The organism is Neptuniibacter caesariensis, assembly GCF_000153345.1.
GTDB lineage: Bacteria > Pseudomonadota > Gammaproteobacteria > Pseudomonadales > Balneatricaceae > Neptuniibacter > Neptuniibacter caesariensis.
The window spans coordinates 526871-583635 of the sequence record NZ_CH724127.1 but is presented as its reverse complement, the minus strand read 5'-3'; the positions used below and the strand labels follow the sequence as shown (position 1 = coordinate 583635).

At 47.5% G+C, this 56765-nt stretch carries 60 protein-coding genes and 1 riboswitch (2 of these 61 running past the window's edge); of the genes, 22 read left to right on the top strand and 38 right to left on the bottom strand.

Annotated features, from left to right (window positions below):
• Both MED92_RS16480 and MED92_RS16475 read right to left on the bottom strand, forming a co-directional pair.
• On the bottom strand, positions 1–403 hold the 5' portion of the coding sequence (locus tag MED92_RS16480; protein WP_007022720.1) for an outer membrane lipoprotein-sorting protein. The gene continues 401 nt to the left of window position 1, outside the view; 403 of the gene's 804 nt are visible here — the first part of the coding sequence; it begins with the start codon at positions 401–403; the stop codon falls past the left edge of the window.
• Positions 396–2984 carry an efflux RND transporter permease subunit gene (locus MED92_RS16475; protein ID WP_007022719.1) on the bottom strand — a complete coding sequence of 863 codons (2589 nt, stop codon included), beginning with the start codon at positions 2982–2984 and terminating at the stop codon, positions 396–398. The genes MED92_RS16480 and MED92_RS16475 overlap by 8 nt, the downstream gene beginning before the upstream one ends.
• Before the next feature lie 337 nt (positions 2985–3321).
• Here MED92_RS16475 and MED92_RS16470 point away from each other — a divergent pair, with 337 nt between their 5' ends.
• The 3 genes from MED92_RS16470 to MED92_RS16460 all read left to right on the top strand — a co-directional run bounded on the left by MED92_RS16470 (position 3322) and on the right by MED92_RS16460 (position 6180).
• Complete coding sequence (locus MED92_RS16470; protein WP_040663402.1) at positions 3322–3606, top strand: ArsR/SmtB family transcription factor; 285 nt, start codon at positions 3322–3324, stop codon at positions 3604–3606.
• A 178-nt stretch (positions 3607–3784) separates the two neighbouring features.
• Positions 3785–5632 carry a methyl-accepting chemotaxis protein gene (locus MED92_RS16465; RefSeq protein WP_007022717.1) on the top strand — a complete coding sequence of 616 codons (1848 nt, stop codon included), beginning with the start codon at positions 3785–3787 and terminating at the stop codon, positions 5630–5632.
• 143 nt (positions 5633–5775) lie between these two features.
• Positions 5776–6180, top strand: coding sequence for a hypothetical protein (locus MED92_RS16460; protein WP_040663165.1), 405 nt, complete (start codon positions 5776–5778; stop codon positions 6178–6180).
• Positions 6181–6218: 38 nt separating this feature from the next.
• Here MED92_RS16460 and MED92_RS16455 read toward each other — a convergent pair whose 3' ends face one another.
• Complete coding sequence (locus MED92_RS16455) at positions 6219–8963, bottom strand: bifunctional acetate--CoA ligase family protein/GNAT family N-acetyltransferase (protein WP_007022715.1); 2745 nt, start codon at positions 8961–8963, stop codon at positions 6219–6221.
• 405 nt (positions 8964–9368) lie between these two features.
• On the opposite strand from MED92_RS16455, the gene MED92_RS16450 reads away from it, so the two are divergent.
• The 3 genes from MED92_RS16450 to arfB all read left to right on the top strand — a co-directional run bounded on the left by MED92_RS16450 (position 9369) and on the right by arfB (position 11194).
• Positions 9369–9950 carry a HupE/UreJ family protein gene (locus MED92_RS16450; protein WP_007022714.1) on the top strand — a complete coding sequence of 194 codons (582 nt, stop codon included), beginning with the start codon at positions 9369–9371 and terminating at the stop codon, positions 9948–9950.
• 231 nt (positions 9951–10181) lie between these two features.
• Positions 10182–10400 carry a PA3496 family putative envelope integrity protein gene (locus MED92_RS16445; RefSeq protein ID WP_007022712.1) on the top strand — a complete coding sequence of 73 codons (219 nt, stop codon included), beginning with the start codon at positions 10182–10184 and terminating at the stop codon, positions 10398–10400.
• 380 nt (positions 10401–10780) lie between these two features.
• Positions 10781–11194: an alternative ribosome rescue aminoacyl-tRNA hydrolase ArfB gene (arfB, locus tag MED92_RS16440; protein WP_007022710.1), complete on the top strand. Its 414-nt coding sequence runs from the start codon at positions 10781–10783 to the stop codon at positions 11192–11194.
• On the opposite strand, the gene MED92_RS16435 is transcribed toward arfB, so the two are convergent.
• Positions 11184–11720, bottom strand: a complete 537-nt coding sequence (locus MED92_RS16435; protein WP_040663399.1) for a YaeQ family protein — start codon at positions 11718–11720, stop codon at positions 11184–11186. The genes arfB and MED92_RS16435 overlap by 11 nt on opposite strands.
• A gap of 105 nt (positions 11721–11825) precedes the next feature.
• Between MED92_RS16435 and MED92_RS16430 the strand changes: the two genes are divergently transcribed.
• On the top strand, positions 11826–12893 hold the full coding sequence (locus tag MED92_RS16430) for a nucleoid-associated protein (protein WP_007022708.1): 1068 nt from the start codon (positions 11826–11828) through the stop codon (positions 12891–12893).
• 1 nt (position 12894) lies between these two features.
• Here the strand turns inward: MED92_RS16430 and MED92_RS16425 are convergent, their stop codons facing one another.
• The gene (locus tag MED92_RS16425) at positions 12895–13260 is read right to left on the bottom strand and encodes a VOC family protein (protein WP_007022707.1); all 366 of its coding nucleotides are present in this window, start codon (positions 13258–13260) and stop codon (positions 12895–12897) included.
• A 119-nt stretch (positions 13261–13379) separates the two neighbouring features.
• On the opposite strand from MED92_RS16425, the gene MED92_RS16420 reads away from it, so the two are divergent.
• From MED92_RS16420 to hpaD, 3 genes are all read left to right on the top strand, one after another.
• A complete protein-coding gene (locus tag MED92_RS16420; protein ID WP_007022706.1) occupies positions 13380–13616 on the top strand; it encodes a hypothetical protein in 237 nt (78 codons plus the stop codon).
• A 49-nt stretch (positions 13617–13665) separates the two neighbouring features.
• Positions 13666–14712, top strand: coding sequence for an AraC family transcriptional regulator (locus MED92_RS16415; RefSeq protein WP_007022705.1), 1047 nt, complete (start codon positions 13666–13668; stop codon positions 14710–14712).
• A 125-nt stretch (positions 14713–14837) separates the two neighbouring features.
• Positions 14838–15689 (top strand): 3,4-dihydroxyphenylacetate 2,3-dioxygenase, encoded by an 852-nt coding sequence (hpaD, locus tag MED92_RS16410; protein WP_007022704.1) that lies wholly within the window; start codon positions 14838–14840, stop codon positions 15687–15689.
• 51 nt (positions 15690–15740) lie between these two features.
• Here the strand turns inward: hpaD and MED92_RS16405 are convergent, their stop codons facing one another.
• A complete protein-coding gene (locus tag MED92_RS16405) occupies positions 15741–16670 on the bottom strand; it encodes an AEC family transporter (protein WP_007022702.1) in 930 nt (309 codons plus the stop codon).
• Between the two features lie 217 nt (positions 16671–16887).
• Between MED92_RS16405 and MED92_RS16400 the strand changes: the two genes are divergently transcribed.
• The 3 genes from MED92_RS16400 (at position 16888) to MED92_RS16390 (ending at position 19022) form a co-directional block, all read left to right on the top strand.
• A complete protein-coding gene (locus MED92_RS16400; protein ID WP_007022701.1) occupies positions 16888–17193 on the top strand; it encodes a hypothetical protein in 306 nt (101 codons plus the stop codon).
• Positions 17194–17318: 125 nt separating this feature from the next.
• Positions 17319–18524, top strand: a complete 1206-nt coding sequence (locus tag MED92_RS16395; protein ID WP_007022700.1) for an EAL and HDOD domain-containing protein — start codon at positions 17319–17321, stop codon at positions 18522–18524.
• Positions 18525–18638: 114 nt separating this feature from the next.
• Positions 18639–19022, top strand: coding sequence for a hypothetical protein (locus MED92_RS16390; protein WP_007022699.1), 384 nt, complete (start codon positions 18639–18641; stop codon positions 19020–19022).
• An 8-nt stretch (positions 19023–19030) separates the two neighbouring features.
• Here the strand turns inward: MED92_RS16390 and MED92_RS16385 are convergent, their stop codons facing one another.
• The 16 genes from MED92_RS16385 to MED92_RS16310 form a co-directional block, all read right to left on the bottom strand.
• Positions 19031–19333 (bottom strand): hypothetical protein, encoded by a 303-nt coding sequence (locus tag MED92_RS16385; protein WP_007022698.1) that lies wholly within the window; start codon positions 19331–19333, stop codon positions 19031–19033.
• A 40-nt stretch (positions 19334–19373) separates the two neighbouring features.
• A riboswitch (SAM-I-IV-variant riboswitch) is annotated at positions 19374–19477 on the bottom strand.
• 47 nt (positions 19478–19524) lie between these two features.
• Complete coding sequence (locus tag MED92_RS16380) at positions 19525–21249, bottom strand: hydrogenase maturation protein (protein WP_007022697.1); 1725 nt, start codon at positions 21247–21249, stop codon at positions 19525–19527.
• Positions 21249–22295, bottom strand: a complete 1047-nt coding sequence (hypE, locus tag MED92_RS16375; RefSeq protein WP_007022696.1) for a hydrogenase expression/formation protein HypE — start codon at positions 22293–22295, stop codon at positions 21249–21251. Before hypE ends, MED92_RS16380 begins: the two co-directional genes overlap by 1 nt.
• 14 nt (positions 22296–22309) lie before the next feature.
• Entirely contained in the window at positions 22310–23467 is a 1158-nt protein-coding gene (gene hypD, locus MED92_RS16370; protein WP_007022695.1) for a hydrogenase formation protein HypD, read from the bottom strand.
• On the bottom strand, positions 23464–23712 hold the full coding sequence (locus MED92_RS16365; protein ID WP_007022694.1) for a HypC/HybG/HupF family hydrogenase formation chaperone: 249 nt from the start codon (positions 23710–23712) through the stop codon (positions 23464–23466). The genes hypD and MED92_RS16365 overlap by 4 nt, the downstream gene beginning before the upstream one ends.
• On the bottom strand, positions 23703–26051 hold the full coding sequence (gene hypF / locus MED92_RS16360) for a carbamoyltransferase HypF (RefSeq protein WP_007022693.1): 2349 nt from the start codon (positions 26049–26051) through the stop codon (positions 23703–23705). Before hypF ends, MED92_RS16365 begins: the two co-directional genes overlap by 10 nt.
• A 17-nt stretch (positions 26052–26068) precedes the next feature.
• Complete coding sequence (locus tag MED92_RS16355) at positions 26069–27523, bottom strand: sigma-54-dependent transcriptional regulator (RefSeq protein WP_007022692.1); 1455 nt, start codon at positions 27521–27523, stop codon at positions 26069–26071.
• Positions 27523–28419 carry a hydrogenase nickel incorporation protein HypB gene (gene hypB, locus MED92_RS16350; RefSeq protein WP_007022691.1) on the bottom strand — a complete coding sequence of 299 codons (897 nt, stop codon included), beginning with the start codon at positions 28417–28419 and terminating at the stop codon, positions 27523–27525. The genes MED92_RS16355 and hypB overlap by 1 nt, the downstream gene beginning before the upstream one ends.
• Positions 28419–28760, bottom strand: a complete 342-nt coding sequence (hypA, locus tag MED92_RS16345; RefSeq protein ID WP_007022690.1) for a hydrogenase maturation nickel metallochaperone HypA — start codon at positions 28758–28760, stop codon at positions 28419–28421. The genes hypB and hypA overlap by 1 nt, the downstream gene beginning before the upstream one ends.
• Positions 28753–29895 (bottom strand): nickel-dependent hydrogenase large subunit, encoded by a 1143-nt coding sequence (locus tag MED92_RS16340; RefSeq protein WP_007022689.1) that lies wholly within the window; start codon positions 29893–29895, stop codon positions 28753–28755. The genes hypA and MED92_RS16340 overlap by 8 nt, the downstream gene beginning before the upstream one ends.
• A 12-nt stretch (positions 29896–29907) precedes the next feature.
• A complete protein-coding gene (gene hybE / locus MED92_RS16335) occupies positions 29908–30462 on the bottom strand; it encodes a [NiFe]-hydrogenase assembly chaperone HybE (protein WP_007022688.1) in 555 nt (184 codons plus the stop codon).
• 4 nt (positions 30463–30466) lie between these two features.
• A complete protein-coding gene (locus MED92_RS16330) occupies positions 30467–30697 on the bottom strand; it encodes a rubredoxin (protein ID WP_007022687.1) in 231 nt (76 codons plus the stop codon).
• Positions 30694–31560 (bottom strand): hydrogenase expression/formation protein, encoded by an 867-nt coding sequence (locus tag MED92_RS16325; RefSeq protein WP_007022686.1) that lies wholly within the window; start codon positions 31558–31560, stop codon positions 30694–30696. Before MED92_RS16325 ends, MED92_RS16330 begins: the two co-directional genes overlap by 4 nt.
• 10 nt (positions 31561–31570) lie before the next feature.
• Positions 31571–32002, bottom strand: coding sequence for a thioredoxin domain-containing protein (locus MED92_RS16320; RefSeq protein WP_007022685.1), 432 nt, complete (start codon positions 32000–32002; stop codon positions 31571–31573).
• Between the two features lie 11 nt (positions 32003–32013).
• Complete coding sequence (locus MED92_RS16315) at positions 32014–32322, bottom strand: HypC/HybG/HupF family hydrogenase formation chaperone (protein ID WP_007022684.1); 309 nt, start codon at positions 32320–32322, stop codon at positions 32014–32016.
• Positions 32322–32960: a HyaD/HybD family hydrogenase maturation endopeptidase gene (locus tag MED92_RS16310; RefSeq protein ID WP_007022683.1), complete on the bottom strand. Its 639-nt coding sequence runs from the start codon at positions 32958–32960 to the stop codon at positions 32322–32324. Before MED92_RS16310 ends, MED92_RS16315 begins: the two co-directional genes overlap by 1 nt.
• Before the next feature lie 266 nt (positions 32961–33226).
• Here MED92_RS16310 and MED92_RS16305 point away from each other — a divergent pair, with 266 nt between their 5' ends.
• Together MED92_RS16305 and MED92_RS16300 are read left to right on the top strand one after the other, a co-directional pair.
• Entirely contained in the window at positions 33227–33445 is a 219-nt protein-coding gene (locus tag MED92_RS16305; RefSeq protein ID WP_007022682.1) for a hypothetical protein, read from the top strand.
• An 81-nt stretch (positions 33446–33526) separates the two neighbouring features.
• On the top strand, positions 33527–34630 hold the full coding sequence (locus tag MED92_RS16300; RefSeq protein WP_007022681.1) for a phosphoribosylaminoimidazolesuccinocarboxamide synthase: 1104 nt from the start codon (positions 33527–33529) through the stop codon (positions 34628–34630).
• Positions 34631–34693: 63 nt separating this feature from the next.
• Here the strand turns inward: MED92_RS16300 and MED92_RS16295 are convergent, their stop codons facing one another.
• Positions 34694–36937: an ABC transporter substrate-binding protein gene (locus MED92_RS16295; RefSeq protein WP_007022680.1), complete on the bottom strand. Its 2244-nt coding sequence runs from the start codon at positions 36935–36937 to the stop codon at positions 34694–34696.
• 395 nt (positions 36938–37332) lie between these two features.
• On the opposite strand from MED92_RS16295, the gene MED92_RS16290 reads away from it, so the two are divergent.
• Together MED92_RS16290 and MED92_RS16285 are read left to right on the top strand one after the other, a co-directional pair.
• Positions 37333–38967 carry a methyl-accepting chemotaxis protein gene (locus MED92_RS16290; protein WP_007022679.1) on the top strand — a complete coding sequence of 545 codons (1635 nt, stop codon included), beginning with the start codon at positions 37333–37335 and terminating at the stop codon, positions 38965–38967.
• Positions 38968–39038: 71 nt separating this feature from the next.
• Positions 39039–39377, top strand: a complete 339-nt coding sequence (locus MED92_RS16285) for a DOPA 4,5-dioxygenase family protein (RefSeq protein ID WP_007022678.1) — start codon at positions 39039–39041, stop codon at positions 39375–39377.
• A gap of 40 nt (positions 39378–39417) precedes the next feature.
• Here the strand turns inward: MED92_RS16285 and MED92_RS16280 are convergent, their stop codons facing one another.
• From MED92_RS16280 to MED92_RS16255, 7 genes are all read right to left on the bottom strand, one after another.
• Positions 39418–40287 (bottom strand): patatin-like phospholipase family protein, encoded by an 870-nt coding sequence (locus MED92_RS16280; RefSeq protein WP_007022677.1) that lies wholly within the window; start codon positions 40285–40287, stop codon positions 39418–39420.
• Between the two features lie 26 nt (positions 40288–40313).
• Positions 40314–40640, bottom strand: coding sequence for a nickel-dependent hydrogenase large subunit (locus MED92_RS19160; RefSeq protein ID WP_007022676.1), 327 nt, complete (start codon positions 40638–40640; stop codon positions 40314–40316).
• Positions 40606–41766: a nickel-dependent hydrogenase large subunit gene (locus MED92_RS16275; RefSeq protein ID WP_007022675.1), complete on the bottom strand. Its 1161-nt coding sequence runs from the start codon at positions 41764–41766 to the stop codon at positions 40606–40608. The genes MED92_RS19160 and MED92_RS16275 overlap by 35 nt, the downstream gene beginning before the upstream one ends.
• A gap of 1 nt (position 41767) precedes the next feature.
• Positions 41768–42760, bottom strand: a complete 993-nt coding sequence (locus MED92_RS16270) for an NADH-quinone oxidoreductase subunit B family protein (protein WP_007022674.1) — start codon at positions 42758–42760, stop codon at positions 41768–41770.
• A complete protein-coding gene (locus MED92_RS16265; protein ID WP_007022673.1) occupies positions 42760–44076 on the bottom strand; it encodes an ATP-binding protein in 1317 nt (438 codons plus the stop codon). Before MED92_RS16265 ends, MED92_RS16270 begins: the two co-directional genes overlap by 1 nt.
• Before the next feature lie 21 nt (positions 44077–44097).
• Positions 44098–44466 carry a TraR/DksA family transcriptional regulator gene (locus MED92_RS16260; RefSeq protein WP_007022672.1) on the bottom strand — a complete coding sequence of 123 codons (369 nt, stop codon included), beginning with the start codon at positions 44464–44466 and terminating at the stop codon, positions 44098–44100.
• Between the two features lie 93 nt (positions 44467–44559).
• The gene (locus MED92_RS16255; RefSeq protein WP_040663393.1) at positions 44560–44856 is read right to left on the bottom strand and encodes a c-type cytochrome; all 297 of its coding nucleotides are present in this window, start codon (positions 44854–44856) and stop codon (positions 44560–44562) included.
• 213 nt (positions 44857–45069) lie between these two features.
• Between MED92_RS16255 and MED92_RS16250 the strand changes: the two genes are divergently transcribed.
• A complete protein-coding gene (locus MED92_RS16250; RefSeq protein ID WP_007022670.1) occupies positions 45070–46731 on the top strand; it encodes an EAL domain-containing protein in 1662 nt (553 codons plus the stop codon).
• 53 nt (positions 46732–46784) lie between these two features.
• Here the strand turns inward: MED92_RS16250 and htpG are convergent, their stop codons facing one another.
• Together htpG and MED92_RS16240 are read right to left on the bottom strand one after the other, a co-directional pair.
• Positions 46785–48707, bottom strand: a complete 1923-nt coding sequence (htpG, locus tag MED92_RS16245; RefSeq protein ID WP_007022669.1) for a molecular chaperone HtpG — start codon at positions 48705–48707, stop codon at positions 46785–46787.
• Between the two features lie 125 nt (positions 48708–48832).
• Positions 48833–49552: a DUF599 domain-containing protein gene (locus tag MED92_RS16240; protein ID WP_007022668.1), complete on the bottom strand. Its 720-nt coding sequence runs from the start codon at positions 49550–49552 to the stop codon at positions 48833–48835.
• 90 nt (positions 49553–49642) lie between these two features.
• On the opposite strand from MED92_RS16240, the gene MED92_RS16235 reads away from it, so the two are divergent.
• Positions 49643–49963, top strand: a complete 321-nt coding sequence (locus tag MED92_RS16235) for a DUF3301 domain-containing protein (protein WP_007022667.1) — start codon at positions 49643–49645, stop codon at positions 49961–49963.
• 76 nt (positions 49964–50039) lie between these two features.
• Here MED92_RS16235 and MED92_RS16230 read toward each other — a convergent pair whose 3' ends face one another.
• Positions 50040–50246: a cold-shock protein gene (locus MED92_RS16230; protein WP_040663387.1), complete on the bottom strand. Its 207-nt coding sequence runs from the start codon at positions 50244–50246 to the stop codon at positions 50040–50042.
• A gap of 208 nt (positions 50247–50454) precedes the next feature.
• The gene (locus MED92_RS16225) at positions 50455–51921 is read right to left on the bottom strand and encodes a protein adenylyltransferase SelO (protein ID WP_007022665.1); all 1467 of its coding nucleotides are present in this window, start codon (positions 51919–51921) and stop codon (positions 50455–50457) included.
• Positions 51922–52024: 103 nt separating this feature from the next.
• On the opposite strand from MED92_RS16225, the gene MED92_RS16220 reads away from it, so the two are divergent.
• The gene (locus tag MED92_RS16220) at positions 52025–52576 is read left to right on the top strand and encodes an RICIN domain-containing protein (protein ID WP_007022664.1); all 552 of its coding nucleotides are present in this window, start codon (positions 52025–52027) and stop codon (positions 52574–52576) included.
• A gap of 89 nt (positions 52577–52665) precedes the next feature.
• Here MED92_RS16220 and MED92_RS16215 read toward each other — a convergent pair whose 3' ends face one another.
• Entirely contained in the window at positions 52666–52875 is a 210-nt protein-coding gene (locus MED92_RS16215) for a cold-shock protein (protein WP_007022663.1), read from the bottom strand.
• Between the two features lie 249 nt (positions 52876–53124).
• On the opposite strand from MED92_RS16215, the gene MED92_RS16210 reads away from it, so the two are divergent.
• Positions 53125–53436 (top strand): MGMT family protein, encoded by a 312-nt coding sequence (locus MED92_RS16210; protein ID WP_007022662.1) that lies wholly within the window; start codon positions 53125–53127, stop codon positions 53434–53436.
• Here MED92_RS16210 and MED92_RS16205 read toward each other — a convergent pair.
• The 3 genes from MED92_RS16205 to MED92_RS16195 form a co-directional block, all read right to left on the bottom strand.
• Positions 53433–54437 carry a class I SAM-dependent rRNA methyltransferase gene (locus tag MED92_RS16205; RefSeq protein ID WP_007022661.1) on the bottom strand — a complete coding sequence of 335 codons (1005 nt, stop codon included), beginning with the start codon at positions 54435–54437 and terminating at the stop codon, positions 53433–53435. The genes MED92_RS16210 and MED92_RS16205 overlap by 4 nt on opposite strands.
• A gap of 81 nt (positions 54438–54518) precedes the next feature.
• Positions 54519–55103: a DNA-3-methyladenine glycosylase I gene (locus tag MED92_RS16200; RefSeq protein ID WP_007022660.1), complete on the bottom strand. Its 585-nt coding sequence runs from the start codon at positions 55101–55103 to the stop codon at positions 54519–54521.
• Between the two features lie 113 nt (positions 55104–55216).
• Positions 55217–55792: a phosphoribosyltransferase gene (locus MED92_RS16195; RefSeq protein WP_007022659.1), complete on the bottom strand. Its 576-nt coding sequence runs from the start codon at positions 55790–55792 to the stop codon at positions 55217–55219.
• Between the two features lie 523 nt (positions 55793–56315).
• Between MED92_RS16195 and MED92_RS16185 the strand changes: the two genes are divergently transcribed.
• On the top strand, positions 56316–56765 hold the 5' portion of the coding sequence (locus MED92_RS16185; protein WP_007022658.1) for a TSUP family transporter. 312 nt of this gene lie beyond the right edge of the window; the window shows 450 of its 762 coding nt (coding positions 1–450); the start codon lies at positions 56316–56318; its stop codon lies beyond the right edge, outside the window.

Here is a 56765-nt window from a genome sequence, read left to right as displayed (position 1 = left end):
AGCCTACAAAGCTGGTCCGTTTATCCCCTGCGGAGATACGCTTCACCAGATCCAGTCCGGGAAGATATAGCCAGCGATCATCGTCATTACCTGGCTTCTTCGAGACAAGAAATACCGTGTTGCGTACATCGGCTGGACGGCTAAACACCACAAGAAAATCCTGCTCGCCGCCTTCGCTACGATCTCGTCGCAGAATAGTAAACTGACGTTTCTGCTCCCTGCCCTGGGCATCTTTAATCAGCATTCTGGCTTCTGAACGTCCGTCATCACCTGCGTAGTAAGAGACTAAATTGGCACGTTCGACAATCGCATCCGCATCTTGCAGATCCGCCGCTTGCAGAGTCCCTGCAGTAGAAAGAGAAACTACAGCCAGCAGCGCCTTGATCAGGTTAAATTTACGCATTCTCTTTCTCCTTTTGATCGTTGTTAACTGAAAACAGTGCCTGCTTATTAGAGATTCCATTGATGACTGCAGGCAATAGCACCACTGTGACAACCGCCGATACCGCCATAATCATGGCCAGGAAGAAACCCACCGTGATATAGGGAACCAGAGGCGCAAACAGTAAAGGGGTAAAACCGACTGCCACAACAACAGCATTGCGGCTGATCGCTCTCGCAGGCCCTTGGTAGACCTCTTCCACGGTTGCAGGCCAACTTCCTGTTTTGCGATAGATCGCTCGGCAGCGTTCCAGAAAATGAATCGCAAAATCTACGGAAAGGCCAAGCGTTAAGGCGGATAGAACCGCGATAGGCATGTCATAATCTTTACCGACGAACCCTATCAGGCCATAAATGAACAGGATGGTTACCGACAGAGGCAACATTGCCAGCAAGCCGATTTTGATCGAGCGGAACAAAATCAGCATCATCAGTAACACCATGAAAAACGCACTGATTAAGCTGTTCAACATGCCACTGACCATCTGCTCCTGCCAAACCACATTGATATAGGTAAGGCCTGCCCAATTAAGCTCTACACCCTCAGGTAGCGGGTTGTCCTGAACATACTGATCCACCAGCGCAATCACTCTGCTCATATCCTGGTTATCACCACTCTTCAGCTGCAACCAAAGTGCGGTAGAACGATAATCGGGTGTCACCATATGCCAAAGATCATCAGGGCGATGAGATGATTGGAAGCTAAGGATAGTCTGGGCAGCTGCATCAGAGGTTACCGGCAAACGGTATTGCGCAGCATCACCACCCTGTAACTCTCTGTATACAGTCTTAAGCAGCGTCACTAAGGAGTTACTCTTACCCACCAAGTCAGAACCATTAAGGTATTGCTCTAACCCATTCAGGTAGCTTAACCCTTCAGGTGACAAAAAGTACTTGCTGTCACTCTGAGCTCGCTCCACTTCATCCAGCATACCCAGCCACAACTGTTCCTGATCAGCATCATCGTAAGCCAGATCATCAAGAGCAAAAGCCAGTTTCTGCAGCATCTCGTTCAGAGGCAGATCTTGGTGGGTAGTCCACAGTTCAACGAGCTGCTGATTACCCGGCGCCAGTTTTTCCAGGGTTAATTTCAGATCAGACTTAAGCGCCTCCTGCTGGGTCTGTTCTAACACCAGAAAGGCATCATAGGTACCCGAGAAGTGGGTGTTCATCACCTTATCAGCCACTCTCAGGCGATGGTCCTCTTTAAACCAGCGAACCGGGTTATCGTTGATCTGAATAGTTGTCACGCCATATACAGAGATCGCGCTCACCACGATAAACAACACGACGAGTCCCTTAGACTTCGCCACAGAGAAGCGACCTATTCCCGCAAGCAGTCGGCCTAACTTTCCATCATCATTAGTTTCAAGAGAATGATCTTTTAAAGCACTCAGGCGCTTTTCAGACAAGCTCACGATGTAAGCCGGCACCAAGACGATCGTCAGGGCGAAGGCTAGCAAAATACCAAAGGCGACATGTAAGCCAAAAATCTGTACGGGCGGTATCGGGGTAAACGCCAGAGAGGCGAAGCCAACAGCTGAGGTTATTGAGGTGTATAGCATCGGAGTAAACAGATGACCGACCACCTCTTTCAGTGCCTGTTTTGGATCTTCACCTGGCTTATACCGATCTGAAAACTCCGACAGAATATGCACTGAATCCACAACAGCAATAGGCATCAGGAAGATCGGAATCATCGAGCTCATAATATGCACGGTGTAACCCTGACCTATCAGCAGCCCCATTGTAATTATCACCGCTCCCATCGCGACCAACATAGGTGCAGTTATCAGCAACATCGAGCGGAAGAATACCCACATCAGTACGAAGATCATCAAACCCGCCAAGGGTGCTGAGATCGCCATCTGGATAAACATCTCGACACCAAATGTGTCCTCGGCAACTGGCAGACCGGCCATATAAAACTCATTTCCGGAATCAGGAGAGTTCTGCTTTAATTGATCAATTACCTGCTGTATCTCATTAGATAACCGGTAGCTTTCAGCTTTGGCAACAATAGGGACATAGATACCTGCAGCCTGACCATCGCCTGATACCAGCGTGTTATGCAGTAGTGGTAAACGCTCAACTGCCGCTTTAATCTGCGCAGCCTGAACCTGAGTTTCTGGCGCAGATTTCATCATCCATTCAAAACGGATCGTACCGGGCTGTTCCGTGGATTGAGAGATATTATCGACAGTATTAAGAGCCATCAGATCCTGACGAATCACCCCGTCCATTACCTGAATCGCTTCGGATAGCTGATGCAGATCAGCCAGCGTTTTCGGGTTATACACCCCTTCCGGGTGCTCTGTATTCACGACACCAATCACGATCATGTCATAGAGAGAAAACTGCTTTTTCATCTCATCATGGAAGACACGATCTGCCTGATCATGGGGCAACATATTCTCAGGGTCGGTATCTACTTTAATACTCGGGATCTGGATTGCCGCTAGTACAACCAGCAATAGAATGCCTATAAAGACCTGCTTTGGTTTTTGCATTGATAGCTCAACCAGCCACGCTTTAAACCCCATGTTTCAACCCCGGTTCTGACCTTATTAAAGTAATGACTTGCCATTATATTAGAATATACTAATATTTCAATGATTCTATATTAGAAAATTGCGAACCAGGACCGATCTGAGTTATTATTGAATACGTTATAAAAAAATGATTATTAATAACTATAAGTCGATCAAAACTTGATCTGAGTTTCGACATGTTTAACGCTGATGAGAGGGCAGCGGGATCAGTTCAAAGCTGTTTCATTGGGAATCAGCCTATGAGGATCCCTACAATAATTACACAGCGCTTCGGAGTGAAAGGTTGAACGATACAGCAGCACCATTAGATGCCGAAACCCTAGAAATGATGCGAACTAATGCGGGTCAGGCAGCAAAATTAATGAAGGCCCTAGGCAATGAAAGCCGTCTTCTGATTCTTTGTTATCTTGATGGCAAAGAGCTTTCAGTGACTGAGCTAAACAATTGCCTGGATCTGAGTCAGTCCGCTTTATCACAGCACTTAGCTGTATTAAGAAAGGACGGACTGGTTAAAACGCGCCGGGAATCACAGACAATTTTCTACTCTCTTGAGGGCGATACCGCTAAGCGGATTATCCATACCCTACATGAGATGTTCTGCCCGAGCATGTAAGTAACCTAGTAATCAACAACACTAAAAGGCCGCTTTGCGGCCTTTTTCATTTCCCCTGCCCTAATGCCTGCCAGGCAAGCGCCTGAATAATTTTTTGGCAAGCTACTATTTCTCTGTCTATATTTGTTTTCATGACAATTTGATTACACGGATGTAAACCCAACACAGGGAGGTAGTTATGACTATCCGTCGTGCATTTCTATTTGTATCACTTCTGATTATTGTTGCGATGTCAGTGATGACCTGGATGCTCTGGCATACCAGCGGCAACATCGCAGGGCTAGGCCAACAATATTCAACCGCACAAGAACTGACCAATGACATGCTGATGCTTCGTCGGCATGAGAAAGACTTTCTTCTGCGTAAGCAACTTAAATATATCGATAAGTTTGATAAGCGCATCACGCTTATGCGCGAGAATATTAACTCTCTTCACCAGGAGCTAGACTATGCGCCCGCATTACAAACCGACCTGAATGAAGCATTAGCTCTTTTGGACCAGTATCAGAATAAACTCAATGCCCTTGTCGCCTTAGATAAAACGATCGGGCTGGAAAACCATCTGGGCTTACGCGGTGAATTTAACCAGGCTGAAAGCCAACTTCATAAGGTTGTGGCGGATACAGGAGATAGCCGGGCAGTATCGCAGATCATGCATCTGGTTCTGCTGGAAAATGACTTTCAGAACAGCCATGACCTGAGTATTAAATCCCTTCTCGAAAAAAACCTGGCCAGCACCCATAACTATATTCAGCAGGTCAACATGCCCGCGGCAGACAGCGTGAAGACCTTTGAAAAAACCGCACAAGCGCTAGCTGAAGCGTTGCAACAAAGGGGGCTTGACCAGAATTCTGGCTTACGGGGTGAGTTACGCTCCAGTATCCATCAGGTCGAAAGCCTGTTTGGTGGCTTATATGGTGATCTGGAAACAACTATTTCAGGCGCGCTCAGGTCCTCTCGCCTGCAAGGTGTCATCACCGCGGCCATGCTCACAGCACTTATAGCAGCACTCCTGTTATGGCAGACCTACCGAGTTATTACCCGCCTGGGAACGGCAAATACCCGTATGTCAGATATCAGCCACGGCGGCGGTGATCTCACTCAACATTTAGAATTGAACGGTGACGACGAAGTAGCCGAATTGGCCCACTCAGTGAATGATTTTATCGATACCACTGCAGGTTTAGTTCGCGAGATCAAAGAGAAAGGCGAAACCGTCGAAACAGGCGCCCATCACTCAGTTGAACTCAGTAAACGCTCCCAATCTGCAATTGAAGAGCAGCGCAACAACACGATGGCGGTTAATCAGGCCGTTCAGGAACTAGTGACGGCGGTAGAGCTCATTGCTCAAAGTAGTGCCAATGTGCAAAGCAGCGTATCTGATGCAGACCAGAAAATGGCAGAAAGTGCGGAAATTATGGATAACACACGCCGACAGATGAATACGCTTTCTGACAACATCGTCCGTGGTAACCAGTTGATGAATTCGCTAAGCCAGTCCAGCACAACCATCAGCAATGTTGTCGGTGTCATCCGTGATATCACAGAGCAAACCAACTTACTGGCTTTAAATGCAGCCATTGAAGCTGCACGTGCGGGTGAAACCGGCAGAGGTTTTGCCGTTGTCGCCGATGAGGTGCGAACCCTTGCCCAACGTACCCAGAACAGCACAGTTGAGATTGAGCGCATGGTTGAAACGCTGCAAGCAAATGTCGGCGAATCTGAACGCGCCATGCAAAGTAACCTTAAACTTACCACCAGCATGAATGACTCAATAAATACGGCCAGCAATACCCTCCAGGATAATAAACAAGCGATGGATGAGATACGTGGGATGGTGATTCAGATCGCAGGCGCGACTGAAGAACAGATGTATACCGTAAAGGGCGTTGAAGATGCCACCCATAGTATTACTGCGGCGGCAGAACAGCTATTGGCTGATTCCAACGAAAGCTGCCGTAACTGTGAAAGCCTTGAATCAAATGCCCATCAAATGCGTGAGGATGTCTCTAAATTCATTGTTTGATTCGTTGCCAGCAAGTAACTTTCTGCCGGCCCCGTGCCGGCTTTTTTCATCTCTGAAACTCATTTATAGTTATGTCCTGCCTCGCGATTATGTGGGGACCAACCTTATTGATCGCTCTTCTTGAAAAAGGATATCAGGAACCGATGGCCCCCATTCCAGGTACAAGCTTTTCCGAACTGCTAACTCACGCCGTTCGTTGGCTCTCAAATCTACAAAGAGCGAAGGCAATGCGGAAACAGGATTCCATATCCGCCCTGCGAAAAGTCATTTCCGCCTCCAGGGAAACTTCCGTTTATATCAGACAGCTTAACGATGAAGGTAAACGCGAGCACAAGACCGAGCGCCATCTCACCCTGCTCTGGACAGAACTGGGGTTTGCTTTGGAGGATTTAGGGTTACATAAGCTGGCGAAGCGCTGTCAGATTAGTGGCAAACACTGGGCTGACCCAGAGCACTACAGTAAAGATTTTCTGAGTAAAGCGAATGTCAGCTTAGATAAAATGGAACGAACAGCCCGTTCATTGCTAACCGAGTTGAATCAACACTAATTCCCGCCACATAGAGCCTATGTCGCGGGAATCATCGATTAGTGCGGCAAGTTAAGGCGGATTTTCTGCCAGTCTTCGGTAGGTGAATTCAACATCATCTTCATATCCACAACATCTTCTTCAACATTAAAGCTGTTCTCAAAACCGAGCTTCTTAGCCAGGTTTTGCATGCCTTTATTGCTGGGCAGTGTTGAACCAATAATCTGCAAGGTACCCCGACCTTTACAGTACTCGATGATCTTGCTCATTAGCGCTACACCCAGCCCCTCACCCTGAAGATCATCGCGGATAACTACACTAAATTCAGAACGGACATTATCAGCATCGGTGACTGCGCGTACGACACCTAATGTTTCCATGCCATGATCCTCTTCGCGAGGAACAGAGATAATGAAAGCCATCTCACGGTCGTAGTCGATCTGCGTCCAGTTAGCTAATTCCTGGTGCGTGGGGACACCGCGGCTATAGAAGTATCTCAGGCGAATCGACTGCGGGCTAAGCTTGTTATAGAACTCAAGGTGATTCGGTTCATCCTCACCCCGAATCGCGCGCATGATCGCCTTACGTCCAGAGCGTTTCAAGGTCACCTCTTCGGTGAGATGTTCAGGATATGGAGAGATCGACAAGCTACCCTCTTCATCGGAGAGGGATACCGCCACATCGGTTGCTAACAGGCCAGCCTTATTGACCAACAAAGGATTGATCTCAAGGCATTTCAGGTGCGGTAGATCGACAATCATCTCAGACAGGTTCAACAACAACTGGCAGATATGTTCGATATCCTGCTCAGGGCGATAGCTGTTCTCCTGAATAATCTGGCAGATTCGGGATTGACGGATTAACTCCTTCGCCAGCGCCATATTTAAAGGTGGCAGCATGACATGCCGATCGGCTAATACATCCACCGTATGCCCACCGGCGCCGAAAACAATCACCGGGCCAAATGTCGGATCACGCGTAATACCGACGTTGATTTGTAGTGATTGGAAACCACGTTTCATCTGCTGAATACAGAAGCCCATCTGCTCTTCCGCACTATGGCTTTCGGCCAGTCGGTATGAAAGCTGGGTTGTTGCATGTTCAACTTCTGTTGCAGAGTAAAGGTCGTAGGCAATATCTCGCCAGCGCTGACTACCCTGATGATCATAACTGAACGGATAGACATTTTGCTTATGCAACGCTTTTATCCGCACAGAGCTATCGATGGTTGCCGAGTGCTGAACAATTTCGTCGATACTATGGCTGTAATAAGTATTACTGACCGGAATATCGTACAGATCCAGTAACGAACAAGCCTCAGCATGGCTAAGGTAGTCCCGTTTCTCGCTTAAAGCAGTCTGAATCAGCTCTCTTGCTTTAACATGGTTTGGCGTATTTTGCTCAATGTACGGAGGTGGTGTCTGGCGCATCACATCCTGATTACGGTGAAAATCCACCATATGCATAAACGCGTCGACAGACTCTTCAGGGGTCAGGAAGGTCGAGATACCTGCTGAGTTACAGTGATTACGTGCCTCAATCGCTGTTGCGCGTCCCATAAAGCAGGTCAGCACATTACGCGGCGTTTTACGGGCAATCTGAATCACCTGGTCAGCGGTCTCTACCGAAGGCGCTAGCCGGGTGGGTGCATGTAACATCAGTACTGCATCTACGTTTTTATCTTTGGTCAGAATTCTAACCGCTTCGGCAAAGCGGGCTGGATCTGCATCAGCATTCAGATCGACAGGGTTTGAACGGTTCCAGTGCGATGGCAGTATTTCAGATAACTGGGCTATTGAATCTTCAGTCAGCTTCGCTAACTGGCCGCCCTGCTCAAGGAGTTTTTCAGTCGCCAGCGCATTGGGGCCTGTGCCATTAGACAGAATAGCCAATCGCTCACCACGCATTGGCTTCATACGTGTCAGGGTTTCCAGCGCATTAAACAACTCATCCGAGGTTTCAACACGCACAACGCCGGCACGGCGCAGTGCCGCATCATAAACCTGGTCGTCATCATGGATACCCGGTGCCAGCTCAGTACCGGACTTTTCACCGACAAAGGTGTCATTTTTTAATACCAGTACCAGCTTGTTACGCGAGGCAGAACGAACAGCTGAAAGAAAATCGCGCGCCGAACCATCAACACGGTTAAGCTGCAACAATATTGCGTGGGTATAAGGGTCCTGTGCCAGATAGTCGATCACAGATGGCATATCAACATCAGCACCATCACCCAAGGTCAGGAAATGCGAGAATCCGATCTCCTGCCCGGTCGCCCAATCGATCATTGCCGTGCCTAAAATGCCCGACTGACCCACATAAGCAACCTTGCCCTTAAGAATGTTCACATGAGAATAGCTGGCATTCATGTTGTGACCGGGCACCAACAAGCCCATACAATCAGGGCCTAGTATCCGAATACCGTAAGGTTTAGCCGCTTCTTTCACTTCATCACGCAGTGTCTGACTACTATCACCATCGGCAATCGAGAGGCCGCCAGTGAGTATCATCGCCGCCTTAACCATACTTGCACCCAAACCACGGATAATGTCCGCAACCGATTCGGGAGGGGAGCATATAATGGCCAGGTCAGGCATTTCAGGAAGGTCACTTAATCTTTTGAAACACGAAACCCCATGTACCTGTTCATAGCCCTGAGAGTTAACGGCATATAGAGAGCCTTTAAACCCACTCTCCTGGAGGTTTTGTATTACAACGCCCCCCATGCTGTTTTCCTTTTCAGAAGCGCCGAATACAGCGATGCAGGAAGGTTTGAAAAAGCGTTTCAGATACTTAGTAGACACGCGGCATTTTCCTCATTCTCAGATACCCGCATTTTACATTTTTTTGCAGCGCAGCAAAACAAAAACACTAGACAAAGGTATTATAAGAGCAACCTGCTTTACTACCTTTTGAGGAGGATCAATATTCTGCTCACTCAAGCAAATGGCAACTAATCATCCAGATACTGGTTAGCTACTTATCAGTATTTCAAAGGATCCGCAGCGCCTCCTCTTAACTAAACACCCCGCGATCATCAGAAATACCAGTCATTAAGCGTAGCAGAGCCTTGTTGCGTTTTTTTGGCATCCTGCTTGCTATCACTATTAAAAATCGAATAACCCTGGTGTCTAGCAGTATCAGTCTTTGACTCATACCTGGTACAGGCAAAGGGATACAACCAATAATAACTAATCGGAGATCTCCTTATGTCCAAGACACTATTCCAAAAAAGCTTCATCTCTCTGGGTAGCTTGTTTATCGCGACACCTGCGCTGGCCCATACTGGCGGGACAACAGAAGCAAGCTTAATCGCAGGCCTGACCCATCCGTTAACGGGTATCGATCATCTGCTTGCGATGTTTGCGATCGGGATCTGGGCCGCTATGCAACATAGGACCGATCATTTCAAAGTGCCTGGTGTATTTCTCATCATGTTGGTGGCCGGTTTCTTACTGGGCATGAACGGCTTGGCAATCCCATTTGTAGAAGCAGGTATTGCCTCCTCTGTACTCATCATGGGTCTTGCGATTGTATTTGCAACAAAACTACCTAATGCAGCCTCTCTTCCTCTGATTAGCCTGTTTGCGCTTTATCACGGCATGGCACATGGATTTGAGATAGGCATCGCAAATGCAACCTACTTCGCTGTGGGATTCATCACATCTTCAGCCCTGCTTAATTTTGCTGGTGTTAGCTTTACTAAGCTCACCAACCAGTTGATGCCGCAGCTACATCGTGTCGTGGGTTCCATTATTGCTTTGGCTGGCTTTTCATTTTTAATCGCTTAACTTCGCCGGGTTCATCTCTTCCGCTCTATCTGATTTGAACCCTTTTTCTGGCTGCTTAGCAGCCAGCTTCTTTTTCGTTCGTACCATCACCCAAAAGTGGTTTCGTCGGGTAGTTTCTACCCGACTTTTTTTCACTTTCAAAAAAGCCTTTCAACAAACTTTCCAAATCAAAAATCTGTACCATAATCAGGCTATAGGTATGTTTGTTTACTCAATCAGTGAGGCATTGCTATGAGCCAACAACGCCCCGTTAGTAATGAGTCAGATGTGACTGTCGAAAATGAAGACTGGTTGCCAGAGGACGAATTTGAAGACGCTTCTGATGCAACCATATATCCCAAGGAAAGTATCAATCCGGCGAAAAGGCGTCGTCTCGAAGCGATGCGCGAGGAACGAGAACTTCTAAACGATATCAGAGATGTTTTCGATGATTATGATTTCGAAGATTAAAGATCAGGAATCAGACTTATAACCAGATTATACCCACCGATCCTGCCTGCCAAAACTAAGCGCAGGCAGAATGATTTGAATGGCCTTCTTGCTTCTTCTCTACAGTGACATCCAACAGAAAAATATCATGTTCAGTAAACTCAAACATGGTATCGCACACCTTACATCGGTAAATACTTGAACCTGGTGAGTGTCTGACAATATTCAAATAATGATGCGGTTCAACACTGAAAGACGACCTTATCAACTCAGCGCAGTGGCTACAGCACTTATCCATAGCAAGCTCCCTATCTTGAGCAATATATCAAGAATGGTTCACAACCTAAGGTAATTCAAACTTTCTACAGATTTTTTGTGACGTGGCTTGTTAAAATAGCGTTATGCTGAAAATAAGTAATCGAGTATTTATCTACCCCCACGAGCTTGAGTTCAATGCAATCCGTGCACAAGGTAGTGGTGGGCAAAACGTCAATAAGGTATCCAGTGCAATCCATCTGCGCTTTGATATCCAGCGCTCCTCTTTGCCTGATTTCTATAAAGAACGGCTATTGGCTTATAGTGATCAACGCATCTCCTCTGATGGCATCATCGTCATCAAAGCACAAAACCATCGTGATCAGGAGCGCAATAAAGAAGATGCGATGCAGCGATTATGCTTGTTAATTCAAGAAGCAACCAAGGTAGAGAAGCAACGCCGAGCAACCAAGCCTACCCGCAGCTCGCAGCGTAAACGTATGGATAAGAAGACCCAACGAGGTCAGGTTAAAAAGAACCGCGGCAAAGTTAACTACTAAGCGTTGTCAGTTTCAGTTCTACCTGGCCTTTATCTGAAGTCACAAAAATATGGTCTTCGCTTATCGTCACAGTAAGCTCCATATTTCGTTCGCATAATTGCGGAAGTTGCTCTGCCTCATTAGCATCAAAAGCAAAAATTTCGGTTTTTGGTAATGCATTCAGATCGGATGCATGTTTCGGCCACCAAACATCGACCTCACTACCGTATGCGTAGAGTTTCACCTTATCCGCTCGGCTTACCCCTTTACGTAAACGGTCAGCGGAAGCCTGCCCTACCTCTATCCAGCAAGGGATAGAACCATCGGGACGAACGACCCATAAATCAGGTTCATCCGCAGTAGACAGCCCCTTGGTGAAACTCAGATCGGTATCATAGTTAAGTGCAAATGCGACAATGCGCACCATCATCCGCGTTTCCGTTTCTGATGGGTGCAGTGCTATCGTCAGTTTCTCACTGCAATAGAGATCCTGATTCATATCCACCAGGTTCAGGTTTGCTTTGTAGATAGTAGGTTTAAGTGCCATTATTTCGTTCCGATCTGATATCTGCGCATCTTTATACTGCATCGCCCCACAGTTTTAAATACAATTCATCACCTGTAATGAAGTGGTTTGCTAAAGAGGGTCAATATGCAACTGAAACATCTGGCAATAAGAGAACTGGTGAAAGAGTCTGAAGATGCTCCTGCGCGCATTACTGAGCGTGGCGGAATCATTCCTACATCAGAGCCAATTGCAAACCAGCTATTTGAAACGCTCAATGCTGCCTTCAGTCGCCGTTCGAGCCTGACCCACGGTTCTTTCAATCATGATAACGAGGAAGGCTACCCATTCATTTCAGCTTTTGAAACTTTCGTAGGCTCAGAAGCCAGTGAGACTGATTTCACTGCCCTGACCGATAAAAGCATGGCTCAACTGGCTGTCGCAATTAACAACCCATCTGCGCACACTGCCCATGGTGGTTACGTGCTGTTTGCCCTTTATGCCAGTGACCGTTATGAATACCTGCTCATTGCATTGGTCAGAGATAAGGCCGGCATCGGGTTTGATAATGACCTTCATCCGACTGAAATTATGGAGGTCAATCTTGATCAGCTGCACCAGGGTGCCCGAATCAACATCAGTACCTTTAAGAAAAAGCAGGACAGCTACCTAAGCTTTATTGGTAGTAAGGAGAAAGGCGAGATTACTCATTACTTCTCAACTGCATTCGGATGTACAGATGTGACTCCATCCCGTCAGTCTACTGGCGAACTGATTCGCGCGGCGCGTGATTTCTGTAACCAGAACAATATGAGCGACCGTAAAGAGGAAGTGGTTGAGGATGTTGTCAGCTATCTGGAGCGACAACGTTCGGATAAAGAATCCGCTAACCTGAATGAAGTGCAGAATCTGTTTGATGCCTATATCCCACCTGAGCAGGCTGAAACCATTGCCGGCACCTTTGGTACATTTGCCAATAAAGGGCCCTACAATGTGAGCCAAGAGTTCCAGCCGCATACCAGTACGATCAATCGCTTTGCTAAGTTAAAGGTAAAAGCCGACAACTGGTGTCTGGACTTCACTAAACGTAACCTCGGCGATATCAATACCGGCAAGGATATTGAGTTTGACGAAGATAACGGTCGAATTATTATCAATAAGTTACCGAGCAAAGTGATCAATCAGATCCGCGAAGCCCTCGAACAGGAAGACTGATTCACATACTGAACAGTGAGATCACATTACCCTCAGGATCAGAGAAATGGGCCAGGGTTCCACCCCATACCTGTTTCTCTGGCTCCCCGGTAAACTTAACACCCTGCTCTACAAGCTCACGATACGACTGGCTTACGTCCTCAACTTGCAGGCTAATCCCGACGAAACGTCCAACCAGTTCTTTAACTTCATCCGAATCAGCATCCAGCCTTTCCAGCGCCAGCTTCGCCCCACCTAAATTAAATTCAGCCCAACCTAAGGACTGATCAGAAAATTCAGGCTCCCGAGAAAAAACTTTGCTGTAAAACTCTACGGCCTCAGTAAAACCAGTCACAAACACACGCTGTGCATAGAATTCAAAATCCATTTTATCCTCCTTAAATCGACCCAAACCAGTCTAGTTGGCCACCTCTGTATGCACAATCCAGTACAGACGTCTTCGCTCTTTCCTAAGAAAATGTTCATGGATCTTTGGGGAGGTAAATTATGCAAATTACAGGCTTTCTGTTTGGATTAACCGAGCAAAACCGCTTAACTATTAATCACGCGATAAAGAAACTATTTGCCGAACAGGGCTATCAGGTTCAGCAACTCTTACAACGTGGCCATCTGGTCAAAGCGACGGTTAAAGATCTTAACCCTAATAGGCGACATCGGATTAGCGAATTTAGTAATCTGGAGCAGGATCCGTCGTCATTTATAACGCTTCTACAGGATGCTTAATTTAAGGTCTAACTGGAGATCAGCACAGTCGCAAGTTAATATATTAACTATGAGCAAACCCCATAACAGTGCTGAACATATGACCCTGACCTCTACCGTCATCGGTGGCTGGTCTGTTGCTGTAGGCAGAGCACTGGATGCAATTGGCTGTGATGGGGACGCCCTGCTTCATGAGGCAGGGGTCGATCTTGAAGAAAGGTTCAACTGCGAAGCCCGATTTAATGCTGACCACACTCGTCGTTTATGGCAATTAGCCCTGGCAGAAACTAAACAGGAAGATATAGGCCTACAGGTAGCTCGTTTCGTCTGCCCTACCACTTTCCACGCTTTGGGTTTCTCATTATGGGCAAGCAATAGTCTCAGCGAGGCTCTGAAACGTATGGTCAGATTTGAAGTTTTACTTAACGATGGCTGCCATCTGCATCTTGATTCTGAACAAGGGTTGCTGCACTTTTCCATGGACGTAAAACAATCCGAAGGCAAAGATCTGGTTGCCGCTGAGGGTGTAGACTACTTCCTTGGCGCTGTGGTCAAGATGTTTAGAGACATGTCCGCCCCGAGCTTTGCGCCGATAAAAGCGACCTTAACCCGCGCTCGACCCGATAATCCCACATGTTGGGATGATTTTTTTAACTGTCCTGTTGAATTCTCTGCACAACGCAATCAACTTGTTTTTGATAGAACGACCTTGCATGAAACACTGCCAACGGGGAATACTTCTCTGGCCGAGCAGAACGATAAATTGGTCGAAGCCTATCTACACAAAATGCAGTTAAACGATATCTGTGGTCAGGTTCGTAGTTGCTTGATCGAATTAATGCCACTAGGTATCACTACAATGGACGGCGTCTCTCAGGCGCTATCGATTCCTCCGAGAACCCTGCAATACAAACTCAGCCAACAGGGAACGACGCTACAGGAGCTCCGCGATAATATTCGTGAAGAACTGGCCCGACAATATCTGCAGCATTCCAGACAGCCTTTTACCCAAATAGCCTATTCGCTTGGGTTTTCAGACCCTGCCCACTTCAATAGGGCCTTCAAACGCTGGACCGGTGAAACACCCACTGCATACCGGCGACGCACCTCAGAGTAACTTGCTTTAAATGGCAAAGGCTCTGTCTTAAATGGCAAAGAGCTTGGTTAAGCTACTCGTATACTGCCTCTCAATCGCTGACAACAGTCACGACCGAATAATAAAAAGTGAGAGGATTTATCAGGATGGGTGAAATCGTATTAGCCGCAAAAGTTACGCATGTACCTTCAATGTTTATCTCAGAACAACCCGGACCTAACCATGGTTGTCGAGCGGCAGCCATTGAGGGCCTAAAGAAAATTGGTGATCTGTGTCGCGAACGCGGTGTCGATACAATCATCATCTCAGATACCCACTGGCTCGTTAATGCGGGGTACCATATCAACGCCAAGCCAGACATGTCAGGTGTATTTACGAGTACCGAGTTTCCTCACTTTCTCAACAATATGCCGTTCAAGCACGCCGGTGACCCTGAACTTGGGCAACTGATCGCTGAAACAGCAACAAAAAATGGTGTGAACACTCTTTGCCACCATGAAGTAGAAACGCTGGATCTACAATATGGAACTTTGGTCCCACTTCGCTACATGGGTGTCGAAGATGATATTAAAGTCGTTTCAATCGCCGGCTGGATGTACGACGCGGAACTGGAAGAATCCAAAACGGTTGGCGAATCTATTGTTGAAGCAGTCAAGAAATCAGACCGTAAAGTGGCTTTCCTTGCCAGCGGTTCGCTTTCACACCGCATCCCCCCTAATACCGTGGTCAGTGATTACCTGTTTAAGATCAGCCGCCCATTAAATCAGGCGACAGATCTTATGGTGCTGGATATGTGGAAGAAGGGCCAAACCAAGGCGTTTCTGGATATCCTGCCCAAATACGCTCAGGACTGTGATGGCGAAGGTGGCATGCACGACACTGCGATGCTATTTGGTCTGCTGGGCTGGGATAATTATGAAGGTTGCGCAGAGATGATGACGGAGTATTTCCCTAGCTCTGGAACAGGCCAGTGCAACGTGCTGTTTCCTGTAAACTAAGGATGATATCAGAGCGGCCCTGAATCTGGGCCGCTGTTTCTTTATTCGGCTTTAAAGTAATAACCCCACCCATAAAGACACGCTGACGACAGAAATCAGTGTAGAAAGCACAACCGTCAATGAAGACTCTTTTTCCTTGATGTCATATTTCAACGCGATCACATGCGCCAAAGCACCGGTCGGTAAAGCAGCCAAGAAGATCGCTGCCAACAACCAGTTCTGATCGTCTAAACCCGCCGCGGTAAATGTTGCCAGAACAATAAGCGGATGAATCAATAGCTTTACAACAACAAGCCAGAATAACTCGGCTTTACTCTCCTTAAGCGTTTTGAACTCAAGGCTTGCCCCCAGGCAGAACAAAGCTACTGGCACTGTTGCAGGTGCCAACATATCCAGTGTCGTTGAAAATAACGAGGGCAGGCTTATCTCCAGAGCTGACACCAGAACGCCAAAAAAAGTTGCGACAAATATTGGGTTTCTTAACAGGGAACGGTCCAGTATCTGCAATACCTGTTTAACACCTTTGCCTTCCTGACGATGGATCTCAACCAGCAATTGCGCACCGCCAATCTGAAAAACATTGCCCAACAAGATAATACTGATCAGCGCTCCGTATCCAGGCTCCCCCAGCAATCCATAAACTAGCGGGATGCCCATATAGGCATAATTTGAGAAGGTTCCATTCAGCGCTCTTATGGTCAGCACTTCATTGTTCTTTTCCGCAAAAAAGAATCGACAGCCTAATGCCGCCGTCAATGCGGTAAGGACTGTGCCAAACAGAAATGCCGCCAGATAAACCGGCTTGAAAAAGCTATCCAGTGGCAACTGATATACAGAATTAAACAGCAACGCAGGTACAGCAAAATAAAACACAAAGATATTGATCGGCACTAAAGACTGGCCGGACAAGACTGTTCGCTTGCCAAGGTAGCCCAACGCAATGAGAAGAAACAGCGAAAAGATAGTTTCAATACCTGCCATAAGATCCACTAAGCCAGCAGTTAAAGTGAGCAGCCAATTAGACCAAGAGCAGGCCTATAGGTCCAGACATCATTCCTTAATAAATACCCACTAAGCTTAGCTGCAAATAATTATTTTTGTGCACCGCACAAAAAAATATTGACTTGGTCAAAAAACAGCCTAGAATAGCAACCATATTGTGCAGTGCAACAAAACAAATTTATTAGGAGTGCTAAACATGACTAACCCTGTTGATTTCCAGAAATCTTTCGAAACTGTTCAGTCTCTGATGAACCTGCAGGCTGCAGCGATCACTAAATCTATCGAGCAGCAGAAAAAATCTGGTGAAGAGCTGACTGCTTTCTTCCAGACTGAAGCTGAAAAAGCTAAAGAGCTGAAAACTCCTGAAGAACTGATCAAGTTCAACATGGAAGCGAACAAAGCTCTATTCGAACTGCTGAAAGGCCAGGGCGAAGCTTTCACTGCAATTGCGAACGAAACTCGCGATGCAGCTATGTCTGAGCTACAGGCAATCACTAAGTAATATTAGTGTTGCGACTAAAGAAACCGGGCCTGGCCCGGTTTTTTTATGTCAGGGGCTAGTCAACAAGATAATTTTCGCTAAGATGTCTAAAAGGCTTTTTGAAAGCTGTACTTAGAGGACTCATAGTGGCCCAACAGATTCTTTTAGCTCGCCAGCCTATTCTTAATTCCAACTGTGACACTGTTGGTTACGAATTGCTTTACAGGGACCCAAATGGTTGTCCTCCTGGTGAACTCTTTGACGGCACCGCCGCTACTTGCGAAGTTCTTCTGAGCGCCTATACCGGCATACTGCATAAAGGCTCCATGCGCACCCTTCCCGCCTTCATGAATGTAAATGAAGAGCTACTTTTTCAGGATTTACCCAATTTTGCTGCAGATAATATGGTTCTGGAAATCATTGAAGATGTTCCCATTACCGACAAGACAGCAGAACGTATCAAAGAGCTTTCCGCACAAGGCTTTAAAATCGCTTTAGATGACTTCGTGTGGAAAGATGAGTACCTGAAAATTATCGATTACGTCGAAATTATTAAAATCGATGTGCTCGAACTGAAAGGTAACGCACTGTTTAATACACTAGAAAAACTTGAGCCTTATAAGTTAACCCTGCTTGCGGAAAAGGTCGAAAACATCTTTGAATTTCACCGCTTCCGTAAATTAGGTTTTGAGCTGTTCCAGGGCTATTTCTTTGCTTATCCTGAGATGATCAAAGGAAAAAGAGCCAGCGGCAGCGAACTTACAATGATGGAGTTACTTAGCGAACTCAGCAACCCTGACGCCACACCTGAGGGTTTAGAAAAGATCATCGCTAAAGATCCACGACTTGCCGTACGCTTACTAAAAATCGTTAACTCTGCTTCATTTGCCCTGCAGCGTTCGATCTCCAATATCGGCGAAGCCGTTATTATGCTCGGCCTTAATGAACTCAAGAAGTGGGCGCTGATTGTCTCGATGTCAGGCACTCTGGATGTTCCCGACGAACTGTGTAGAGAACTGCTAATTCGCGCTAAAATGTGTGAAGAGGTATCCGGCCACTACCAGATAGAACCTGGTCAAGCCTTCCTATTGGGAATTTTGTCAGGTGCTGATGCCCTGTTCTCAATGCCGCTGGAAGAGATCACAACCTACATATCTTTGTCTGATGATGTGATCGCGGCTCTACTCGAGCATGAAGGCCCTATGGGAACTTTACTTGGCGATGTCATTCATTTTGCCCACTACGACTGGGGCAAGCTCTCCGGATCTGTCGATAGTATGATCCTTAATGAAGCATTACATACAGCCATCAACTGGGCCATAGAAAGCCAAAAAACAGCGACATCCGCATAATAATTGCGATAGGTCAGATTTTCAGAGCTGAACTAGTAATATTCTTAGTATCGCATCCCCTCTATGTAGCCTACAGTTAAAAGGTAGTTACATTTAAGACAGGATGTCAGCACTATGAGCATCTTTATCACCAGCGTTGGTGCCACCGATAATGAGATCTGTGCGCCGATCTCTCAAGCCATACTTAATCATCTGGACCGTAAAGGTTTTAAATTCAGCGGGATTCCTTCCGTCCAACCTCAGGTCCTCACCGCTACAGGGGAGGTGAGCTTTCGCCTGGCCAGCTGCAACTTGCTTACCCAAAGTGCAAATTACAGCTATGACAAGATACGTGAGTTTGTACAAGAATACCGCAAGGCAACCTCGGTAGCCCCAGAACTGAATGAGAAGGTTCTAAGTATGCTGCATGAGCTCGAGCAGCTTATTACGCGCTGTAACTGCGGCAATAAAAAAAGCTGCTCACACTGTACGCTGGTCAACAGAGAGACCCTGCTTTAAACAGCCTTTTAAAGCGCCAATGGCTGATTGATCGCCTTTTCAATGAAGCGATCAATATCGACTTGTTGCAGGCAATCAGGATAGGGGTGGTACTGGCAATTAAAGCAGTTGTTACCCCTGTCATCACGATACTCGCTATAAACAAAAATACCTTGCTCTACCGTTTTCCCCCGCTCCTTTCGTTTACCCTCGACAAACCATATCGATAGAGGACGAAGTGTTTCGGCGTGGGTACGGGTTATGCGTTTCACAGGCAGTGCTACCGTCTCGGCAAAAAGATCCTGAGAAGTAAAAGAATGTGCTTCAAACATGAGTTGCTCCCATAATTTATGAGAGCTGACGTTAAGAGGGGTCTACCTGATTCGTTGTCGGAATCGACCACATCGCTTTATAGCAACCACCTTGCCCAGGTTGGCAGGTTGGTGAGGACGTCAGCCCTACTCTTGATGTTAAATGTAAGAGCAGTAAATCTAACGCACCTGACCAACGAATGCAAACCTTGTTAAAGTGCCCTGTGCTTTGCCAGATATACCGGGGTTCTTGCCTTGGGCAGTTTCTCAACAAAGTGATAACGGGCAACATGATAGCTAGGATCAAAGCCAAAAAAGTTAAGCTTCATCTGCGCGAGTTCTTCATCTCTGTATATCTGTAAAGACTTGGCCTGCTCATCCGAGGTTCTCTGCTTATGCTTATCACGTAATGCACTACTGATATCCGAATCCGCGATCTCCTCAGCCAGTTGCCTAACCTGCTGAATAAATGCTTCATGGGGCCCCTCAAAAACCTGATCGATCAAACCTTGCGCATTGGCCGATTTCGCGGACACCGGTAGTCGGTTCTGCATTAGCGTTTTGGCCTGCTCCTCTCCTACCCGTTTGGGTAATAGATAGGTCCAGTATTCTGAGCCATATAGATTCCCCATCGACTTATAATGGGGATTTAATACGACCTTATCATGGGCAATGACCCGATCAGCAGCTAACGCCAGGAACACGCCACCCGCTCCGGCATTCCCCTGCATCGCAACCATGGTTATCTGATCAGGCGAATCAATAATCTCCCGGCAAAGATCATTCATTGCGTTGATGTTCTGCCACGATTCTTCTGCCGGACTATTGGCCGCTTCAATCTGATTTAGGTGGATACCGTTTGACCAGAACTCCCTTCCGCCCATTAAGACCAGTACAGAAATCTCTTGCTGTTTTGCCAAAGCGACGGCACGCTGAAGCCTTTTGCATTGATAGGTGTCCATCGCCCCGTTATAGAAATCAAAATGCAGATAGCCAACCCGACCTTCCTGTCGATAGCGGATCTCCTGCCACACCTGCTCGTCTTGATCTTCGGTAGCAGGAATTTCTGGTACTCGATAAGCCTCTGGAGCCCCCTGTAGCTGTGCAGCTAAAACCTGTGTAGCAGGCAGTTTAAAACCAAACTCCTGCTCATCGGGCTTAACTACTTTCAGGTGGGTAACCCATACGGCTCCATCCCGTGTTTTTAAGCAGATAGCACGGTCGCGGGTCGCAACAATTGATCCAGGCTCACCCGTTAAGTCGCCCATCTCTTCTGCCGCAAAAGCGTTATATAGATAATACTCACGACCAGCTATCTCATCCTTTACCCCCGGAACAGAATCAGCCGCTCGGATTTTTCGCAAAACAACCTCTGTGCTATCAACCTGCCAATCGATCACTCTGTCGCTCTGTTTCATCAGGCAATGCCACTGGCCTTGCACATCCGGATTCGCATAGTCCAGGGCCTGAGGTTGATAACCCTCAGTTTGCATACGCTCAATAGTAAGCCGCACCGCTTTAACCGCCGCATCCGTCACTTCATTACGATAAAGACTGCTCTTACTAGCAGCGCGCATAGGAAATTCCACAGACGCCCAGATATCACCCGCATCCATCTCAGCATTAGCCTCCAGGCAGGTCACACCCCAACGTTGTTCATTGCGCATAATTGCCCAATCAACCGAAGAGGGACCTCGATCTCCTACAATCCCCGGATGGACGATAATGCAACGATACTGGCTCCAAACAGATTCAGGAATCGCACGTTTCAGGAACGGTGCAAGGATCATATCGGGTTTATACAGTTCAACCGCTTGTTCAGTGACTGAGTCATTAATATCAAACTCAATCGAGATATCATGGCCATCCCTTCCCAACTCAACAAAGAGCCGCTGGCTTAGGCTGTTGAAACTATGGGTCAGAAACAGAATACGCATTAGCAGATCCTCGGCAGCTGTTCGCCATTGATCCAGTCCACCATACGATTCCCGCCAAAGGCGGTCTGCATCTGAACAAAATTCAACGAATCTTCAGTGACTTCACCAATGATTGCGGCCTCTGCACCCTTCGGGTGGCTGCGCATCACCTCGACTAGATGTTCCGCCTTATCCGCAGGGCAGAACGCCACCAGCTTGCCCTCATTTGCGACAAACAGTGGATCTAAGCCAAGAAATTCACACGCGGCTTTTACTTGAGGCTTAACCAGAATAGCCTCTTCATAAATCTGCATGCCCGCTCCAGCCTGCTGGGCAATCTCATTGAGCGTTGCAGAAATCCCGCCACGGGTAGGATCGCGCAAACAATGTAGTTCCGGAACAGCTTCCACCATTGTCGCCACAAGGTCGTGCAGGGACTGTGAATCCGACTCTATAGTTGTTTCAAAGGTCAGATTCTCACGCAGGGACATGATAGCCACTCCATGATCTCCCAGACTTCCTGAGACGATAATTTTGTCACCCGGCTTAACTCTGTCACCCCCAAGTTCAATGCCATCTGGAACAACACCGATACCTGTGGTGTTGATGAAGCAGCCATCCCCTTTACCGCGTTCAACCACCTTGGTGTCACCCGTAACAATAGAAACGCCTGCTTCTTCGGCAGCTGCAGCCATCGAATCGACGATACGTTTCAGATCCGCCAAAGGGAAACCCTCTTCAAGGATAAATCCAGCCGATAGGTGCTTAGGCACCGCGCCAGACATCGCCACATCATTGACCGTGCCATGTACTGACAATGCCCCAATATCTCCACCTGGGAAAAAGAGGGGTGAAATCACATGACTGTCAGTTGCCATCACGACTTTACCCGGTGGAAGATTGAAACTCGCCTGATCATTCAGTTGATCAAGATAGGGGTTGGAGAATGCCTGTAAGAACAGTTGATCGATCAACTGCGCCATCGCTTTACCGCCACTTCCATGGACCATTTCAACCTTACCCTTAAGCAGGTCTAAATCAGATGTATAAGATCGCTGAGTACTCATCTTTATTCTCTATCTCAGGCTGCAGGGTGGGTTTGATCAGTCGCAAAAGTGCGCTCCTGATATCGCCCATAGCTGTAATAAGCGGCACAAGCACCTTCGCTTGAAACCATGCAGGAACCTAGTGGGTTCTCTGGGGTACAGGGATCACCAAACAGTGAACAATCCCTTGGGGATTTAACGCCGCGGAGAATCGCGCCACATTCGCAGGCTTTATTCTCCCGGGTACTTTTGTAATCAACGGTGAAACGCTTTTCGGCATCAAATTCGGCAAACTCTGCTTTGATACGCAACGCACTGTAAGGTACCGTTCCTAAGCCACGCCATTCAAAAGCGCGGCGTAATTCAAAGGTATCCGCAACAACCGACTTCGCCTGTGGGTTACCCTCGTAAGTCACCGCCCGAGCGAACTCATTTTCAACCTCTGCCCGTCCTTCGTTGATCTGCCTGACCAGCATTAAAATAGCCTGCAATACATCCAGGGGCTCAAAGCCTGCGATGACCACGGGCTTTTGATACTCCTCGGCAAAGAAATGGTAGGGTTGCGAGCCGATCACTGTGCTGACATGGGCCGGGCCAATAAAACCATCCAGCGGTAAAACCCCTAATTCACGCACTTCCGGGGATTCCAGAATATTGCTGATCGCTGCGGGGGTCAGAACATGATTACAGTAGACAGAGAAGTTCTTAAGGCCCAGCTTTTGCGCCTGCCTTATCACTAATGCGGTAGGTGGCGTGGTTGTTTCAAAACCAATGGCAAAGAACACCACCTCACGACCCGGGTTATCCTGCGCGATCCTTAAGGCATCCATACAGGAGTAGACCATTCGTACGTCAGCACCTTCGGATTTAGCTTTTAGTAAACTCCGTTTACGCGATCCGGGGACTCTGAGCATATCGCCATATGAGCACAAGATAACCTCATGGGTCACCGCTAGCTCTATCGCCGCATCAAGGCGAGGGATAGGCAATACACATACCGGGCAACCCGGCCCGTGAATCATCTTCACATTGTCCGGAAGCAGATCCGGAATGCCGTAGCGGAATATCGCATGAGTGTGACCGCCGCAGAATTCCATAAAGTTGTACTCGCGATCACTGCGTGCTTCAGTGCGGATACGTGCGGCAATATCCCGGGCGATAGCCCCATCCCGATATTCATCTACATACTTCATTGGGAAGCCTCAATCGCTTGCTGCTGAGATAACTCATCAAGTTCAGCAAACAGCGCCAGGGTTTTTTCCGCTTCTTCGGGATCAATTTTGTTTAGCGCATACCCTACATGCATGATCACATAATCTCCTACTGACAGATCCGTGATCAGCGCTACATTAATCTCTTTGCGAACCCCACCGATATCAGCAATCGCTGTTTCAGCATCGATGATCTCTTCAATTTTTACCGGAATTGCTAAACACATAAACCATCTCTGTTCTTATCATTATTTTCTACCGCCAACGCTTGCAAAGCGATATGCGCCTGCCCCAGGGAGATCGCCCCATCATTACAAGGTAGCTTCTGAGCAACCAGAACCTGCATTTGCTCAGCCAGCACCGCTTGAAGCTCACTGAGTAACAGCTGATTGAGAAAACAACCACCTGCCAAAGCAACCGTTGTCAGGTTATACCGCTCACCCGCCTGAGTTACCCAACTGACCAGTCCATCAACTAACTGACGATGAAATAGTGCCGCAGCATAGCCCTTATCCTCACATTCGGTTAAGCGCTGCAGTAGTGGCCAGATCACTAATTCATTGCCCTCTGTTTTCAGCAAAGGCGATTCTTGTGGCCAGGGGTTGCTCTTTAGATATTGCCAGGCCGCTGACTCAAGTAGCATCGCCGCATGCGCCTCATAATCCGAACGCTGCTTAATATCCAAAAGTGCCGCAACAGCATCAAACAACCGGCCTGCACTGCTGGTCTCAGGGCAGTTGAGGTTTTTCTCTAACAACTGCTGAACAACCGCATATCCTTCATTCTCTTTCAGGTGTATGACTTGCTCAGACTCAATATTAAGCTCATGCAGTGCGGCACTGGCGATACGCCATGGCTCTCTGGCCGCTCGATCACCGCCTGGCATTTTGAGCTTTGAAAAGTGTGCGATTCTTTCTGAACGATGGCCCGAAACTTTGAGCAGTTCACCACCCCAAAGCTGTCCATCATCTCCGAGCCCTAAACCATCCAGAGCCACACCGAGCAGATCGCCGTCTATCTCATGTTCACAAACAACCGCTGCTACATGAGCATGGTGGTGTTGTACCTGCATAAGTGGAATCTGATTCGCTTGCGCGTATTCCCTGGCAAAGCGACTACTGTAAAAATCCGGATGCAGATCAGCAACAACCAGATCCGGCCTGATATCCAGTAATGAACACAGATGAGCAACGGTTTCACTTAGGTTTCGACAGCACTCTGGATTATCCAAATCGCCGATATATTGCGATACATAAGCGCTGTCACCCTTGGTTAGGCAGATCGTGTTCTTAAAAAATGCCCCCACGGCCAAAACCGACTTACCCAGCCCCTTCAGCGAATCTGGCAGCTTAACTCTGGTAGGCGCTAAACCTCTGCCACTTCGTACTATTGAAGCCTGCGAAGATACCATTGAGATCACTGAGTCATCACAGCGGGTTTCGATCGCTCGGTTATGTAGTAAAAAGCCGTCCGCAATATGCGCTAGCTGTTTAAGCGCTTCCTCATCCTGGGTAATTAATGGATTGCCACTGAGGTTTGCGCTGGTCATCACCAGTGTTAACGTCTGCTGCTCCTTTAACCACGCAGTCCCCGTTGGCTGTTGAGCTGCTCGATGAAACAACAGATAGTGGATAGGCGTATGTGGCAGCATGATCCCAAGCCAGTTAAGCCCTGGAGCTACCACGTCGGGAAGTGCGTCCTCAACTTTTGGGCATAAACAGATAGGCGCATCATGCCCCTTTAAGCGCTCCTCTCGAGCACGGCTTAACTCGGCAATAGATCTAAGCGATTCAAGGTTGGCTCCCATCACGGCAAAGGGCTTTTCAGGGCGCTGTTTACGATCACGCAAGCGCTGTACCGCTTCTGGGTTTTGCGCATCGCAAACCAAGTGAAATCCACCAATACCTTTGATCGCGACGATCTTACCCTGCTGCATCAGGGCGAGTGCCGCACCGATCGGATCAGGATCTGTTTTTCCATCAACGCCGCGAAATTTCAGGCTTGGGCCGCAGCTTGCACAAGCAGTTGGCTGCGCATGGAAGCGTCGGTTCTCAGGGTGTTTATACTCCTGATCGCAAGGGCTACAGAGCGTAAAAGGGGCCATGGTTGTATTAGCCCGGTCATATGGCAGTGACTTTATGAGGCTATAGCGTGGGCCGCAATTAGTGCAATTGATAAAGGGGTAAAGGTAGCGGCGGTCATTAGGATCAAACAGCTCTTCAAGGCAATCTTGGCAAACCGCAGCATCGGGTGTCACCGCCAGATCGACTTCACCTTCAGCACTTTTCACAATCTCAAAGGTATCCAGCCCCCTAACCGCCTCGGCATGGGTTGCTACCAATGAATGGACCTTAGCCATGGTCGGCTGCTCATGGGCTGTTTGCAGAGATTCGAGCAGGTCGGTTAGCTGTGAAGATGAGCCTTGTGCGAAGATAGAAACGCCTTCAGGGCCATTAGCAACATGGCCTACGATCCCCAAACGGTTAGCAAGGTTAAAAACAAAGGGACGAAAGCCGACCCCTTGAACCTGACCATGAATCTCTATCTGCTTCGCATAAATGCTCATAGCACGATACCCACTGATTAGTGGAAATCCTTGTTGAGCCCATAGCGCTCAAGCTTTGATCGAAGCCCCACCCGGGAAAGCCCAAGCTCCTTTGAGGCCTGGCTCTTATTCCAGCGATGACGGATCAGCGTTTCGCGAAGAATTCGCTTCTCCAGGGTTTCAATACGCTCTTTCAATGAACCATCCAGTTCCGCCAGCATTTCCGTTTCAGCCACTTCTTCAACTGGTGCGGCACGAAGGACTCTAGGACTGAGCAAGTCAGCACTGAGCCATTCATCTTCAGCAAGCACTAACATACGGCGTACTTCATTTTGCAGCTCGCGGACATTGCCAGGCCAGCAGTAACGGCGCATACAATCGAGCGCCTCATCGGTAAACCCTTGCACCGGTTTATCAAATGCCTGCACAGCTTTCTTCAGGAAACCTTTGGCAAGCACCGGAATATCCATGGAACGTTTCTCCAAAGCCGGTAGCTCCAAAGTCACTTCAGCTAAACGGAAATAAAGATCCTGACGGAAACGTCCAGCCCTAACCTCCTCTTCGAGGTCTCGGTTGGTTGAAGCCACAACGCGAACATTCACTTTACGGCGCTGATGCTCACCAAGACGGCGCACTTCACGTTCCTGAAGGACACGCAGTAGCTTCACCTGAAACGCAGGACTGATTTCGCCGATCTCATCGAGAAAGATCGTACCGCCGTCCGCCTGTTCAAATAGCCCGACATGATCGGTGATCGCTCCCGTAAAGGAGCCTTTCTTATGACCAAATAGCTCAGAGGCCAGCAGCTCATCCGGCATAGCGCCACAGTTTTCAACCACAAAGGGCCGGTCCACTCTCAGGCTGTTGTAGTGTAAAGCCCTGGCAAACAGCTCTTTACCCGCACCTGAAGGACCCGTTACCAATACAGATACATCGTAAGGCGCAATCTTCGCAGCCTGATCACAGAGATTGTTCAAAGGACTGTTTTCATGCCGCTGAATCTCATCAAGCTGGAACGCTTTCTGCAAACGCTGCTTTTTCTGCTGAACATTCTGTTCGGCCTGATCTTCAGTCAGGCGCATCTCCATCGCCAGCAGCTCATTTTCATTCTGCAATTCATAAAGACGACAAGCACCACGCATAATCAGTAACAGATTATCCGGATGCCAGGGCTTGGTTATATATTGCAGGATACCCGCTTCATTGAGACCTTTAATGATATCTTCAGAATCGGTATAACCCGAGAGAATCAAACGTGCGGTTTGTGGCCAGCGCTTCCTTACATCAGTCAGAAACTCCACACCCGTTCTGCCGGGCATACGCTGATCGCAGAGAATCGCCTGCACATTATGCTGTTCCAGCAACGCCATCGCCTGATCAGCATCGGTTGCCGTAATCACGTTGAACTCTTCGTCGAGTGTACGTTCAAGCGTTTCCAGTGAACGAATCTCATCATCCACACAGAGGACCGTTGGGCGTGTACGTGTCAGCATCAGATCAGCGCCTTAAACTTATTCATTTCTGCCGCCAGTTGATCGATCCTATTCTGGATCATCCCTTTACGGTTCTGATCCAGCCACTCGATCCACTCTGACATCCCTTCACCACTGGTTGCGGATAGCTGTATTACTTTGATTTCAGGGTTCACCTGGCGGGCAAACTCAATGCACTTTTCAACATCAAAACTAAGGTGAGGCAATAGATCCACTTTGTTAAGAATCATCAGCTCAGCAGCATGGAACATATCAGGGTATTTCAGGGGCTTATCTTCACCCTCGGTTACAGAAAGGATCGCCACTTTATGAGCCTCTCCCAGATCGAATGCCGCCGGGCATACTAAGTTACCGACGTTTTCAATAAACAAAATGCCGCCTTCAAGGTCAGTAAACTTATCCATAGCATGCCCCACCATATGGGCATCCAGATGGCAGCCCTTTCCGGTATTGACCTGAATAGCCGGAACGCCGGTTTCTCGGATACGGTCGGCATCATTAGCGGTTTGCTGATCACCTTCAATCACCGCTACTTTGCGTTCAGACTTAATGCGGTTGATCGTTTCCGTTAACAAAGTGGTTTTGCCCGATCCAGGACTGGAAACCAGATTAAGTACAAACAGGCTCTGCGCTTCAAACCGGGCTCGGTTGATCGCCGCATAACGATCGTTTTTAACCAGAATATCCTGCTCTATCTGTACCATACGACTCTGGCTCATCCCTGCAACATGGGCATGCGCCGGGCCTTTACCAAAATGGAGGTTATCGCCCTGCTCATCGATAACGTCATGATCATGACTATGGGTATGGTGATCATGGCTGTGATGCTCATGACTGTGCGAAAGTTCACCTTCAATCCGAACATTACCTTCACTGCATCCGCATACCGTACACATCACTCAACCTCCAACTCTTTAATCCGCATTTCGTCCCCTGCTACCACCTGCAGTTGATGGCTGCCGCATTCAGGGCAGCTATCATAGCGCTGGCTAATCGGGACATTTTTCAGGCATTGCATACAAAATGCTTCACCCGTTGTATTTATAATATGTAGTGTTGCCCTCTCAGCGAGGGTATCCCGCGTGACAGCTTCAAAGCAAAAGCTTAACGCTTCCGTTTCAATCATCGCCAAGGGGCCGATCTCAAGCCAAACGGTTTTGACCTTTTGATAACTCTGTTCAGTTGCCTGCTCTTCAAGAACCTGAATGATTCCCTCTGCTATCGACATCTCATGCATGCTCAACTACCTCAACCTTATATGCCACACATGGATCAATGGCTAACACCAAGCGTTCGGTTAACTCTCTGGCTTGCACCAGGCTAACCTTCACCCCTTTTAACATCTGCTTCAATGCACCTTCAGGGTGAAAATTCCACTCAGTCGGGGCAATAACCTGATATTCAGAGATCCGCGCTTCGCCATGCTGCTCTGTAATCTTAACTCTATGGGTCAATCGCCCTCTGGCCGCATCAACATGGCTCATTCCCGGCAGATCTGAAAACACCAGCGCTTCCTTACCAAGCTGTTCCTTACCAAATCTGGCTATCCGCTGGGGTATCTCTTGTAACTCTAACACCAGCGCCAAAAACCTTTGCGCAACTGGGTGCATCGCTAATAATTCGGCTTCCTGAATGACCTGACGCGATCGATTTCGGGTCCACACACTGCTTTCTAAACAGCCATTTTCAGACACCGGCTGAGCACAAAAACAATCCCCTTCAGAATCCAGTTTATGTAACAAATACTGACTAGTCACCTCTGTGTTAGCTTCGAAGTTTCCTAGCTTAATACCTTTAAATAACTCATTCAGTGAAACAACAACCCTGGCTAACGGGCTTGTCGTGCACCCAGAAAACAAAGCCTCTTTAAACCTCATCTCATTCTCAGGAAACAGTGGCGCCAAAATCGTTTCCAGGCGCTGTGCAACGTGCTGTAAGTCTATCGACCTAGCTTGCCCATCAGGAGCGATGACTAATGCCCATTGCAGTTCTGTTTTGAGCTCGGCAAACCAATGCATCAATTGCGCTAACTCAACTCCGCCAGACCCTTTCAGCCAATCTCGCTGGACACGTATCGCTAATTCGCGGCCGGTTTCTGCTAGTAATAGCACCTTTCGCGCTATGATCGCTTCTTCAGAGGCTTTGCAGCCAAGCTCCGACTCAATGGCAGATAGACCCGCAATGGTTTGAGCCACACTACATAAGCTATAGATCAACGGAATTCGATCTACCGCATCCTGGGGCTTTTGCCCCACAAACAGTTGCGCTATCCCTTTCGGACGGCTCGACTCAATGGTCAGGTCAGTGATCATCTCACTATCATAGGAAAGTGAAATATTGATCCTGCCGCTTAGTTCAGCCCCTGCCGCCATGATCTGCACCCGTTATTCGCTAAACCCCGCGGTCAGAAAACCGCGACGGCTCATTTTTTCAGGAAGTTTCCTTTTGCCATCCTCGCCTGGCTGACTTTCATCTGAGTCGTTCTGGACTTGCCGGTTCTCATCTCTCTGCGCATTAAGTGCCAATTGACGGTCAGTCAAGGCTACATTCTCCACCTTAAACAGCTGCAGCATAACTTGTTCCGCAGTCTCCACGGCACCCGCCTGGTCAACAAACTGACTCATCGGCGAAAATAATGAGCAACTCAAAAAACCACTGACACCATCGAGCTCATTCTGGATGAATTCATACTGCCCGGAAGGAAAACCAATCAGTTTTTTACTTCCTGCCGCTAATCTTTCAGTTTTGTCAGCTTGCTCAGGCATCAAGATCAGATTCATGCACCAGGGCGTAATTAACACGGCAACGAAACCTGTCTCTAACGCTTTAGCTCCGACCAGTTCGATGTTCAGCGCTTTGTTGTAAACAGGCAGATCTTGCATACGGCTATCTGCGCAAGCGTAGCTTTCAAGTAGTTGCCCTAACCGCTCAGATAGCATCAACCTAGCTTCCCTCTAACGCCATAAACTGATCTTTTTCACCATCACATTCAGGGCAGCGCCAATGCTCTGGAAGTTCAGTAAAAGGCGTATCTGGGGCAATTTGCCAAACGCTATCTCCCTCTTTTGGATCGTAAATATACCAACAGATTTTGCACTCTAAGCGCTGATCGGAAGAGATTCTGCTGGCATCGCCCAGATAACTACCTTCGAACCCCTGATATTCAGTACTCATAGTAAAACCTCACGAATCTCATGCAGCCTTTCTGCTGAGTCATCCAGATCCTCTTGAGCCGCACAGGCCACCAGCGGGATATCTGTTATTTCCAGGGTATCCAGAATCAACTGGTCAGTACTATTGAAGTACTGCACGCGCCACAAACCTCTGATGTCAGTGGATGTGATTCGGCAGTTTCCATACCCTCGGGAGAGGATGGTAACCGGTCCAATTCCAACAATCTCACTGAGGAATTGGTGATCCTCGGGGGAAAAAGGCAGCAGAGACAGGTTGATCACATGCGGCGTCGCTGCTTCTGCTTCCAGGCGGAATTTTTCCGAGGCTTCATGAATCTCTACCAATACGGATGGCGCGTTTAACACCCCCTGGGGGAGCTGATCCTGAGAAAAACTTATAACCTTCTCGCTAGACCAAGCTTTTTCTAAAACACAGCCGGGTACATCTGCAACCTGGATAGACTCGCTGAGCACATCGCCAGAAGCGGAGATCTCGCGTAAACGCCACACACCAGCCAGAACGGTCTCTTGAGCTCTGACGATAGGCTCACCTTCAATCGAAACAGCCACTTCCCCCTCACCAAGGATCTGGTTCAGGAACAGCAGATCACTTTCAGGCAGCGCTGTTAGATCGATAGAGATTTTATCCTCACCGACGCGGTATTTAGCTAATGCACCTTGTAGCTTTTCCATCACTGCCAGGGCTTGCGGGCAATTGGCTGCATCCTCTGCTTCAGGCAGTATCGGCATATCGTAACTGGACATTTCAGAAGGCATCTTCATATACTCCAGCACCATATCCCCTTCATCCTGGCTACCAGGCCCCATGGGAACATTAACTAAAGGAATTCCGTTATTTTCCATGATTCACCTCTTACTGACTGCAGGTTGCAGGGGTTGGATTGACGACAACAGGGATTCCGATACCCGGATCACGGCGCGGTTCCAAAGCCAAAATGCTTTGGATCTCTGCCTGATACACATCCCAATTTTGAACTTTGCTGATATTGGCCAGAAACTTACCCTGTTTTAGAAACACCAGTGTCGGCCAAACGGTGAAGTTGTAGCGCCCCTGCACCTTCTTTTCTAACTCAGGCGAGACCACCGCGGGGACCAACTGAGGAAAACAATTAACCAACTCAGGCAAAATGACCGCTACATCATCACTCTCTGGAAAACGCTTAGGCTGCTCTGTACAGAACAGAACGCTGTACTCGTTTGCTTTCACAAACGCATCGAAGTTTTCCTCAGTAAGACGCGGATAATTTAGCTCATCAACCAAACGATCAATCAACGGTGAAGCCATAACACTACTCTCTAAGTTTTTAATTCTTGTAAATGGGGAGGTAACTGGGGTTCACGCTCAACCAGATCAGCAAATAAGGCTTCAAAATCGGCGCTCTCTCCCTGCATAACTGATTCAACGGCTTTTAATGCCTGATTAATCTGCTCTGCCCGCTCAGGGGAGATTTTTTCTCTTGCTGCCCCCATGAATGTCAGCAACCATTCGCCTGTTTCAACATTGCCAATCAGCGATAGATCCACCCAATGCTCTTCAGCACCTCGTTTGCACAATGCTTTTTGCGAATCAGCCGATAAAACCTGCATAGGGATACCCAGGCACATTAACTCTGACCTTCTTCACTGCTCATAAAACGAATATCACCTTTTCGAAACGCGCTCTCTTCGGAAGGCCTACCTGATTCATAGGTTTGCATCTCCAGTTCACCTGGCGCTAAACCTTCCCCACCCGTCTGGTCAGAAACGGGGACGATGCCTCTCTCTTTCAGGTAATTCAAAGCGATACTAATGGCAGGGGCGACCTGAGCTTTGACCTCATCGCGTAAGCTGCCTCCAAAATCTTCAAGCTCAACCGGCTGACAACCGATCAGCAGAAGCTGCTCTGGATAACTACCGGTAAATTCAGCCATCGCAAGTACTTCCTGAAAGCCCGTCTGATGCAGGCTCATCTGCTTAGCGCCCATAAACTTAGGGACATCCTGATCATAGATCTCTCTCAGCGTTCCCGGCTTCAATCCATAATCGATCGCATCGAACACCACCAAAATATCTGCCTTTTGTACATGCTGAACCAGATAGATCCCTTGCGTACCCCCATCCATCAGCTTCACATTGTCAGCAAAACGACACTGTTTATTCAGGGTTTCTACACAACGAACGCCGAAGCCTTCATCTGCCCAAAGCACATTACCAATCCCCAGAATCAGGACGCTCTTTTCTTCAGATGGAACCTGTTCAGACATCGCCTACCTCTCAATACACCCAGCTATCGCCATAATTTCTTCTAGTAATTCAAAGAACATGCCAATCAGAAAAGTAACGCTAAAGGCCCCTGTTACGCCCCCCGTTACAGCTACCCAGCCAAATCAAACACACAAAGCTTTCCATTATTCATAAATACTGAAAACTTACTTACCACCCCAGTTATTAAAAAGCCATTGTTCGGATAACAAACAACTCTGCTATAATGGCGGCTTGTTTTTTGTTGTGTCGGAGATATGTAAGACGCATGACTGAAGAAGAGTTACTCAGTCGGCTAGCCTCTTTATCAACTGAGCAGTTGGATGCTATTCAAACGAAGCTTTTAGAAAAAGCGGAAAGAAAGGAAGCGGAAAGAGAGCGACTGAAAAAATTACCGCCTCGCACGTCCAATGATCTGGAAGCCCTGGCAGAACTACAAGATTTAGATTTAAGCTCACTACTCCGTGATGTAAAGCGCTACCGCTAACACCACCCTGAGCAATACCGATTAACGGCTTCCTGCTAAAGAAGCCTTCTGACTATTTGATTAGATACAGGACACCCATCTATGAGTCTTGCTGATAAAGTATTGGCTGTTAACAATGATCTTCCTATTCGTACAGATCAGCCGATCCACAGCGGCAAAGTACGCTCCGTATACTGGTTAACGGCTGAAGACAGCAAACGCCTGATTAAAGAGAAAGGTTACAACGTCCATGAAAATGCTGAACTCGCTGTCATGGTCATCAGTGACCGTATCTCAGCATTCGAATGCATCTGGACGGGTGAAGGTGGCATGCAAGGCGTACCTGGCAAGGGCGCTGCACTAAATGCTATCTCCAACCACTGGTTCAAGTTATTCCGCGAAAATGGCCTGGCTGATAGCCATATTCTTGATATCCCACACCCACTGGTTTGGATTGTTCAGAAAGCGAAGCCGGTAATGATCGAGGCAATTTGCCGCCAGTACATCACAGGTTCTATGTGGCGTTCCTACGCAAAAGGCGAGCGGGAATTCTGTGGCATTCAGATTGCCAATGACCTGGAGAAAGATCAAAAGCTGCCCGAGCTTCTAGTTACACCCTCAACAAAAGGGATCCTTAAAGGGGTTCCAGGTGTTCCTGAAGTCGATGATGTGAATATCACCCGCGACGATATCGTAAATAACTATGAAGCCTTCAAGCTGCGTAGCGAAGCCGATGTCGATCTTTATGAAAAGCTGCTCAAAGAGGGCTTTGAAGTCATCAGTGCAGAGCTGGAGAAGATCGATCAGGTATTTGTTGATACCAAATTTGAGTTTGGTTACGTCACTGACGCTTCCGGTAATGAAAAGCTAATCTATATGGATGAGGTAGGCACGCCTGACTCTTCGCGCATCTGGGACGGTCCTTCCTACCGTGAAGGCAAAGTGATTGAAAACTCCAAAGAGCTTTTCCGTCAGGAGCTACTCAACCACTTCCCTGATCCAGATATCCTGGTCAATAAGGATCGAATGGAAGAGCGCTACGCTTTGGCAGAAGATAACGAATTGCCAGCATCACTGATCCAGAAAGTCTCAGATACCTATGTAGGTATTGCGGAAAAGATCACCGGTGAAAAGCTGGCTCAATCTGACAACCCTAAAGCCGACATAATCGAAGTGCTCCGTGATCAATACGGACTCATCGATTAATCTTGAGGCACACTAGATACACAAAAAAACGGGCATAAATGCCCGTTTTTTTTCGAACCAAGGTCAGGCCACTCTGACACAGTTTTTGCCAGCCGCTTTAGCCTCATATAGCGCCGTATCCGCTCGTGCGACCCACTGCTCTACAGTCTCACCACGAATATATTGCGCAACCCCCATACTGCAGGTGATAGGCTGCCCTACCCCCAGCTCAGCATTTTCGATTTTATCGCGGAATTTATCTGCAATTTTTCGGGCATCCTCAAAGTCCGTTTCCAGCATAATAAACAGAAACTCTTCTCCACCCCATCGGCCAAACCGATCAGTTTTACGTGACATCTTGGATACAAGCTTACTCAGTTCGACAAGGACAATATCGCCAGACGCATGACCATACTGATCATTTATCTGCTTAAAGTCATCGATGTCAAAGAATACCATCGACAGGTTCCAGTTATGCCTATTAGCTAAGTCGACAAAGCTATCCATCTCACTGCGTAATTTATGACGACTGCAGATACCCGTCAGCGCATCTTTCTCTGCGATGGTCTGTAGCATTCGGTTATACGAGAGCACAGTGAAATACCGATACAAGCCAATAGCTGCAATAACTGCGACACCCGCGAGAATAATCCAGATAATGGTGTAATCAACAGAATGTTTATACTCAATCGACATCCAGCGTTTATAAATTGCTTCACGCTCTTCCGCATCCAGCGTTTGTATCGATTTATTAATAATGTTTAACAGTAGAGGAGGACCATCCTTAGTTACGGCAACACTGATGTCCCAACTATCCCGAAGCTGATCATTCAGTTCTAACCCCTGAACCTGATGCTCCTGCAGCACATAGGCAATATTTGCATCGGCGCCAACAAAACCATCGACGGCACCCGTCTGAACCATGCGGATACCATCCAGGTTTCTACCCACCCCGATCATCTTCATCTGCGGATATCGGTCAGACAATATTTCATGGAATGCTGAGCTTTCGATGACGGCAACACGCATTTGATCGATAGGCTTAGCATCCACATCCGCTAAGGTTGTAATTACCGCCGGAATACTAAGGTAGGGGCGTGAAAAACTAAGGTAGTCGCTGCGACTAACAGTGTTCATTGCACCCGCAATAAGATCACAGCGATTACTCTTGGCCAACTGTAGGGTTTCACGCCAACTGGTCGAGGGAACCACCTCATACGTTAACCCCACATTGGAAAGAATCAGATCCAGGTAATCCGCAACCATCCCCTCATGCTTACCCATCTTTATAAATTCGTATGGATACCAATCAGGGTTCACACATACCTTTATCTTTCTGCCCTGGTTGATGAAGCTTTGCTCAGCGTCACTCAGACGATGAAAATTACTCGGCGGATGATAGATAAAATCAGAAAAGTCATAACCCAAAAAGATGCTGCCTGTAATCAGATAGACCTGGGCCATCTGATTAAATTTATCGATTGAGAGTGTGCCGAAATTACCATTCTCGTCGAAGGCAAGTTTCTTTAGCTCTTGCCCCTCAAACTGAAGCGCATCTAAGGGTTTGTTCTGTGAGTTGTACTTATCAAAAATAACTTGCGCTGTTTCTTCTATATTTTCAAATGCATAGAGCCAGCCCCGCATTGACGCCCGGTAAAACTTGTCGGTCAGATCCGGATTTTGCTCGATAAACTCCCGCGAAGAAAAGAGAATATCTGAGTACATATCGAAGCCGTAATCTTTCGGATGGATCACATTATAATCTACCCCCTGTTTCTCCATGAGATAGGGTTCATTCGACACATAAGAAGCCATCGCGTCGGTATTTCCATCGATCAGATCCTGGACGTTATAGCTATGTCGCTGCTGTTTAAAATCTGAAACCGTGATTCCCGCCTGCAATAGCATCGCCAACAATTCACCCACTTTCTTCGCATCATTGGTGATCATCACGTTCTTATCTTTAAGATCGGAGGAAAGCAGGATGCCCGAATCTTTTCGGGTGAGGAGCATCAGAGGGGATTGCTGATAAGCGGCGAAAAGGGCTACTACATCTGCGCCAGCATTTTTGTCGATTAGGAGTGAGGTTCGGGCAACGCCGAATTGACTATTTCCCTGAATAACTTCGTCAACCAGGTCAATACTAAAATCAAATTCCTTAAGATTTACCTCAAGATTTTCATCCGCATAAAAACCCTTCTCTATTGCCATATAATAACCGGCAAATTGAAACTGGTGTTTCCAAAGTAGTTGTACGCTGATTTGGTCTTTTGCAGAAACAGCACTACTTAATAACAGTACCGCGCAACACCACAAGAACAAACGCATGGTTTTTCCTTAAAACAGTTCCACCTACTCCCAGTTTAGCTCATCAAGAATTGAAAGTAGCTACGATTTTTAACAGATTGCATTAGCCATTCAGCCAATTTCCTTACAAACTGTAATAGATCTAAAGTTCAAACAAATTACGCCAACCGAACGGTCGTTAACTGTTTGATTTTTCTTAAAAATACCAAAGCGACTAAAAAACAAACAATTTAATTAAAAACTTAATAATTAAAGAAAATAATAGTTGTTTTTAGCCCAACAAAAGCTATAACTAATAAAAAGGATTGTGCAGTACCTTACCCAGTTACTGTTTGGCTAAACCTAGCCAGCCAGGGATCGAACATATTTTGTTCTTCGGCGCGTGACATTAATACCGCCTGGTTTGGGGGCAAAATATGCTTTTAAATAGCTTAAGCATTCGCAGTAAGCTTATTCTTACCTCAGTACTGCCTGTTATAGGCATTATTATCATCATCGCATCATCACTCGCTGAATTAAAAAGCGCCGATGAAGGCGTTGGTCGAATCTACGAAGATCGTGTCGTTCCGCTTGAAGACCTAAAAATCATTGCTGATGATTACGCCGTTTTTGTTATTGATGCCGTTAACAAAGCCAATGCAGGTATCATGACCGGCGACGAAGCCCTTAAGGGGGTTCAGGCCGCCCGTAAAGAGATTTCAGACAAGTGGCAAAAGTACATGGCCACGACCCTTACGACTGAGGAAGAGCAGCTCGCCCGCGAAGCAGAAACCCTATTTGTTGCCGCAAACCGCTCTTTGGACGAATTAGAAACCGGTATCCGCCAGATTGGTATGGGCGATATCAGCGGCAAGTTAGCTAATTACGATGGCCCTTTATATACAACGATTGACCCTATTAGTGAAAAGATTGCTGAGCTGATCAGTTTGCAGTTGAGAGTTGCCGGTGAGGAAAAAAGCGCTATTGATGAAGCCTACCATAGCGCAGTAACCTTTATGCTGGTTATAGGCTTAGCCACTATTGCTGTTCTGGGCCTTTTGAGCTGGATGGTTTACAACTCTATCCGCAAACCTTTAGACACGCTGAATGCAGCAATGCACAATGTTGCAAATAATTCCGACCTGACCGAAAGTGTTCCTGTTTCTGGTAACGATGAGCTAACGCGCATGTCGGAGAGCTTTAATCAGATGCTCAGTAGTCAGCGTCAACTGATTGGCGACATCAGTGGAGCAACACATCAATTAGCCTCAGCCGCTGAAGAGATGTCATCTGTTAGTGTTCAAGCTAACCAGAGCATTAACAATCAACGACTTGAAATTGAACAAGTTGCCAGTGCAATGAATGAGATGGTTTCCACCTCGCAGGATGTGGCAACAAACGCTGAACATGCCGATAGCCAGACCAAGTTAATGCTGGATCAGGCAGATCAGGGTAACCGTATCGTATCGGCAGCTGTCGCTTCGACCAATACACTGGTAGGCAATGTGTCTCAGGTATCAGACCGTATCCGCGCCGTTGAAAACGATAGTGAAAGTATCGGCTCAATTATCGGGGTAATTAATGATATTGCCGAGCAGACTAACCTACTCGCATTGAACGCAGCAATTGAGGCGGCTCGCGCCGGTGATCAGGGCCGCGGCTTCGCTGTGGTAGCAGATGAAGTCCGTACGCTCGCTCAACGTACTCAACAATCTACGACTGAGATTCAAACCGCCATCGAGCGCCTGCAATCTGGTACCCGTACCGCGGTTGATGCGATGGAGCAAAGTCAGCAAGAGGCTGAACAAGCGGGTGCAAAAGCCGCTGAAGCCGGTGATGCGCTGCAAGGTATCTCTGAAGCGGTTGGTATGATCACCGATATGAATACGCATATCGCGTCCGCCAGTGAGGAGCAGACCAGTGTAGCCGAAGAGATCAACCGTTCACTGGTTGCGATTAATGATGCATCTCAGGAATCTTCGGACGGTGCAACACAGATCTCAGCAGCCAGTGATCAGCTATCACGCCTGGCAGTAGATCTGAATACTAAAGTAAGCCAGTTTAAAACTTAATAAACGTCTGGTTTACCCATTCAAAAGCGCCCACAATAGGGGCGCTTTTTGGTTTTGGAGAAATATAAAACATGCAACTGTTTAAGGCCTATCACGCCCATGTCTATTTTAATGCCGACTCATTTGATGCAGCCGAGCAGCTCTGCAAACGTGCCAACGAGGTATTTTCTATACCGATGGGCCGTCTCCACCAAAAACCGGTCGGGCCTCACCCTGTGTGGAGCTGTCAGCTTAGCTTCAGGGGCGACCTCTTTGGTGAAATCACTCAATGGCTGAACTACCATAGAGATGGCTTGGATATCCTGATTCACCCGGTGACAGAAGATGACCTTAAAGACCACCGTGATTACGCGATGTGGCTGGGTAATTCCTACGAGTTGGACCTTTCAATTTTCAGCGCTAAACCCTAACCAGCCTGATATAGGCCAGCCTGGATTGATCTGAACTTGCTTAATCCTGGCTGGCAATAAACGCCTTAGCGCGCGCTGCCCCCAGCTCAATTAAAGGATCAGCCTTATGGAACTCCAGAATGCCGCAAGCATTACGGGGGATTTCAATGACACCATCAGGCGGGTAGGCGGCTAATTTCTGCCTCGCAATGGTGCCCTGCATAGTGTCGAACGCCTGATGAGCCACGTCATACATACTGAGGGAACGTCCTTCGTCCTCATCCGACTTATATAGCTTTTCTACGAAGCTATGCACACGCTCTTTAAAACTGGCATCGGCTGTTTCATGGCTCTCTTCTTTAATGAACAAACCATGTTCAACCGGCCCACCCAGGTTTACCGCAAAGATCTGATCGGTCCGGTCACTAAAGCAAGGCGCGATAGGAACCGGGTTCAGAATCCCCCCATCCACCAGCAAGGAGTCTTTATAAGGAACCGGGGAGAAAAACATCGGCAGCGAGATGGAAGCACGGATCGCATCAAACAGAGAGCCCGAACTCATCCACACCTCGCGCTCTTCATCAATATCAGCAGCAATGGCGGTAAACCGAATAGGCAGATCCTCTATCTTCCAATCCCCGACCAGCTCAACCAGGGTATCCATAATTTTATCCCCTTTGACCAAACCATCGGATCGCCAGGTCAGATCAAGCAAGCTAAGGATATCGGTCTTATCGATCGCTCTCACCCAGGCTTCAAATTCAGCGAGTTTACCCGCCGCATAGACACCACCTATCAGCGCTCCAATAGAACAACCTGAGATTGATTCGATCCGGTATCCGGCTTTTTCCAGTTCATTGATAATCCCAATATGCGCTAAGCCCCTTGCACCGCCACTGCCTAAAACCAGAGAAACTGATTGATTACTCATTGATATTCCTTTTCTAAAAACTGTCCTTAATGAACTGTACAGACCATACAGGGATCGAAGGAGCGAACAATATGCTGTACAGCCACCGGATCTTTCTCCCCTTCACGGACTGGTGCTCCTTCCAGCGCTTGTTCCAGCGCTCCGGGGACGCCTTGCTCATCGCGCGGTGAGAAGTTCCAGGTGGTGGGAGCGATGATCTGGTAGTTACTGATCTTGCCCTTTTTCACTTCCAACCAGTGGCCTAAAGAACCCCGCGCAGCTTCTACCATGCCAACGCCCTGGCCTTCTTTAGGCATTTTTCCATGGGCACAGAAAGGCTCACCTGGCTTTAGCTGCTTGATCCAGCTTTGCATCTGCGGGATCACAATAGCGAGCTCTTAGAAGCCTGGCGATAATGCGGCTTTCAACATTAGCGCCATTCCGGCTGACCAGATCGGCGGCTAATGGGTGACCATTAATAAGCTGCCTTGCCAGCGCCCCAACCTCCATCACCTGACGATTCAGGCGCGGTGCCTTACACCAACTATAGGCGGCTTCATTGTCCAGGCTGGGTTCTGTGTTTCCTGCTGCTGGGTGCACGGGGCCATTCACGCTTTGCATCCATGAATAGGCAAGATCTTCGGTAATTCCTTTTTGATCAAAGTCAGTTACCGCCCCTGCAAATGAAGCACCGGCTTTAAACAGCCCTCCCTGCGGATCGGGATAGTTACCATAACTTAGGAACTGATCGGTCGCGCGTCCCATCGAGGCGAGGTGTAACTGATCACTGAGGTGCAAAAATCGAGTGAAGTCACTGTGTTGCCAGTCATGTTTTTCACGCCAGTTCTGCAGTTCATTCCAGGAGCCAAGTTCAGCGATCGCCTCCAGATCATCACCAAACAGTGTATGTTCGAGGAATTTGCGGAATGAAGCCAGAATCGCCAGCAAACGAATACGCTCCTGCGCTTCGATCGGTTTAGCACTGCCCCCGGGCTGCAAACTGAGGCTGTGAGGCCACTTGCCCGCCATAATACCCATCAGGTGCAAAAACTCCGATCGGGCTGGCAGCATTACTTTTGCAGCACTCCCTTTTTGCGCTTTAAATCGGGATTCAACCGAGTCAAACCAGGGCTCATTGCTGTAGATGCCTCTGGCAAAATCCGGCATAAAGAACAGATAGAAATGAGTCAGGAGGTCCGTCATATTCTCGTTAGCCAGCACCAGATTGGTTGCAAGCTGGCCGTTAAGCGGCATATCCAGATCCATTAGATCAGCTAACGCCCTGGCAGAAGCAACGGACTGGCTGACCGAACAGATCCCACAGATACGCGGCGTATAAACCAGCGCATCCATAGGTTCCTGCCCCTGCATTATCCGCTCAAAACCACGAAACAGCGGAGAATTGACCCGTGCCGCAGTCACCTGGCCCTGATCCGTATCAAGCTTAATCTCCAGATCACCTTCCACACGATTAAATGGGCCAACAACAATTCTGCTCATCTTAATTCTTTCTCTTATGGATGGTCGGCGGATAGATCAGTTTTTCTGAGGTTGCGTTCTTGCGCAACCTTTCCGGCGTAGCCGCTTTAGAAAGAGAGGCCAGTGCCACAAACCAGGCTTTTGGCATATCGGTAGGAAGCCCTACCGGAATCCCTGCAATCTTTGGTGTTTCGGTAAAACTATGCCCCGGTTCTTCAAACTCTGGCGCTGTACAATTGATACATGCGTAGCCCCCTTTGGTACAGGAACCTTCACCATTCCATGGACGACTATTACAGTCAGCATGGGCCTGGGTACCGAGACAGCCCATATTCTCCATCATACAGCCCCGTTCACCGGGCACTTCTGCGCTGGCCTTGTATTCGTAGAACTCATTACGGTTACAACCATGATGCACCAACTGATCGGCATACATCCGCGGCCGGCCAAAATGATCTACCGCTTCATCGGTATGTTCGCCCAGGGCGATACTGATCAGGGTCTCAGTCACCCAGTTAGGGTGAACCGGGCAGCCTGATATATTGAGGGTTTTAAAACCTTCCAGGGATCGATAAGCCGGCCCCAACAGACCACCCTCCAGCTCCCCTTCAAACTGTAAACCGGTCGCATCAGTAATATTGTCTCCGGCTGCAGAGATGCCTCCATAGGCGGCACAGGAGCCGATAGCGATCGTGAAACGCGCTTTTGCCGCCAGCTTCTCGATCCACTCCATCATGGACAGGCCGGTACCCCCCAACATATGGAAACGCCCGGTGCCGTTAGGCCCCCGCAAAACAGAACCCTCAAGACAGAGCATATCGAGTGGCAGACTGCCATTCAGTATCTGCTCTAGCAGCTCAGATACTTCACTACCGGTTTCCTCACTGATCGAGGGGTGCCATAACAGATTAATACCTGCGGCCTCAAAACTGGTGAGCAGGTCGGGTGATTCCGCATTAAGCAATGACATTGAGCAACCGCCACAGCCCGCTGATTGCAGCCATAACAGATTCATTATGCCTTCCCTCCTTGCTGAGGCAGGAACATGATCGCTTCAGCCCCCTGATCCCAGTTTACAATCGTTAGATCGCCACCGTGCTCAGATACAATGCCGTAGCTAATCGATAAACCCAGTCCAGTGCCCTGACCTACCGGCTTAGTCGTAAAGAAGGGATCGAACAGTCGGGATATGTCTTCCTCAGCAACTCCAGGACCAGTGTCTTTCACTGAGAACAGGACCTGCTCCCCTTGTAGCGATGCGCTAAGCTCCAGCCGCTGGGTCGATGAACCTTCCATCGCATCGACGGCATTCTGAATCAGATTGACCACAACCTGATGTATCTGGCCCGAGTGGCCGAATGCGCTTAGTTGCTCTGGAATATTTTCCACCACTTCGATTGGCCGTTTGCTCTCTTTGATAATCCAATGCAGCGCAGTACGAATCACATGACTCAGATCGAATTCAGTTTTCTCTGATTCCTGAGTTGATGAGAACTGGCGGAGATCATTGACGATCTCTTTGACCCGGTCAGCACCCTCCATGGTCCCATCAACCAGCGAGTGTAAATCACGTATTAATTTGTCCAGACGCAGTGTTTCACGCATCTCGCGAAGCTCTTCGCGGGAATACCCTTCATTGATCGCATCAAAATACTGACTCAAACGCTCAGTATAACGCTGCAGCGCGTGCATATTGCCGTAAACAAAGCTAATCGGGTTATTCAACTCATGGGCTACACCAGCCACTAGTCGGCCCAAAGAGGCCATTTTTTCCGATTGAACTAACCGCTCCTGGGCAAGTTTGAGTTCAGCATGAGCTGTATTTAGTTCTTTATAGGCTTTTTGTAATTCACCCAGAGGTCGGCCAATCAGTACCATACCCACCAAGCGGCCACGATGATTGAGTCTGGGTGAGCAATTCATTGAAAGTGGCACCGGGCCTTCAGCGCCTTTTAGTTCAAGCTCGCAATCCCTGAGGGGTTGAATTCGTACCTGGTTCAGGAAGCTATCGACTTTTTGCAAGAAGCGCTCGTCGACAAGCACAGTGAAGTGCTCGCCGATTAAGGTATCAGCATTGCGATCCGTTAGTGCTTCCAGTGCTTTATTAACTTGCTGGATAAGGCCAGCATGGTCACATACGATCAACACATCACTCATGGAGCTTTGAATACTGTCAAAGAACAGCTTGTTCTCTTCTAGTTCAGCATTCTTTTCCTCAACCTCGACCTGATAGTGAACCAGGTCAGCATAAGCCTCATCCATTTTTTGGATGACGCTGACCCAGGCATCTTCAGAATCGGTCATGGATGGATCATCGTTTTTATCTGACATCTTACTCACTAAACGGATAGCTCAGTTATCCGCTTGTTCCTGTTTTTCCTGACATGATATGCATAAAGGACTTTCCGGACGGGCATTGAGCCGAGCCAGCGCAATTCGTTCACCGCATGCGTCGCAGTAACCATAATCTTCAGCATCGATTTTCTGCAACGCCTCATCAATCTGACGAATACGCTCCTGACACTGGGCCAGATTAGCTTTAGCCATGCTTTGTTGCTGCAATGCTTCACCACGGGATACCCGACCAAACGCCTGTTGATCAAGCTGAACCGGCTGTGATTCTTTCTGTAGGGAGTCGATCTCTTCATCAAGCTCATGCCTTAGGCTATGCAGCTTTTCCAATAAGGACTCGACCTCAATTTCGTCTATAAATGATGCCATATCAAAACCATAAAGCTAATGCTCTAAGGGTGGCATAAATCACAGATATAAAAAAGGCTGCCTAAGGGCAGCCTTTTATGAAACCGTTGATTATTACTGGGCGATGAGTACTTCCACCGCCGCTTTAAGAGATGCATCATCACAGCTCATGCAGGTACCTTTAGGAGGCATCGCCCCTTTACCTGTTTTAACTGTCTGTACCATCGCATCGACACCGGTCGCTATACGTGGTTCCCACGCAGCTTTATCGCCTGGTTTTGGCGCATTACCTACACCTGCAACATGACAACCTTTGCAGTGTTTATCATAAACTGCCTGACCATCCGCCTGTGCACCGAAAGAAGCGACTGCCATCGCGACTGCTGCAACGATACCTGCTGTTTTATTCATTAAGATCACCTCACCTGATCTGAATTCTTTTTCTACATTCAACTGTAAAACCGGGAATAAAACCTTGATCCAGCGCATAAAGACCGTTAGGTCTGTTGCAATTGATCATAAGCAATCATTGTAGACCATCTGCCTTAACCTCAACTGATCAAAAAACATACAGAAAAGCTAGGTCATTACTATTTATTGTGATAGTTTATCCATTGAATATAAATGGATTTAGCGCTGACCGATATGAACATATCGCCGTTGTATCAGTGGGTAGCGAGACTGATTGCTCCAGCCTTTCTTAGCTTAGTGATTACCATTTTGGTAGCCGCTATGATCATCTATGAACAACAAAAATCCCAGCGCCAGCTACAACATCATGACCTGACCCTGCAATCCAGTCAGCTTGCCGATTGGCTGGATACCAATTTCAGCCTTATCAACACTATCCTTATTGAAGTCAAACCGGATAACGCTCTGTGTGATCAGGAGACCCTCTTTGAGCTAAGAAGCATGATGTTTAATATCGCTCCGGTCGTTGAGATTGGCATCGTCAGCTCTGAAGGCGTGCTTAGCTGCACAAGCTGGGAGAAGCATGCAGAGCGCATCATTGTAGAGAAACCTCCTGCTCAATATGGGCTGAGGTTTAACGGCCCGCTCATGGTGCAGTACATGCAACAACCCGCATTTGTTGTGGCCAGAACCCTTTCTGATGGCAGCGAAGTGAATGCTCTGGTGAGAATGAGCTGGTTGAAAAACCAACTTAGAAACAAAACCAGCGAATTAGGCTTTGTCGCACTAATAAACAGCGAAACAGGTGAACCCCTGGTCAATAACGGCCACTATAGCGAACCTAAAACAGAACAAGTTTTACCTGTTTATCAGGCAAAAACCATTGATGATCTATTTAAAAATGGTCGCCGCCAGGTCGCAGCTTATACCCCTTTGGCCACGCTGCCCGATCTCACTCTGGTTGTCAGTGAAGAACAACAGATTCTGAACAGCTTTGAGAGCCGCTACTCCACCTTGTGGTATTTGGTTCTACTTGGCCTTTGGGGCCTACTCACTACCCTGTTTTACCGTTTGTATGCTTTCCTGTCGGATAGCAGCCACCAGCTCAAAAAAGCGATCAGTAATCGCGAACTGATCAATCACTATCAACCCATTATCCGTAGTGCAGATAAGAAAATCATTGGGGCAGAAGTTCTGATGCGCTGGAGGCATCCGGTAGAGGGGATCAAACCACCCGCTACCTTTATTCCTGAAGCGCAGGAGAAAGGGTTACTCAACCAGATGACAAATCTGCAGATTGAACTCTGCCTTAAAGAGCTTCAACCGATCTTCGACAGATCCCCAGACTTCGTCTTAACCATCAATATTTCGCTCTCGCATCTTCGTAGCAAAGCGATGGTCGAAGCGCTTATTAAGGCCAGCAAACAGATCCCTAAACTAGCACTGGAGGTCACGGAAGATGTCCTTATCGATACTGAAGCGTTGTATGTACAGCAAGCGTTCAATCGTTTCTCGGCTGAAGGGATTGAGATCGCGATAGATGATTTCGGTACAGGCTATTGTGGGCTGAGTTATCTGAGCCAACTACCTGTCACCTACCTAAAAGCCGATAAAAGCTTTGTCGCCTCATTAGGTACCGATGCGATGAATGCCGATGTTTTAAAGCTGATCACGCAATTTTCCCAGCGCATGAAACTGATCACTATTGCTGAAGGGGTAGAAACCATTGAACAGGCACAAATTCTTGATGGTCTCGGGGTAGAGCTGCATCAGGGCTGGCTATATAGCAAAGCCATCCCGGCTAACAAACTGCTCGATATGATTGAAGACAATGATGTTGTTATCCAAGAGCTAGAGACAACACTGCCTGACTAAATCGAAAGAAATAAAAAAGGCGACCCAGGGCCGCCTTTTTAAAACACTAAGGTTTATGCACTGAGTTCTAGCAGAAGTTTGTTCAAGCGGGCCACATAGCTCGCCGGATCATCCAACTGTGCACCTGCCGCCAAACCAGCCTGATCAAACAGCACCAGCGCCAGATCCGCAAAACGATCTTCATCAGCTTCACTATCCAGCTTTTTAATCAGCGGATGGTCAGGGTTCACTTCAAACGCAGGCTTCGTATCAGGTACAGCCTGACCCGCAGCTTCCATGATCTGGCGCATCTGCAGCCCCATATCATGAGCACCCAGTACCACACATGCAGGCGAATCGGTTAGACGGTGAGTGATACGTACTTCAGAGACCTTGTCATCCAGACTGCTCTTCAGACGCTCAACCAAACCTTCCAGCTCTTTAGCTGCTTCTTCCTGCTCTTTTTTCTCTTCATCGGTCACTGTCTCATCCAGATCCAGCTCACCTTTAGCAACATCCTGGAAAGCTTTTTCGCTGTAGTTAAACAGCTGGCTCATCATCCAGTCATCGATACGATCGGTTAGTAGCAGAACCTCAATACCCTTCTTACGGAAGATCTCAAGGTGCGGGCTGTTTTTCGCGGTGTTGTAGTTGTCTGCAACAACGAAGTAGATTTTATCCTGACCTTCCTGCATACGCTCGATGTATTCATCCAGCGATACATTCTGCTCATCATTATCATTGTGCGTAGAAGAGAAACGCATCAGCTTGAGGATCTTTTCGCGATTCGCGTAATCTTCAGCAGGACCTTCTTTTAGCACCTGGCCGAACTCAGCCCAGAATTTAGCATACTTCTCTTTGTCGTTCTTACCCAGTTTGATCAGCATATCCAGTACACGCTTAGTCAGCGCCGTACGCAGCTTAGATACACTCTCATCTTTCTGCAGAATCTCACGGGAAACGTTCAGAGACAGATCTTTAGTGTCTACAATGCCTTTCATGAAGCGCAGATACAGTGGCAGGAACTCTTCAGCCTGATCCATGATAAATACACGCTGAACATAGAGTTTAAGGCCACGTGGTGCTTCACGGTTCCACAGGTCGTAAGGGGCTTTTTCCGGCACATAAAGCAGACTGGTGTATTCCAGGTTACCCTCTACGCGGTTATGAGCCCAGGTAAGTGCATCGCTGAAATCATGAGAGATATGCTTGTAAAATTCCTGATACTCTTCATCTTTGACTTCAGATTTGTTACGAGTCCACAGCGCTGTTGCACTGTTTACTGTCTCATCTTCCGGTGTCTGCGGTGCTGTCTCTTCTTCCCCCTCTTCACCCAGATTTGGCTCTGCCTCTTTCTGCATGATTACCGGGATAGAGATATGGTCAGAGTATTTGCGAACCAGTCCACGTAGCGCGAAGCCATCAGCAAAGCTTTCTTCACCCTCTTTAAGGTGCAGAACAATACGCGTACCACGACCCGCTTTTTCTACATCACCGATGGTGAATTCGCCTTCGCCTTCAGATACCCAATGCACGCCTTCTGCAACAGGCAGACCGGCTTTACGGGTATAGACTTCAACTTTGTCAGCAACAATGAACGAAGAGTAGAAACCCACACCAAACTGGCCAATTAGCTGGCTGTCCTTATTCTGATCGCCTGTCAGCTGCGATAAGAACTGAGCAGTACCTGATTTAGCGATCGTACCCAGGTGTTCGATCACATCATCACGGCTCATACCGATGCCGTTATCTTCTACTGTCAGTGTTTTTGCATCTTTATCGAAGCTAATGCTGATCTTCAGATCACCATCATTTTCATAAAGGGATCCATTAGACAGTGCCTCAAAGCGCAGCTTTTCAGCCGCATCCGAGGCATTAGAGATCAATTCACGGAGAAAAATCTCTTTGTTGGAGTAGAGAGAGTGAATCATCAAATGAAGCAGCTGCTTCACTTCTGTCTGGAAACCATGAGTTTCGGTACGTGTTTCAGTAGTCATCAACATTTATCCAATAGCTGTTTTGATGAAACTGCGCCGCACAGAGACAGATTCTGTAACGGCGCACTTGGCAATACAAGCTATATTGGGACAGCTGAAACCTTTTCAACCTTTAAAGGTGTGGATTATTTTTCGGCCCCATCACTCATCATCAACGTCTTGAGTGTGGAAGATTTAAACTCACGTCGATACAAGACAAATACTACCCCGCCGCTCAGGACCATAAACAGCCACGGATTAATGAACCAACCGAGAATTGCCAAGCAGAAATAATAGGTTCTCAGGCCGATATTGAAATTGTTTGCCGCCATCGAGGTCATCTTAGCGATCCGGTTAGCATGAGCTTCCGCCTGAGTTTCAGAAATCTGCTCTTCAGGCTGCGGTGCTCCACCGATCATAATCGATACAAAACCGTACTGCCTGAGGCTCCAGGTAAATTTGAAAAAGGCATACACAAACAGAGAGATCATCAACAGAATCTTAAGCTCCCACTCTCCGCGTGTCGCATGCCGGGCAAAAGGAATGTCCGCAACCACATCGATCGCTTGCTGAGTGGAACCCAGGACTGTCATCAGACCCGCCAGAATCAGCATCGTGGTTGAAGCAAAGAAAGAAACACCACGCTCAAGATTAGCAATCGCTGTTGTATCCGCAATACGCACTTCATGGGTGAGCATTCGCTTCATCCACTCTCTTCGATACATATGCAGCATGCTAGCCAGGCACGGGGTGTCATAGCTGCGCTTTTTGGCGTAGTACATGTACCCTTTAAAGCAGATCAGGAACCAGACTAACGCTAGCAGATTAAGCCAGTTTTCCTGAATAAACTGTTGTATGGGTTCCATAAAACTATGCCTCGTAAGCAAATTAATCGTGCAATATTAAGCAACTCATTGTAAAACAAGCACTATCCCGTTGTCTCTGGAAAGCGTTCGATGTACCTGGATATACAATCATTGTTTTTTGTCACCCTGATGGCTTTTCTCTTCTACCACTGGTGGCAATCTCAGAAAGTCAAAGAGATAGCATTGCGTCATACGCGGCGTCATTGCAAAGAGCTTGAGCTACAACTGCTTGATGACAATATCAATCTGCGTGGCTTCTGGCTGAGAAGAGATGACAAGGGCCAGTTAAGAATCTGGCGCTCATACAACTTTGAATTTTCATCTACAGGTGAAGAGCGTTATAGCGGGCGTGTAGTTACACTGGGTAGAAAAGTGACGGATCTGCATCTGGATCCCCATCGCTTACAATAGATCAGACGCTTTGAAGTTTTGATCAGACACAAAAAACGGGACACCAGGTCCCGTTTTTTTAGAAGTACTAAAGCAATTATGCCTTAGTTACGTTCTCTGCCTGTGGACCTTTCTGGCCCTGAGTAACAGAAAACTCAACTTTCTGGCCTTCAGCCAGAGTTTTGAAGCCGTCGCCCTGGATTGCAGAGAAGTGAACAAAAACGTCTGGGCCGTTTTCCTGCTCGATGAAACCAAAACCTTTTTCTTCGTTAAACCATTTAACTGTACCAGTAGTAGACATTATTTCCGTCCTTTCATTCAGAGTAATTTGTCGCTTCATAAAGAAGCTGGTAGTGCTGGAAGTGCTGCGATTACTTATGAATCAGGACGAAGTAGTGTGTGCTACCCCGGTTGTTGAGCATAAATAGACGACCAACTTTCTAGCGATCTACAATCTATAGGGCTTTTTCGATATGGTCAACTAAAAAAAAACCTAAAATATCTATTATTTTTCAGGAAGAGCACGTTAGACAGATTCCAGCCGCCCATTCTGGTGGTTTTTCCGCATAAACTTCATAATTCTCAAGCTCTTCCATCGGATTGCGTAATAAACCCAGTAGCTCATTTACCAGGCTGAAATCACCTTTCGTGGCCTGTTGTATGGCCTCTTCTGCCATATAATTGCGCAGGATAAATTCAGGGTTAACCGAACGCATCTGCGCACGTCGAATAGGAAAGCTCGCTGGCTCATCTTTTAAGCGCGCTTCATATTTAAGTAACCAGGGAGTAAGCTGCGCAGGGTTGCGTAATAGCCCCATCAAATTAGCCAGACTCTCCTCAGATCCATCAAAGTCAGACAGTTTTCTGAAGAAACGATTCATATCAACCGCTTCGCTGGCGAAAAGCTTCGTCAGGTCACGTATTAATTCTTCATCGACTTCCATCTCAAGCTGCAGCCCCATTCGTTTTCGGAACTCAGCCAGCTCAGCCAATCGATAACGCTCAGGGTAGGAATCGAGCACTTTGACCAGATCCTCTCTTTCGATCAGCGGCAGCAGCGCCTGTGCAAGACAGGATAAGTTCCAATGAATAATGCCCGGCTGCTGGGCAAAGGCATAGCGCCCCTGATGATCATTATGATTACTAATCAGGCTAGGGTTATAGGTATCAAGAAAGCTAAAAGGCCCGTAATCAAAAGTCTCGCCAATGAGCGACATATTGTCAGTATTCAGTACCGCGTGGACAAAACCATAAGCCTGCCACTTAGCGACCAGGCTTGCACTACGCTGGACCACTTCAGTAAACATTGCCAGATAAGGTTGCTCAGCCTCTAAAAATTCTGGGAAGAATCGCTCCAACGCATAATCGGCCAGCTCTTTTAATGCATCATGTTGGCGAGTGTAATAGAGATGCTCAAAGTGCCCGAAGCGAATATGGCATTGCGTGACGCGCAAGACCGCAGCACAGGGTTCCATCATTCCCTCGCGCATCACCATCTCTTCACTACCGACCAGGCAAAGCGCCCGTGTCGTTGGAATGTTTAATCCGTGCATTGCTTCGCTAATCAGGTATTCCCGAATACTCGAACGCAGTACCGCACGCCCATCACCAAAACGGGAGAATGCCGTTTTACCCGCGCCTTTCAGATGCAGATCCCAGCGTTCTCCCTGCTTATTGACCACTTCTCCCAGTAAAAGCCCCCGGCCATCTCCCAGTTCCGGGTTGTACACACCGAACTGATGCCCTGTGTATTTCATTGCTAAGGGCTCACTTCCCGGTAACAAAGCATTACCACTAAAATAGTCGGCAATTTGAGCAGGCTTAATCCCACAAGGATCAAGGTCCAGAAGCTTGGCAACGGCAGGATTAAACGAGATCAAATGGGGATCACGTAATGGCGTCGGCTCAACACGCTGATAGAACGATTCGGGTAAACGAAGGTAACTGTTGTCAAAATTAAGCGATTCAAGCTGAGCCATATCTGAGTAATATCCGCAAATGTGTAACGAGCTTTTACCCTAGCATTTTACTCAGGTATTATCATCCCTATTATCGTATGGTTTTTATCGGAATATTGCAGATATGAAAAACCCTCTTCCCATAGCGACACTTCTGCTGAGCTTTGCTACTTACTCCTATGCTGAAGGTCCCAAATACATACAACTGGTCGACAAGCTTGACCGCCCAGAAGATGGGTATTGCCTTGACGTCGTCGGTAGCGGTGATCAGGTTCGCCTGGACATGCCCCTTACCTCTCATAACTGCAAAGGGCCTCAGCCTTATCATGATGAAATAGTGGATTTTCGCGATGACGGCACGCTATTTTTTCCTGCTTACCGTGGCTGCGTGACAGTGATGGGGGTTAATCAGATAGCCTTAGCTGGTAATGCATTAATGCTGAAGCGCTGCGGTGCAGTTGAGCCTTTTTTAAATGGGCCTGCATTTCAGCACTTTAAACATAAAGCGAATGGTCAATTTCAGCTACTAGGAAGCAACCTGTGTATCGTCTCAGGTAAGTCGTCACATACAACCTACTCTCCCGATCATAAGTGGAGAAGTCTGTATATGGAGGATTGTGATAAGGCTTCGCTACCCTATTCTGCGTGGAAAGTTGCAGAGGCTGGATATGAGTAAGGGAGCGGTGTGAAAAAGAAGGGGATTACAAGGGAACATAGCATCAGCCATGCTCCCTGTGTTTTAAATTGTATGAAACAATTTAAAACTTATAGAGGACGAATGTTCTCTGCCTGAGGACCTTTCTGGCCCTGAGCAACAGTGAATTCTACCTGCTGACCTTCCTGAAGGCTTTTGAAACCATCGCCAGCGATTGCGCTGAAGTGTGCGAAAACATCTGGGCCAGACTGCTGCTCGATGAAACCAAAACCTTTCTCATCGTTGAACCATTTAACTGTGCCAGTCGTTGTATTAGACATAATTATTTATCCTATTTTCGGAAATTAGTGTAACCCCTAAAAGGGTCAAGAAATGCAAAATGTTTACGTTGTACTTATGAAAACAGGACGAGGAACAGTAAAGACTTCGAAATGACGTGCATAAATAGGCTATAAAGCATCGAGCTGCGCGAATAATATACAGTTAGTCAAATCAGGTCAAACGATTTCTAAATAATCGCAGATCAAGTAGTCTGCAAAATCTTAACCAGAGGAACGAGCAACTTAAGCATGCAGGAACCGAGTTATCAGGAAAAGATCTGGCAAGTTGTCGCGATGATTCCTGAAGGGAAAGTAGCCACCTATGGTCAGGTAGCTGAGCTGGCTGGCTTACCGCGTATGGCAAGAGCGGTTGGCCGTACCCTCAGCCAGCTTCCTAAAGATACTCAGCTTCCCTGGTTTCGGGTGATTAATGCTCAGGGGAAGATCTCCTTCCCAAGCGATAGCAGTGCTTATCTTCGCCAGCGCGAACGACTGGAACAAGAGGGCATCAGTCTGATTAATGGAAAAATCAGACTGAAAGATTATCAGTGGAACCCTTAAAAATGTAACACCGCAATTTTAAGTGGGTGCTGACCATCTGCCGATGGGAAGTCTGCTTCTGGGTGCAAAATTTCATAATCAACGACAGGCTGCCCAGCCTTGTTCGCACAGCGTTTTACCAACTCCAGCCATTCATTAATGTCGACTTTTGCAACATTATTGGTACATATCAACGTACCGCCTGGCTTGGTTGCTAATACAGAAGGCTTTAAAACACTCTGATAATCACGAATCAGATCCACAGTACCAAAGTGGCTCTTTGCCCAACGCGGCGGATCAAGATAAACCAGATCAAACTGCTGCTCTTCCAACTGCGGATATGGACGAGGCTTCTGACCTCTCTTTACTCGCTGCTTAATAGGCATCCCGGCAAATTGTTTAGCCGCGGTAAAAAAGTCGCTCTGAATAAACTCAATCTGATCATTATTGAGGTTATTTAATTGAGCATTCTCTTTGCCAACATCCAGGTTACGCTCAGCAAAGTCGACATTTACCACCTTCTCAGCACCGGCAACCGCAGCGCAGACACCCACACCACAGGTATAAGAAAAGAGGTTCAATACAGTTTTATTATTTGCATTATCAAGGACATAACGACGCCCAACCCGCATGTCTAAAAACAGTAGCGGATCCTGCCCCGCATGCTTTCCTCTGACACGGTAGTTAACGCCAATCTCCTGCCCTACCCGGTCGATGCTGCGCTTATTATGCTCATCCTGACGTCGGGAGTTCTTTGCGCTGCGATCGTTATACACAACCTCTTGAACATCAAACAACGGCATATAATGCCCGCTGATTTGCGCAACCTGTTCATCAGAAAGAGCTTCATGAAAGGTCTGAATCAACAACTGCGAACCATAACGATCCACCGTCAACCCTAACGCGCCCTCATTCGTACCATGAAACAGACGATAACAAGTGGTGCTCTCCTCTTGCAGTTGAGCCAGAAGTTCAGCTCGATATTCATCGGCGTTCTTCAGTAGAGAGGTCAGATCGGACATGAGGAGATTCCTAAAAAATGTAGGTGGCGATTGTACTCTTAAGGGTTAGCTATAGCGAACATCGAAGTTGAGAAACAACGATCAGCTTTCTGTTCGACACCAGCACTCAGCAAGGTGATCATCGACCATCCCGACGGCCTGCATATAAGCATAAATAATGGTCGATCCGACAAATGACATTCCCCGTTTCTTCAGATCTTTTGAGATCGCATCACTGATCTCAGTTGTCACAGGCACGTCAGAAAAGCTCAGCCAATGATTGATAATCGGCTGGTGATCAACATAAGCCCAAAGGTAATTGGAAAAAGAACCAAACTCTTCCTGAATCGACCGGAAAACATGGGCATTTTTACGCGTGGAATAGATCTTCAGCTTGTTACGAATAATCTCAGGATTCTCCCGCAACGCTTCCAGCTGTTCATCTGTCATGGCCATCACTTTATCAACATCAAAGTGATGAAACGCGTTGCGATACCCCTCTCGTTTACGCAATACGGTTTCCCAGCTCAAGCCAGCCTGCGCCCCTTCAAGAATCAGCATCTCAAAGAGCTTTTGATCATCGTATTCAGGAACAGCCCACTCATTGTCATGATAGTCGGCGTAGAACTCCTGACCGGGCTTATTACCAAAACAGCGTTTTTTTCCATCTGTTTCTGAGACACGCATAGCTTCAATTCCTTAAAGCGAAAAAGTTCAGCAGATGAAAGTAGAGGAAAAGAAGAAGCAGAGCAATAGAAGGAATTAATCCCAGCAGCAAGCTGGGATTAATAGGAAACAGCTTACTTGTCGAATTGACCCAGCTCAGCCATTTTTTCAGCAACGGCAGCAAATTCAGGCTTATGAGCCAGAATCTCTTCTTTGCTCAGGCCATCCAGCTCATGCGGGAATACCAACCATTCATTGCTCTCGTGCACGTAGTAGTCAGGTACATTGCCGGTCTTATTATTAGCAGGCTTATAGTAAGGCGTCGCTATACGAATCTCAGGGGTGTTCTTTTTGCAGGCTTTTTTCAGCTCAAGAATTGTCTGCGCAATGCTCAGACCTGAATCATGAACATCATCAACGATCAGCAAGGAATCTTCAGACTCCAATCGTTTAATCAGGTAGGTCAGCCCATGCACTTTAATGTGGCGAGAGCGCTCACCAATCCCTGTGTATGAAGATGTGCGGATAGCGATATGATCAGACTCTACACCCAGGCAATCCAATACTTCCTGCACAGAAATACCCACCGGGGCACCACCACGCCATACACCGACGATATAATCAGGACGGAATCCACTTTCAAAGATTTGCAAAGCCATCTGCGTTGAATCTTCCAACAGCTGCTGGGCACTTATATATACTTTATCCATCTTCCACCTTCTTATGCTGAACCTGAGTTGATAAGCATGACCGTATAAGTCAGATTCCTAGCAAACATTGAGTTAAGCAGAACGCTTAGAAACAAATAAGCCCCGACCCAAATCGAGGCTTTATTCCGCATCTCACTGGTATTATGAAAGGAGCAGCAAAATCGCTGAAAACTCCTATGAAGCCAAGCGGTTTATCTTAGCCTATTACCAGTATTGCTGGCAGCGCGTCTTGCTATTTAGCCAACCACACCGCTTAAAATTGAAGGGCGCGATTCTACGGTAAAGGCCCTTAAACAGCAAATTCGCAAAGCCCTTAGCTAGGCTAATCAGTTTCACCGCCCCGCCGTAAGTTTGAATAATAGTCGATCCGTCATATTCCATGGGTCCATGATCATTCTTCAGGCAGAAACGCCCTTGCTGCCAGCCCACAGAATAGCTTGGCCCAATGAAGTGTTCAAACTGGTCCTATTGGCATTTTGCCTTTTCCATTAACCTGATTTCACTGGTTAATTAGGGGACAAAAATGGAAATCATTGAACTGACTCATCTACAGCTTGCGCTGCTATCACTGGCTGTAGCTTCGGCATCAATGATTACCTCAATCACCGGTATGGCTGGCGGTGTTCTTATGTTTGCCGCCATGAATGTCTTTATGCCATTGCGCCCACTCGTTGCTGTTCACGGTACCGTTCAAGTATTTAACAACGCCGCTAGAAGCTGGTTTCTACGTCATTCTATCCGCTGGAAAATGTGCCTGCCTTTTGCCATCGGTGCGGCGATTGGTGCGGCCTTAACAACACTTTTCATTGTTAACTATGTCGGTGAATTCTTTCCCCTGTTACTCCTGCTGTTATTGATTCTCTACACCCTGTTCAAGCCTAAAAAAATGCCTCAGATTCGCATAAAAGATGGCAAATTTTTTTGGGTAGGTATAGCCACCGGTAGCATGGGAATTATCGCAGGTGCGATCGAT

Bases quoted from the DNA above. Each gene is read 5' to 3' on its own strand.
- MED92_RS16475 (WP_007022719.1), bottom strand. From the start codon at position 2,984: ATGGGGTTTAAAGCGTGGCTGGTTGAGCTATCAATGCAAAAACCAAAG.
- MED92_RS16470 (WP_040663402.1), top strand. From the start codon at position 3,322: ATGCGAACTAATGCGGGTCAGGCAGCAAAATTAATGAAGGCCCTAGGC.
- MED92_RS16465 (WP_007022717.1), top strand. From the start codon at position 3,785: ATGACTATCCGTCGTGCATTTCTATTTGTATCACTTCTGATTATTGTT.
- MED92_RS16460 (WP_040663165.1), top strand. From the start codon at position 5,776: ATGGCCCCCATTCCAGGTACAAGCTTTTCCGAACTGCTAACTCACGCC.
- MED92_RS16450 (WP_007022714.1), top strand. From the start codon at position 9,369: ATGTCCAAGACACTATTCCAAAAAAGCTTCATCTCTCTGGGTAGCTTG.
- MED92_RS16445 (WP_007022712.1), top strand. From the start codon at position 10,182: ATGAGCCAACAACGCCCCGTTAGTAATGAGTCAGATGTGACTGTCGAA.
- arfB (WP_007022710.1), top strand. From the start codon at position 10,781: ATGCTGAAAATAAGTAATCGAGTATTTATCTACCCCCACGAGCTTGAG.
- MED92_RS16435 (WP_040663399.1), bottom strand. From the start codon at position 11,720: ATGGCACTTAAACCTACTATCTACAAAGCAAACCTGAACCTGGTGGAT.
- MED92_RS16430 (WP_007022708.1), top strand. From the start codon at position 11,826: ATGCAACTGAAACATCTGGCAATAAGAGAACTGGTGAAAGAGTCTGAA.
- MED92_RS16425 (WP_007022707.1), bottom strand. From the start codon at position 13,260: ATGGATTTTGAATTCTATGCACAGCGTGTGTTTGTGACTGGTTTTACT.
- MED92_RS16420 (WP_007022706.1), top strand. From the start codon at position 13,380: ATGCAAATTACAGGCTTTCTGTTTGGATTAACCGAGCAAAACCGCTTA.
- MED92_RS16415 (WP_007022705.1), top strand. From the start codon at position 13,666: ATGAGCAAACCCCATAACAGTGCTGAACATATGACCCTGACCTCTACC.
- hpaD (WP_007022704.1), top strand. From the start codon at position 14,838: ATGGGTGAAATCGTATTAGCCGCAAAAGTTACGCATGTACCTTCAATG.
- MED92_RS16405 (WP_007022702.1), bottom strand. From the start codon at position 16,670: ATGGCAGGTATTGAAACTATCTTTTCGCTGTTTCTTCTCATTGCGTTG.
- MED92_RS16400 (WP_007022701.1), top strand. From the start codon at position 16,888: ATGACTAACCCTGTTGATTTCCAGAAATCTTTCGAAACTGTTCAGTCT.
- MED92_RS16390 (WP_007022699.1), top strand. From the start codon at position 18,639: ATGAGCATCTTTATCACCAGCGTTGGTGCCACCGATAATGAGATCTGT.
- MED92_RS16385 (WP_007022698.1), bottom strand. From the start codon at position 19,333: ATGTTTGAAGCACATTCTTTTACTTCTCAGGATCTTTTTGCCGAGACG.
- MED92_RS16380 (WP_007022697.1), bottom strand. From the start codon at position 21,249: ATGCGTATTCTGTTTCTGACCCATAGTTTCAACAGCCTAAGCCAGCGG.
- hypE (WP_007022696.1), bottom strand. From the start codon at position 22,295: ATGAGTACTCAGCGATCTTATACATCTGATTTAGACCTGCTTAAGGGT.
- hypD (WP_007022695.1), bottom strand. From the start codon at position 23,467: ATGAAGTATGTAGATGAATATCGGGATGGGGCTATCGCCCGGGATATT.
- MED92_RS16365 (WP_007022694.1), bottom strand. From the start codon at position 23,712: ATGTGTTTAGCAATTCCGGTAAAAATTGAAGAGATCATCGATGCTGAA.
- hypF (WP_007022693.1), bottom strand. From the start codon at position 26,051: ATGAGCATTTATGCGAAGCAGATAGAGATTCATGGTCAGGTTCAAGGG.
- MED92_RS16355 (WP_007022692.1), bottom strand. From the start codon at position 27,523: ATGCTGACACGTACACGCCCAACGGTCCTCTGTGTGGATGATGAGATT.
- hypB (WP_007022691.1), bottom strand. From the start codon at position 28,419: ATGTGTACGGTATGCGGATGCAGTGAAGGTAATGTTCGGATTGAAGGT.
- hypA (WP_007022690.1), bottom strand. From the start codon at position 28,760: ATGCATGAGATGTCGATAGCAGAGGGAATCATTCAGGTTCTTGAAGAG.
- MED92_RS16340 (WP_007022689.1), bottom strand. From the start codon at position 29,895: ATGGCGGCAGGGGCTGAACTAAGCGGCAGGATCAATATTTCACTTTCC.
- hybE (WP_007022688.1), bottom strand. From the start codon at position 30,462: ATGCTATCTGAGCGGTTAGGGCAACTACTTGAAAGCTACGCTTGCGCA.
- MED92_RS16330 (WP_007022687.1), bottom strand. From the start codon at position 30,697: ATGAGTACTGAATATCAGGGGTTCGAAGGTAGTTATCTGGGCGATGCC.
- MED92_RS16325 (WP_007022686.1), bottom strand. From the start codon at position 31,560: ATGGAAAATAACGGAATTCCTTTAGTTAATGTTCCCATGGGGCCTGGT.
- MED92_RS16320 (WP_007022685.1), bottom strand. From the start codon at position 32,002: ATGGCTTCACCGTTGATTGATCGTTTGGTTGATGAGCTAAATTATCCG.
- MED92_RS16315 (WP_007022684.1), bottom strand. From the start codon at position 32,322: ATGTGCCTGGGTATCCCTATGCAGGTTTTATCGGCTGATTCGCAAAAA.
- MED92_RS16310 (WP_007022683.1), bottom strand. From the start codon at position 32,960: ATGTCTGAACAGGTTCCATCTGAAGAAAAGAGCGTCCTGATTCTGGGG.
- MED92_RS16305 (WP_007022682.1), top strand. From the start codon at position 33,227: ATGACTGAAGAAGAGTTACTCAGTCGGCTAGCCTCTTTATCAACTGAG.
- MED92_RS16300 (WP_007022681.1), top strand. From the start codon at position 33,527: ATGAGTCTTGCTGATAAAGTATTGGCTGTTAACAATGATCTTCCTATT.
- MED92_RS16295 (WP_007022680.1), bottom strand. From the start codon at position 36,937: ATGCGTTTGTTCTTGTGGTGTTGCGCGGTACTGTTATTAAGTAGTGCT.
- MED92_RS16290 (WP_007022679.1), top strand. From the start codon at position 37,333: ATGCTTTTAAATAGCTTAAGCATTCGCAGTAAGCTTATTCTTACCTCA.
- MED92_RS16285 (WP_007022678.1), top strand. From the start codon at position 39,039: ATGCAACTGTTTAAGGCCTATCACGCCCATGTCTATTTTAATGCCGAC.
- MED92_RS16280 (WP_007022677.1), bottom strand. From the start codon at position 40,287: ATGAGTAATCAATCAGTTTCTCTGGTTTTAGGCAGTGGCGGTGCAAGG.
- MED92_RS19160 (WP_007022676.1), bottom strand. From the start codon at position 40,640: ATGCAAAGCTGGATCAAGCAGCTAAAGCCAGGTGAGCCTTTCTGTGCC.
- MED92_RS16275 (WP_007022675.1), bottom strand. From the start codon at position 41,766: ATGAGCAGAATTGTTGTTGGCCCATTTAATCGTGTGGAAGGTGATCTG.
- MED92_RS16270 (WP_007022674.1), bottom strand. From the start codon at position 42,760: ATGAATCTGTTATGGCTGCAATCAGCGGGCTGTGGCGGTTGCTCAATG.
- MED92_RS16265 (WP_007022673.1), bottom strand. From the start codon at position 44,076: ATGTCAGATAAAAACGATGATCCATCCATGACCGATTCTGAAGATGCC.
- MED92_RS16260 (WP_007022672.1), bottom strand. From the start codon at position 44,466: ATGGCATCATTTATAGACGAAATTGAGGTCGAGTCCTTATTGGAAAAG.
- MED92_RS16255 (WP_040663393.1), bottom strand. From the start codon at position 44,856: ATGAATAAAACAGCAGGTATCGTTGCAGCAGTCGCGATGGCAGTCGCT.
- MED92_RS16250 (WP_007022670.1), top strand. From the start codon at position 45,070: ATGGATTTAGCGCTGACCGATATGAACATATCGCCGTTGTATCAGTGG.
- htpG (WP_007022669.1), bottom strand. From the start codon at position 48,707: ATGACTACTGAAACACGTACCGAAACTCATGGTTTCCAGACAGAAGTG.
- MED92_RS16240 (WP_007022668.1), bottom strand. From the start codon at position 49,552: ATGGAACCCATACAACAGTTTATTCAGGAAAACTGGCTTAATCTGCTA.
- MED92_RS16235 (WP_007022667.1), top strand. From the start codon at position 49,643: ATGTACCTGGATATACAATCATTGTTTTTTGTCACCCTGATGGCTTTT.
- MED92_RS16225 (WP_007022665.1), bottom strand. From the start codon at position 51,921: ATGGCTCAGCTTGAATCGCTTAATTTTGACAACAGTTACCTTCGTTTA.
- MED92_RS16220 (WP_007022664.1), top strand. From the start codon at position 52,025: ATGAAAAACCCTCTTCCCATAGCGACACTTCTGCTGAGCTTTGCTACT.
- MED92_RS16215 (WP_007022663.1), bottom strand. From the start codon at position 52,875: ATGTCTAATACAACGACTGGCACAGTTAAATGGTTCAACGATGAGAAA.
- MED92_RS16210 (WP_007022662.1), top strand. From the start codon at position 53,125: ATGCAGGAACCGAGTTATCAGGAAAAGATCTGGCAAGTTGTCGCGATG.
- MED92_RS16205 (WP_007022661.1), bottom strand. From the start codon at position 54,437: ATGTCCGATCTGACCTCTCTACTGAAGAACGCCGATGAATATCGAGCT.
- MED92_RS16200 (WP_007022660.1), bottom strand. From the start codon at position 55,103: ATGCGTGTCTCAGAAACAGATGGAAAAAAACGCTGTTTTGGTAATAAG.
- MED92_RS16195 (WP_007022659.1), bottom strand. From the start codon at position 55,792: ATGGATAAAGTATATATAAGTGCCCAGCAGCTGTTGGAAGATTCAACG.